The sequence below is a fragment of the Erythrobacter sp. genome, from assembly GCF_030066995.1.
Classification (GTDB): Bacteria; Pseudomonadota; Alphaproteobacteria; order Sphingomonadales; family Sphingomonadaceae; genus Erythrobacter.
In genome coordinates this window covers 1-57,671 of sequence record NZ_JASJAP010000002.1, presented here as the reverse complement: position 1 = coordinate 57,671, position 57,671 = coordinate 1, and the positions used below count along the sequence as shown (strand labels likewise).

Below are 57,671 nucleotides of genomic sequence, written 5' to 3'. Positions count from 1 at the left end.
GCGCGGGCGCGGCTGGATGGAAGCGGCATGAAAGTCCTCACGCCGGAGACCGGCACTTACTCGGCGTGGATTGCTGATGACGGTTCGGGTTTCATGACCCGGCGATCCGACCTGGCCACCCCTCCGGTCATTGAGGCGCGTGACCGCGGCGGCTCGGTCACCGCCACCGTTTCTCGCACGGACGCGAGTGGCCTTTCAGCGCTCGGCTATGCGGGGATGGAAGAACTGGTCATCGACCAGGCCGATGGTCCGCACCAGATCAGGGGCGTGATCCTCAAGCCCTTCGGTTTCGATCCTGCGAAACGCTATCCGGTGGTCGAGGTCATCTATGCCGGAATGCAGGTCAGTTCGGCGCCGACCGAATATTACGCCTCGGGCGGAATGGGGCGCGCGATCAACGGCAACACTGCGCGGGTTCTGGCACAGCAAGGCTTCGTAGTCGTCTTCACAGATGCGCCGGGCACTCCGGGACGGGGCCGCGCCTTTCAGGATGCGACATACGGGACCTGGCCGCAGGGCGTCATCGCCGATCATGCTCAATGGCTGCGCGAGGCGGCTTCGACGCGGCCCTGGATGGACCTCGATCGCGTGGGCATCTACGGCAACAGCTGGGGTGGTTACATGGCGGTGCGGGCGCTGATCGATGAGCCCGAGCTCTACAAGGTCGCCGTAGCGATGGCCGCGCCGCAGGATCTCGACGACCATCCGTTCTACATCGAGCCGTTCATGGGCTTACCGCAAGACAACCCCGACGGATATGCCGCCGCGTCCAATCTTGATCGTGTCAGCGAAATCGAGGGTCGCGTTCTGGCGATGTCATGGCCGCTGGAGGTCAATGCCGGGTTCAGCCCGTGGTGGAAGTTGATCGACCGGATGGTGGCTGAGGGCAAAGACCTGGACGTTTTCACTATGCCCGGGGTCAATCATCGCGTCAGCTGTTGCGGTACCAATCGAGCGGATTACGGTTTTGCCAAGATAACGAGATATTTCCGCCACTGGCTGGGGGATGAGGAATGAAGACGATCAAGGGGCCTGCGCTGTTCCTGGCTCAGTTCGCTGGCGATGAGCCACCCTTCGACAGCTGGCAGGCGATCACCAAGTGGGCCGCCGAATGCGGCTATCTGGGCGTGCAGGTGCCGAGCAACGATGCGCGGATGATCGATCTGGAGGCTGCAGCCACGTCGAAGTCCTATTGCGAGGAATGGCTCGGTCAGGCGAAGGCAAATGGGGTCGCAGTCACCGAGCTTTCGGCCCACATCCAGGGACAGCTCGTTGCGGTGCATCCGGCCTATGACGCAATGTTTGACGGGTTTGCGCCGGAGCATGTGCGCGGCAATCCCGACGCCCGGCAACAATGGGCGGTGGAACAGGTGCAGATCGCGCTCGATGCGTCGGCCAATCTCGGACTCGACCGGATGGCGGCTTTTTCGGGTGCGCTTGCATGGCCCTATTTCTATCCCTGGCCACAGCGACCAGCGGGATTGATCGAGGAGGCGTTCGACGAATTGGCGCGGCGCTGGCGCCCTCTCTTCGATCACGCCGAGGAGCGCGGGGTCGATATCTGTTTCGAGATTCACCCCGGCGAAGACCTGTTCGACGGGACCACGTTCGAGATGCTCCTCGACCGGGTCGATGGACATTCGCGGTGCAAGATGCTGTTCGATCCGTCGCATTACGTGCTGCAGCAGCTCGACTATCTCGACCATCTCGACGTCTATGCCGAGCGGATCGGCATGTTCCATGTGAAAGATGCCGAGTTCCGCCCGACGGGCCGGCAAGGTGTCTATTCGGGCTATGCGCCGTGGGTGGAGCGCGCCGGAAGGTTCCGCTCGCTGGGAGACGGCCAGGTCGATTTCAAGGCGATCTTTGCCAAGCTCACCGCTATGGATTTCGACGGCTGGGCTGTCGTCGAATGGGAATGCGCGTTGAAGCACCCCGAAGACGGGGCGCGTGAAGGGGCGCAATTCGTGCGCGATCATATCATCCGCGTAACGCCGCACGCTTTCGACGACTTTGCAGCAGGCGATACCGACGCCGCTGCCAATCGCCGCATGCTGGGTCTGCGAAACCCGGTATGAGACCGATACGACTGGCAATGATCGGTGGCGGGCCGGACGCTTTCATCGGCGGGGTGCATCGCATGGCGGCGCGCCTGGACGGCCACTTCGCGCTTGTGGCCGGTGCGTTTTCCTCCGATCCGGAAAAGAGCGCATCCATGGCGGGCGAACTCAACCTTGATCCAGAGCGCTGCTATCCGGACTTTGCCACGATGGCGGCCAGCGAAGCCGCGCGCGAGGATGGGGCCGAGGCTGTCGCTATCGTGGCCCCGAACCAGGTGCATTTCGATGCCGCGATGGCTTGTCTGGACAAAGGCCTTCCGGTGATTTGCGACAAGCCGCTGACGACCGACCTTGGGAAAGCGAAGAGACTGGCCGATGCCGTCTCTCGAACTGGCATCCCCTTCTTTGTCACCTACAATTATTCCGGCTACCCGCTTGTACGACAGATGCGTGAGATGGTGTCCGAGGGTGTGCTGGGCACAATCCGAGGCGTGCACGTCGAGTATGTCCAGGATTGGCTCGCCGAACCGATCGAGCAGAGCGGACAGAAACAGGCGGGCTGGCGGACCGATCCAGTGGCGACGGGTGGGGCCGGTGCGACCGGGGACATTGCGACGCACGCCTATCATCTGATGCGCTTTGTCAGCGGGTTGAGGGTTGAAGAACTGGGGGCGGATCTGTCTTCGCTAGTGCCGGGACGCGTGGTTGACGACGATGCCCGCATATTGCTGAGGCTGGAAGGCGGCGCGCGCGGGATGCTTTGGGCGAGCCAGATTGCGCATGGCAATACCAATGGATTGCGACTGCGCATCTTCGGTGAAGAGGGTGGGCTTGAGTGGCATCAACAGAACCCGGAGGAACTGACATTCGCAGCACGTGGGCAGCCTCCGCAGATCGTCCGGCGCGGAGGGCCTGAAGCCGAGGCGGCGGGGTCTCGCCTGCCGCCGGGGCATCCTGAGGGTTTTGTCGAGGCGTTTGGAACGCTCTATTGCGAGGCGGCGGAAGGCATACGAGCGTGGCAAGCGGGAGGGCCCGGCAACAGCGCGAGCGTGCCGGGTATTGATGATGGCGTCGAGGGCGTCGCTTTCGTCGACGCGGTGCTGCGCTCATCCGCGAACAACGCAGCGTGGACGAAGATTGAGGAGCATCCGAATGGCTGAGGATAAGACCAAGCGCGGCGTCACCCGTCGCCGAGCGATGTGGTACGGGACCGGGGGCGTTGCGCTCGCCGGGTCCGCCGCGATGCTGGCCTATCTTGGATTACGAAGCGCGGGCGGCAAGATCGTCGAAGCCGAAGTCTTTCCCGCCGGATATGGGCGCGATCCGCAGCTTGTGAACCCAGTACGTCCAGCATGGCAGCTGTCGTTGAGCGAGGATCAGCGCTCACAGCTAAGTGCCATCGCTGATATCGTCCTGGTGCCTGATGCAGAGCATCCCCGCCCTTCCGAAGTGGGCGTTCCTGCCTTTCTCGAAGAATGGCTGAGCGCGCCCTATCCCGACCAGAAAGCTGACCGAGACTTGATCCTGCCCCTGCTCGAGCGCCTTTCAGCTCGATCCGAGACTGCGCTGGCCAGCGAGTTGCCGCGCCTTGCCGCGTCGGGTGATGAAGCCATGCTGCGGCTGATCGAGCTTGTGGCTGGAGGCTATGTGTCGACGCGCGCCGGGCAGCGCGCGATCGGTTTCATCGGCGATCAGGCGAGCCTCACATTCGAAGGACCGCCGCCTGCAGTCGTTGCGGAGATCGAGCGAAGGGCAGCCGCGCTGTGAAGCATGCCGTGCTTGTCGCGCTGTCAGGCGCAATGGTCGCGTCGCCTAGCATGTCGTCGGGCGATGGCGAGATCAGCGAGCCTTCAGTGTTGATCGAAACGCTGAATTCGGACGCCGAGCGGCAAGCGGCGCGCGAGATTTACTCGGCGCTCAAGGACGATCCTCAGGTCGCCCAGTTGCTGGAGGCCCATCCGGACATGGTGCTTGGCTGGGGTGAGGACTTTTGGCCGGACGCGCTGCTGCGCGCGCCGCTTTCCGGCAATTCCCGATGGCGTGTGCACGATCTGCGTCGTCCGCAACCACCGCTTGCGCAGGGTCGCTGCGAGCCGCAAGTCGCACCGGACGAGGCAGTGCGTCTTACCTTGCGCGATTTCACGGGCGACCGGCACGATATGTGGGCCGAACGCGACGGACTGATCCTTGCCGCCGGCGAGACTTCCAATCGCATCATGAGCAAACGGTCGTTCGACAGTTTTCGTTTGTATCTTGAGTTTCGCTTGCCGGTGCCCACCCACGGATATGGCCAGCGGCGGGGCAATAGCGGTGTCTTCCTGCACGGCGATCACGAAATTCAAATTCTCGATGGGTGGGCGAACCCTACCTATCCTGACGGCATGATCGGTGCGCTTTACGGCCAGTCGCCACCATCAGCCAATGCAGCGCTGCCGCCTGGAGTATGGCAGTGTCTCGACATCGCGTCCACGGCCCCAGAGGTGGATGAAAGTGGTACCGTTACCGGGCCAGCGCGCGCGACGGTGAGGCTCAACGGGGTGCTTGTTCAGAACGACGTCGCCTTTACCGGCCCGACCGCATTTGCGCGTCGCACCGCATATGATCGCCCGCGCGCGCCGAGAGGGCCGATCGGTCTGCAGGATCATGGCGATCCCGGTGGAAGAGTGGCGTTTCGCAATATCTGGGTAATCGAGCGATGAGCGATGCTGCACTTCAGGGTCACGATGTGGTGGTCGTCGGTTCGGGCGCCGCCGGGGGTATGGCGGCCCACACACTCGCCCAACGCGGTGTTCGGGTGCTGCTGCTCGAATCCGGTCGTGATTACAATCCCGAAACCGAGACCCCCATGTGGGACCACTTCGAGGACGCGCCGCTCAATGGAGCGCAGACGCCCGACAAGGAGCAGGGCTTCTTTGACGCCACGGTGAATGGTGGAAACAACGTCCCTGGCGAACCCTACACCGTCGCGGAAGGCAGCAAGTTCCGATGGTGGCGCGCGCGTATGCTCGGCGGCAAGACCAATCACTGGGGAAGACTGTCGCTGCGTTTCGGGCCGTATGATTTCAAAGGCTACAGCCGTGATGGATTGGGTGTCGATTGGCCGATTGACTACGAAGAGATGGCTCCGTGGTACGATAGGACGGAGGCGCTCGTCGGCCTGTTCGGAGCCGCCGAAGGGATCGAAAACTCACCCGACAGCCCCGACGGCGTTTTACAGCCTCCGCCTCCGATGCGCGGATATGAGCGGCTCTTGAAGCTTGTGCTCGGCCGGAAGTTCGGCGTTCCGGTTGTGCCCGCGCATATGGCGATCCTCACGCAGCCGCTCGATGATCGACAAGCCTGCTTCTACGCGACCGATTGCCAGCGCGGCTGCTCGATCAAGGCCAATTTCCAATCGCCCACCGTCCTCATCTCTCCTGCCGTTGCCTCGGGGAAACTCGCCGTGCGCACCGATGCCCATGTGATCGAGGTGATCAAGGGCGACGATGGGCAGGCCAAGGGTGTGCGGTTCATCGACACCAAAACGGATGAGGTGCACGAGGTGCGTACGCGCGCTGTCGTTTTGGCCGCGAGCACCTTGTCGACGACCCAGATTCTGCTCAATTCGGACAAGGGGCAGGGGATCGCCAATGGCAGCGGTCAGGTCGGTCGCAATCTTATGGACACAGTCAATGTCGGGATGGCGGCGCGTATCCCCGCGCTGGAAGGTCTCGAGCCCTGGAACGATGAGGGCGTGTCGCTCTACCATGCCTACGCCCCCTGGTGGGGCTATGACGACATGCGCGCGGGCAAGCTGGACTTCGCGCGCGGCTATCACCTCGAATTCTGGGGTGGGCGCTTAGCGCCCGATGTCGGCACTGGAATGGGGTTGGCAAGCGACACGGGTGCTTTCGGCGCCGATCTGCTTCCCGCTATGCGCGAACGCTATTCGAGCACGGTTTTCATTTCCGGGCGAGGAGAGATGCTGCCCAACGATCGATCCTACATGGATCTCGATCCCGATGTGCGCGACCGCTTCGGTATGCCCGTGCCTCGGTTCCATTTTGCGCATGGCGAGCAGGAAAAGGCCACTGGACGGCACATCTATGCCTCGCTGCGCGACTTCTTCGAGGGGCTCGGCGCTGAAGTGCCGCCTGACGATGGCCGCCCGATCGAAGACCGCATACGTGTTGGTGGTTCGGTGATTCACGAAGTCGGGACGGCCCGGATGGGTGATGACCCCGCGGCCTCTGTTCTCGATCGTTGGGGGGCAGCGTGGGAGATGCCAAATCTCTATGTCACCGACGGGGCGGCGTTTGCGTCGTCCCCGGACAAGAATCCCACGTTAACGATCATGGCTCTGGCCATGCGTTCAGCGGAACATCTCGCCGATCGTCTGGGCAGCGGCGACTTTTAGGACGGTTGCGTGCCACAAGACAGGATCATCATCGTCGGTGCAGGGCTTTTGGGCGTGTGCAGCGCGTGGGAGCTGGCCGAGCGCGGCTACGCGGTGACGGTGTTGGAAGCGCGACCGGGCGCGGGAGAGGATACGTCCTTTGCGAATGGCGGCATGCTCACCCCGTCCATGCCCGATCCGTGGAATTCTCCCGGTGTGTGGAAGCATCTCGCCTCTTCGCTATTCGATCCGACTTCGGCGATGAAGCTGCGACTGCGGGCTGTGCCATCCCTGATGAGTTGGGGGATCAGCTTTCTGCGCCATTCTTCGCCGCGTCATCACCAGTATGCCACCGAAGCGAATCTGCGATTGGCGTTGCTCAGCGTTCCCAGGACTCTGGAATGGGCGGACCGGCTTGGGCTTGAATTCGATAGAAGCGACAAGGGTTCGCTCAAATTCTTCCTCGACCGTGACGAATTCGAACAGGCAGTGAGCAAGATCGCATGGCTGCGCGACGTTGGCCTCGGCTTCGAGGCGTTGGACGCAACTGCGACGATTGCCCGCGAGCCGGCTCTGGCATCGATTGAAGGTCGGCTTGGGGGCGCCATCCACTATCCGGGCGACGCGCGCGGGGATGCGCATCTGTTTACGAAGGGACTGGCCGCCGCTGCGCGCCAGGCGGGCGTGGAGTTTCGCTACGATACGCAGGTCGAGAGCTTGCTGGTCGAGCGAGGTCGCGTGGCCGGGGTGCAGCTGCGCGGCGGAAGGGCGCCCGCAGATCAGGTCATAGTCGCCGCGGCCAATGCATCGCGCGGGCTGATCGGGCCCTTGGGCCTGCGTCTGCCAGTGCGTCCGGCGAAAGGTTATTCGGTGACGTTCGATGTGGAGGGCATCGATGGCGTTCCCGGCCACGCCTTGATCGACGATGCGCGCCATGCCGCGCTGGTGCCTTTGGGAACTTGTCTGCGCGCGGTTGGGACGGCGGAGTTCACAGGAGAGGATCGCCGCATGCGTCCGGAACGGATCGACAATCTCAAGGCTATGATGCGCGCCAACCTCCCTAGTGTGGCCGCAGCCTTAGAGGGCCAAGACGGTAACGAATGGTGCGGCCTAAGGCCGATGAGCGCCGACGGGAGGCCGTTCATCGGTGCCACGCGTATCCCAGGCTTGTGGCTGAACACCGGCCATGGCTCGCTCGGATGGACGCTGGCTGCTGGTTCGGCAAAGCTCTTGGGTGAGTTGATCTCCAAAGATACGCCATCGGTGGATCCGGAGCCGTACGCCGCCTCGCGCATATGAGCTTAGCCGTCGACCTTGTTGACACTCTTGTCCTTGTCCCGGAGCGATGAAACTTTTGTACGCACGGCATCGTTATGGGCGCTCACGAACTTGTCGAGCAATTGCAGGAAGCGTTCGGCTTCTCGCTGCGTGAATATCTCGAGCGAGCGTTGCTGGGCCTGGGCCGCAGGCTCATACATGGAGTCCAGCAGGTCTTCGCCCTTCTTGGTCAATCGCAGCGTCTTGCGCCGTCGATCTTCGGGGTCCGCTGTTCTTATGAGTGCGCCATCTTCTTCAAGTTTGCGCACAACCATTGCGGTAGTAGAGCGGTCGAATCCGCCAAGCGATGCCAGGCCAATCTGGTCGATCCCGGGATGATGATGAATGATGTAGAGGGCGCCAAACTGGGTCGTGGTGCCGCCCAGTTCGGCGGCTTCCTGCTGGAACAGCGCGACGGAAATCTGATGAGCGCGGCGGATCAAGAATCCCGGACGCTGGTATAGCTGTTCTAGCGGGTCGCTCATGCACTCCTAGTCCCGGTCGCCCCCAGTCGGGCCGCTGCACTCGCTCCTTCGCCGACCTTGCGCGAAGTTGCAAGCTCATGCGCTGGCGTGTTCGCAGAACCGGGAGGACCGCGCTCAGCAGGAAGGGCGCGCAAAGCCCGCGATCTGCTGATAGCGCCTGGAGATCGCGCGCAGCTCCGCCTCGTCGACAATCGCGTGGATATCGTCGAACGGTCGGTCCCCGTGAAGTTCCTCGACGCGCATTATGATCGCATCGGGAGGCGCGGTGCGGTTTGTCTCAACAATCCTGGAGGTGACCGGCACGCGTTCTGCAGCATAGGCGTTCAACGCCTCCCGCGGATCGCCGGCGTCTGCCAATCCATCGGCAAGAACCCTCGCATCGATCATCGCTTGCGCCGAGCCGTTCGATCCACGCGGATACATCGGATGCGCGGCATCGCCCACAAGCGTGACCCGGCCAAAGGTCCACTCGTCCACGGGATCGCGATCCACCATCGGATATTCGAAGATCATATCCGCCCGGCGCAGCATCTCGGGCACGTCGAGCCAATCGAACCGCCAATCGCCAAAGATCGGCATGAGGTCCTCCAGCCTGCCCGGCTTGTTCCATTCGTTCGGGCCCGCCGTGTCCGAATGGATCTCCGCGACCCAGTTGATCAATTGATTGCCAGCATCGTCGATCGCATCGCGGATCGGGTAGATGACGAGCTTGCCCGAGTGGATCGTGCCAATTCGCATATAGGTATGGCCATCGAGGATCGGCGGCATGCGTGTGACGCCGCGCCACGTGTTGATCCCACCAAAGGCGACACCTTCACCCGGATAAAACATCTGGCGCACCCGGGAATTCACGCCGTCGCAGGCAAGGACCATGTCTGTCGATGCTGCTACGCTCGAGCCATCGCTGCGTTCGAACCGAAGGGAGACGCCGGTCTCATCCTGCTCGAGTGAGACGAATTGATGATCCAGGGTCAGCGTGTCCTCCCCACACTGCTCCTGCACCGCGGCGAGCAAAGACCCATGCAGATCGGCGCGGTGAATGCCGCATTCGGGCAGATCGTATCCGGCATTGCGCCCTCGCTCCTCGGCGTAAATGCGCTGTCCGAAGCGATTGAAGAAGGCGCTCGAATAGTTTTCAACGCCAAGCTGTTCGATCTTTTGCGCGATCCCCAGTCGCTCTAGCTCGCGCATCGCATGCGGCAGCAGCGTGATGCCAACGCCGATCTCCCGGATTTCCGGTGCCGCTTCGTACACCGTCGCGCCGATCCCATGGCGGTGCAGATTAAGCGCCAGCGCCAACCCTGCGATCCCGCCCCCGATGATTGCGATCTCCATAACGTTGCGCCTCAACCGATCGTCACATCGAGATCGGGTAGACCGGCGATCTCGCCGTGAAGCGTGTCGCCGCGTCCGATGGGGCCAACGCCTTCGGGCGTCCCGGTGAAGATCAGATCGCCCGGTTCCAGTCGGACATAGCGCGACAGGTCCGAGACGACTTCCGCAACGCTCCAGATCAAGAGCGAGATGTCGCTCGACTGGCGCGCCTCGCCATTGACGGTGAGCGATATTGCGCCGTCGGTGAGCGGCTCGCTGCCCGGCACGATCGGGCCGCATGCCGCGCACTGATCGAACGCTTTGCCCGTCTCCCACGGTCGCCCGGCTTTGCGCGCGGCAAGTTGCAGATCGCGGCGGGTGAAATCGAGCCCGACCGCATGCCCAAAAACATGCTTCGCCGCGTCTTCCACCGGAATGTCCGCACCGCCAACGCCGATCGCAATCACCAGCTCGATTTCATGCTGAAAATCCTCGGTTTCTGGGGGGTAGGCGATTGTGCTGCCTGCTGGCAGGACCGAGTCGGATGGTTTGGCGAAGTAGAACGGCAGCTCGCGATCCGGGTCGGTTCCCATCTCGATTGCGTGGGCGCGATAATTGCGCCCCACACACCAGACGCGGCGAACGGGAAAACCCGTGCCATCGGTGATCGGCAGGATATTGGGTTCCAGATCGAAAATCGGCTTCATACGTTCTCCTTGTCCGGGTTCGCGAGTTCCTGTCGCCACAGCCCGCAATGACGCTGCACGCCAGCGTCCGAAAAACTGAACAGCACGGCTTCGGATTTCGCCGAATGGGAGCGCCATGCCCAGCTCGGCGCGACGAACACGTCGTGGGGTTGCCAGGCGAATGTTTCATCGCCGATCCGGCTTTCGCCTTCACCTTCGACCACGACGAAGATCGTCGCATCGGTCGAGCGGGTTGGCCGCGTCTCGAACCCTTGCGGCAGCAATTGGATCGCCGCCGCCATGGTCGGCATGGCGTCACCGCCCGTGGTCGGATCGATATAGCGCATCCGGTGCCCGAAATGCGGATCGGGCGTATCGTTTCGTGCGAGTGTGGCCAGCGCTGGCCGCGTGTCGGCGTAGCGGTAATTGAAGATCGGCGAGCCGGCACGCGAGCGCTCCCACCCATGGGGCAACAAATTGCTGGCAAACCGCGCCCGACTGTCGCCCACGGGCCGGGATATCGGCTGCTGCGCGGTATTTCCGCCTTGCGCAAAGCTGGAGCCGAAGAAGCGAACCATGGGGATATCGAGACCGTCGAGCCAGACCATCGGCCGATCGGTTTCATTGCCGTGATCGTGCCAAGTCCATTGCGGCGTGATCACCATGTCGCCCGGAGACATGGGCGTGCGCTCTCCATCCACCGAGGTGTAAGCCCCTTCGCCCTCGATCACGAACCGCAGCGCCGTCTGCGTGTGGCGATGGCACGGCGCGACTTCGCCGGGCAGGAGCAGCTGCATCCCTGCATAAAGGCTGTTCGTGGCCGCGCCCTGCCCCTTGAGGCCGGGATTTTCGAGGATGAGGACGCGCCGCTCCGCCTCCTCGGCGGTGATCAGGTTTCCCGACTCCATCAGCGCGGGACGGATCGCCTCGCTATACGACCAGTGGACCGGAGCGACCGGGGTGGCTGGTTCCTGCGATACAAGCACATGCAGGCTTTCCCACAGCGGGGCCATATCCTGCTTTGCAATGCGATCGTAGAACGCGCCGAGCGCTGCCTTGTCCATCTCTACCGATCCGTCAAATTAATCAGACGTCGTTCTTGTTTGCACTGCCTGTTTCAACCCGTCAATGTCCGCTGCGTGTTTGCGTAGCAACTCGCGATAGGTTGGCCGCACGGGCCAGAGCATGGCAGCCGCGATTGCACCGGCTGCGCCGAACATCATGAAGCCCAAAGCATAGCTTCCGGTTTCATCGTGAATCGCGGCCAGCGCAAGCGGGCCGGTCGCGAAACCGGCCGTGGTCATGCCGGTCAGGATGGGCAGCACACGGTTCATCGCGCGGTGGCCATAGACATGCTTGGCCAAGACCGGGCTGTCGGCGATGATCCCGCCATGGGCGATACCGCGCACCATGATGAAGGCGGTGACGGTCGCGGCACCCGTAACGCCCAATGCCATCACAGCGGCGATCCCGACCAGCAGGTAGTTGAGCGAAATCCCTTTCAGCGATGTCTTGTCGTAAAACCATCCGGCGGCGATTTTGGAGAAAATTGACAGCGCAAACGTCCCGGCGACGCCCAGAGCCGCCGCTTCCGCCCCCAATCCCTTGTCGCGTTCGAGAAACAGGGCGGTGTGCTGGAGCACGCCCATATCGACCGCGGCGGCCAGATAGAGGCTGATGGCAACGAACCAGAATGTTCGCGTGCGCACGGCCTCGCGCGCAGAGAACGGCTTGTTGAGAAAGGCCAGCACATCGGGCGCTGCCTTCGCATTGCCGATCTGTTCGGCCAGTTCCCCCTCGCTCGGCTCCTCGCGCGCGACGAACAGCAGAAGGGGCAGGACGATGAGCCAGATCCCCAGTGTGAGCGAGGCATAGGCCGCCCGCCAGCCCAGTTCCGCGATCAGCGGTTGCACCGTGAGCGGCAGGATGACGCCGCCTACGCCTGTGCCTGCGATCATGATCCCGAGCGCAAATCCTTGATTGCCCGTGAACCAGCGCGACACCAGCACCTTCAGCCCGATCAGCACCACCGTGGCCGTGCCATGGTTCAAGGTCGCCAGCAGCGCATAGCTCCACCAGCCGCTGATCGCGAGGAAGCTGACCATTGCTACACCCGTGAGCGCAACCGCTCCGATCACCACGGTGCGCGCGCCGATCCGGTCGATAAGCGGCCCGATCACCAGCAGCGAAAGCGCCATGCTGACGAAGTTGCCATAGGTGAACGCGACTGTGGCTTCGGTGCGGGTCCAGCCGAACTCGTCGATCATCGGACTGTAGAGCAGCGGCAGGACCGAGGCGGATGCCGAGAAGGTGAAAAGCAGGGAGAGAAAGCCGACGCCGACCATTACCCATTCGGTTTTCAGCGCGCGCGCGCCCTTGGCCCGCCCCGCGTCCGCGCTGTTCGATGTGTCTGCCAAGGGTCTCTCCCGTTCCCCCCGGCGCGACCGGTGAGGCCGCGCGTCTTTTGGCTGCAATATCGCAGACCCTTGCCAAACACAATTCGTCAGACGTATTCCTAATTTTGGGCGATGGTAGGGTGAGGGCGCGTGCGCAAGTTCAGATCTCAGGAATGGTTCGGCGGCAAGGACCGCGATGGCTTCATGCATCGCAGCTGGATGAAGAACAGGGGGCTGCCGCATGACAGCTTCGATGGGCGGCCCGTTATCGGGATATGCAACACCTTCAGTGAGTTAACTCCCTGCAACAGCCATTTCCGTGAACTGGCTGAGAAGGTGAAGATCGGTGTGTGGCAGGCGGGCGGATTGCCGCTCGAATTCCCGGTCATGTCGCTGGGGGAGACCAATCTCAGGCCCACCGCCATGCTGTTCCGCAATCTCGCCAGCATGGATGTTGAGGAATCGATTCGCGCCAATCCGATCGATGCGGTGGTGTTGATGACCGGATGCGACAAGACCACGCCCGCGCTGTTGATGGGCGCGGCGAGCTGCGATTTGCCCACCATCGTGCTGTCGGGCGGGCCGATGCTGTCGGGCCGGTTTCGCGGGCGGACTTTGGGCTCTGGCACCGATGTCTGGAAGATGTCCGAGGATGTGCGCGGCGGCGCGATGAGCGAAGAGGAATTCTTCGCCGCAGAGGCGGGCATGCACCGTTCGGCGGGGCATTGCATGACGATGGGCACCGCCTCGACAATGGCGACGATGATGGAGGCGCTGGGTATGGCGCTGCCCTCGAACGCGGCCATTCCGGCGGCGGATTCGCATCGCAACACCCTTGCGCAGATGACCGGGCGGCGCATCGTGAAGATGGCGCATGAGGATTTGCGTCCCAGCGCAATTCTGACGCGCGAAGCGTTCGAGAACGCGATCCGGGTGAATGGCGCGGTGGGCGGCTCGACCAACGCGGTGCTGCATCTCCTCGCTATCGCTGGACGCGTGGGCGTCGACATCGCTCTGGACGATTGGGATCGTTGTGGCCGCGACATTCCCTGTCTGGTCGACCTGATGCCATCGGGCCGCTTTTTGATGGAGGACTTCCACTATGCAGGCGGGGTCCCGGCGGTGATCGCCGAGCTGGGCGATCGGCTGGACCGCGACGCGCTGACGGTCACCGGGCGGTCGCTGGGCGAGAATTACAGGGACGCGCCGTGCTGGAACAGGGACGTTATCCGGAGGTTCGACAATCCGGTGCGCGACCATGGCGGCATCGCGGTTCTACGGGGGAACCTTGCGCCCCAAGGGGCCGTGCTCAAACCCTCGGCGGCGTCCCCGGAACTGATGCGGCATCGCGGCCCTGCGGTCGTGTTCGAGGATATCGAGGACTACAAAGCCCGGATCGACCACCCCGATCTCAACGTGACGCCGCAATCGGTGCTCGTGCTCAAGAATTGCGGGCCGCGCGGCTATCCCGGCATGGCCGAGGTCGGCAACATGGCGCTGCCGCGCAAGCTGCTCGAAGCGGGCGTGCGCGACATGGTGCGCATTTCCGACGCGCGGATGAGCGGGACCGCGTATGGCACGGTCGTGCTGCACGTCGCACCGGAAGCGGCTGCCGGAGGACCGCTTGCCCTGGTCCGCAGCGGCGACATGATCGCGCTCGATGTCGAGGCGCGCACCCTCGAGTTGGAAGTCGACGCAAACGAGTTGAAACGTCGCCGCGCCTCGTGGTCGCCGCCTTCACCCCCATTTGAGGGTGGATACCAGCAGCTCTACATCGACCATGTCCAGCAGGCCGATCGCGGTGTCGATCTCGATTTCCTCGTCGGCTGTCGCGGAGCAGCCGTGCCCCGGGAAAACCACTGATGGTCGAGGCGCGTCTGATCGAGACGATCGATGCCGGTGACGAACTGGGCGAGGGCGTCGCCTGGCGGCCCGAGGATCGGTCGCTGTGGTGGACCGATATTCAGGGATCACGGTTGCACCGCATCGATTGGCAGACGCGCGAGCACCGCACCATTGCGCTGCCCGAGAAGCTCGGCAGCTTCGGGTTTTCAGCGCCGGGCGACGGGCGCTTGATCGGCGCCTTCCAGACAGGCTTTGCGTGGCTCGATCCGGAAGCAGGCCGGGTCGAGTGGATCGAGCGTCCGCTTCTGGGACGCGCCGATATGCGCTTCAACGACGGGCGCGTCGGCCCCGATGGGCGTTTCTGGGCAGGGACGATGGCCGATCCGCAAGGAAAGCAGGGCTTGGGTGTGTTGTACAGCATCGATGCGGACGAGGGCCTTCGCGAGCACCGCACCGGCATCGGCGTTCCCAACGCGCTGTGTTGGAGCCGGGATGGTGCGACCGTCTATTTCGCGGATTCGGTTCAAGCGGCCATCCATCGTTATCCCTTCGACATCGCAGCCGGGACGTTTGGCGAGGCGGCACTGTTCTGTTCGCTGCCCGAGGGAGCACCCGACGGCGCCGTAACAGACGCCGAAGGGCGCGTTTGGAACGCCGTTTGGGGTGCGGGCGAGATCCATGTTCGCGACCCCAATGGCGCGCTTCTGGCGCGGATCGCCGTACCGACGAAGCAATGCACCTGCCCGGTGTTTGGCGGCCCTCGGATGAACCTGCTTATCGTTACGTCCGCCAGGGAAGGCATGACCGAAGACGCGCTTGCACGCGAGCCGCAGGCGGGATCGCTGTTCGTGTTCGAAACCGATTGTACGGGTCTGCCTCCCGCGCGGTTCGGGGAAGGGATGATCGCGTGACCTTGCTGATCCAGTTCGATCGCGGCGAAGGGCTGGCGCTAGGCCTGCTCGATGGTGACGAGGTGCGACCGCTCGACGTCGAAGGCGGCCTCTATGCGCTGGCGCAAAGGGCGGTTGCCGATGGCAAACCGCTCGCCGATCTTGTGCGCGGTGGTGCGGGCAAGACGAGCCTTTCCTATTCGCAGCTTGAAGCGGATCGCGGTTTGCTGCCGCCCATCCTGCATCCGGACCCCGCCCGATTGATCGCTTCGGGCACCGGTCTCACCCATATGGGCAGCGCCTCGGGACGCGACGCCATGCACAAGCAGGCCGCGCAAGGCGAAACCGATTCGGCGCGCATGTTCCGGCTTGGGCTGGAAGACGGGTGGCCAGCGGCAGGCGAAGTCGGCGCGGCGCCCGAATGGTTCTATAAGGGTGACGGGCAGTCCTTGGTCGCACCGGGCGGCGCGCTCAATCTGCCCGATTACGCCGCGGACGGCGGTGAAGAGCCTGAAATTGCGGTGATTTATCTGATCGATGATCAAGGGACACCGCGCCGGATCGGATCGGCGCTGGCGAACGAATATTCCGACCATGTGATCGAGAAGGGTAACTACCTCTGGCTGGCGCACTCCAAACTCCGCCAGTTCTCGATCGGCCCCGCGATTCGCCTTGGCGATCTGCCGCAAGAGGTCGATGGCCGCTGCGCGATCCATCGCGACGGGGCTGTGGCGTGGGAAAAGCCGTTCGAAAGCGGCGAGGCGCGTATGTGCCACAGCCTTGAAAACATTGAGTATCACCATTTCAAATACCCCGCATTCCGACGTCCGGGGGACGTCCACGTCCATTTCCTGGGCACGGCGACGCTAAGCTTTGCGGATGGATTCAGGACGCAGCCCGGTGATCGTTTCGAGATCAGCGCCGATGAATACGGCCCCGCGCTGCGCAACACGCTGACCGCGAGCGCCAGCGGATATCGGCCCGGCGCGGTGCGATCCCTATAAGGGCCCAAAGCGACTGAAAGACACGGGAGAGGTACTTAACCATGCATGCAATCGACAATGAGCTGCTCACCCGCACCGGACCCGGCACACCGATGGGCACATATATGCGGCAGTTCTGGTTCCCGGCGATGCTGTCGTCCGAGCTCGAAGCGGGCGGCGCGCCGGTCCGCCTGCAGGTGCTCGGAGAGCGCTGGGTGGCGTTCCGAACCGAGTCGGGCGCGGTCGGCGTCGTCGATCATCTGTGCGCGCATCGCTGCGCCTCGCTCTTTTTTGGGCGCAATGAAGAGGAGGGCATCCGCTGCGTCTATCACGGCTGGAAATATGACGTGACCGGGCAATGCGTCGACATTCCATCCGAGCCCGATGGCCGCGCCTTTGCCAAGCGGCTGAAGCTCGCCGCAGCGCGCGTCCACGAAGTCGGTGGGCTCGTCTGGCTCTATCTGGGTGACGAGGAAACACCGCCGCCCTTTCCGCAATTCGACGTCAATCAGCGCCCGGCGGAGGAATGCGTCGCCAGCATCACCTTGCGCGAGTGCAATTGGCTACAGGCGCTCGAAGGCGATATCGACACCTGCCATGTCGGCTTTCTGCATCTGGGCGGTATCCCGGCCGACACCTTTCCGAAGGGCTCGATCAACTATTACCGCCAGCTCGATCTCGCGCCGCGCTATGAGGTCGTCGAGACCGACTACGGCGCGCTCTACGACGCCTATCGTCAGGGCAGCCCGACCGAGACCTACCACCGGATCGGGCAGTTCATCCTGCCATTCTATGCCATGACGCCGCCGTTCCAGCTTGACAGTGGCGCGGCGCATTTGCGCGCCTGGGTTCCGGCGGACGATCATCATGTCTGGCTGATCGAGCTTAGGCATGGCGACGTACCGCTGACCCGCGACGCCGATGGCAAGCCGATGCCGGGCGGGACGATCGGCTGGGATTACCTCCCCAACACCAGCGATTGGCTGGGCCGGTGGCGGGTCAAGCAGAACGCCGCCAACGATTACGGCATGGACCGATCGCGAGCCAATTACACCGGCATCGATGGCATTCCGCTTCAGGATCAGGCGATCACCGAGAGCATGGGGCCGATCCAGGATCGCACGCGCGAGCATCTGGGATCGAGCGACCGGATGATCGCGATCTGCCGCCGCCGTCTTTTGCGCGAAGCGCGCGCTTTGGCGGATGATGGTGCGAAAGGGGCCTCGGCCCTGTCGCCCGAGCGCTTCAGCGCCATACGCTCCGGCAACATGCTGCGCCCCGAAGGCGCCGACTGGCTCGAAGCCTACAACGCCTATCGCGAAGAATGGTCGCCCGGCATTGGCCCGATCGAGCGGGCGGGCAAGCCGGTTATCGCAGGCGTGGAATGAACGGCAAAGCAGCGGGTCAGGAGGGCAGTTCGCCGAGCCCGAACAGGTCGAGCGTGCGCTCCCCTGCGCGCAGCCGTGCGATCTGATCGACTTCCGCCGCGTCGCGCGCTTCGCTCGAGCTGAGCGCGGCATCGATCCCCTCGGAAGGCAGCGCCACGATCCCGTCGCTATCGCCCAGCACAAGATCGCCGCGTTTCACCAGCACGTCTCCGAAGAACAGCGGATCGCCCAGACTGCCGCGCCCCTGTTGGTCCTTGCCCGTCCCCGCCAGACAGACATTGGCGCTGAACACCGGCCAGCCAATCTCGGCGAGCCGCGCGGCATCGCGGATCCCGCCATTGATGACGAGGCCGGCAAGCCCGCGCGCCTTGGCCGCTTCGGTCATGACTTCGCCCCAATAGCCCGCTTCATGTGCGCCTTGCGGATCGAACAGGATCACATCGCCGGGCTGCGCAGCGTAGATCGCGCGGTGGAGCCAGAGATTGTCCTTCGCCGGCCCATGCGCGGGAAAGGCGCGCCCGCACAGCTTCATCTCCGGGGCTACCGGCTTGAGCGTGGAGGGCAAAGCGCCTTTGCGCCCCGCAGCCTCGTGCAGCGTCGCCGCCGATATCGCAGCCGCGCGTGCAATCTGTTGATCGGTCAAACTCACGCGTCGCGCCTTTGCAGCAGGTGATACGCTTCGTCCTTGCGCGCCTGATCGAGCCGCTTGCCGCCCGCGACCGCCTCGCGGATGCGTTCTTCGGCGGCAAAGATGGTTTCAGCAAGCGTCACAACCTCTTCCTCGCGCGCTTGCGGGATCGCGATCACGCCATCGGTGTCGCCAATCAGGATGTCGCCCGGAGCAATCTCGGCGCCCCCGATCATCACCGGCACTTGCGCCGCGTCGAGCTGCACCCGGTCCTTGCCGGTGCGCATCGAATAGCTGCGCGAATAGAGCGGGTAGCCGATCTCGCGGGCAAGCGCGGTGTCGCGGCAGGCGCCATCGATCACCGTTCCGGCAATCCCGCGCTTATTGGCGACGAAAGTCAGGATATCGCCCCAGACGGTCGCATCCTCGCGCCCCGCATTGTCGAGCACGCAGACCGAACCGGGCGCGACGTCATCGATATAGTCACCGACCGTGCCCGGCTCTCCACCAACCGGGACATAGCGCAGCGTGAACGCGCGCCCGGCCAAGCGGAATTTCGGATCGAGCGGCTTGATGCCAAGGCATTGCCCGGCAATGCCCAGCTTGTCGAGCGCATCGGAGAGGGTCGCGGTATCAATCGCGGCGGCCCGTTCGACCAGCGTGTCGCTCATGATGGCGTGTCCTCCAGCATATGTTCGTAATTGCCGCCCATGACCTGATCGATCGGAACGCCGCTGCGCACGGCACGCGTGAGTTCGGCCTCGCGGGCGGCGATCTCGCTGGCGGCCACCAGCACGTCTGCGATCCGGTCCGCCGGGATAAACGCCGCGCCCGATCCGTCGACGACCACGAAATCGCCTGCGTTGACGGTGGCCTCGCCGATCGTCACCGGCCCACCGGTTTCGGCTTCGTGGACGCGGCCTCGGGCGGTGCGGGCGGTGGTGGCGCGCGCAAAGATCGGAAAGTCGAGCGCGGCCGCCTCATCGACATCGCGCACCGCTCCATCGGCGATGACACCGGCGATGCCGCGCGTTTTCGCCCCGTTCGAAAGGATCCCGCCCCAGCAGCCCGCATCGACTCCGCTGCGTTGTTCGACGACGATGATATCGCCCGGCTGCGCGCGGTTGATCGCGTTGGAACCGAGATGCACCGGCGGCGCATCGGCGGGCGGCGGTCCTTCGGCCAGTCGCAAGGTCATCACCCGGCCCGACAGGCGCGCGGTCCCGGTGCGTGGCGCTAACCCGCTCTGCGCGGGCGACAGGCCAAGCTTGTCGCACGCGTCGGACACGGCGCAGGCATCGAGCCCGCTCAGCCGCCGGAGGATGTCGCTCAGCTCCACAGGATCGCCCCGTTGGCCGTGCCCGTCCCCGCATTCGAGCGATAACAGCCCTGATATTCGACGATATCGCCCGAAAGATCGGTCTCGAACAGCACCCCTGCGGCGGCGATCCAGTTCTTGAGCTCCGATGTGCCCGACTGGAACATGCTCTCATCGATGCCGGTGAGGAATTCCGCGTCGCGCCGCTGGAACGCGTCCATGAATTGCCGATCGAAATCCTCGTCGATGACAAAATGGCTCATCCCGCCCGAGCCGACGATGGCGATCCGTTTGCCTTCGCCCCAGCTCTTGAGCACGCGGCCGACCGCTTGCCCCATCGCAAAGGCGCGCGCGGCGCTGGGCTGATTGGGCGGGAAGAAGGTGTTGGAGATGATCGGCAGGATCGGCGGGACATGATCGCGCATCACCCGTTCGATGATAAAACCGAAGGCGTGCGGAATGCCGCTTGACCAGTGGCCCGGATTGTCGGGCAGGCGCGAGGAGACCGCCGGGTCGAAGCCCGATTGCATCAGTTCGGCGATCACCGCGTTGGCAAGCTCGGGCATGGCCGCGTATTCGGTGCGGGTGCGCGGCTTGCAGCCCCATTCCGCCTCCGCAATGCCCGGCGGCATCCTGGCTTCCTGCTCGGGCGTGGGCGGCTCGCCATAAAAGCTCTCGCCGTTGTAGATGGTGAGCGCCGGGATCACGCTGTCGAGGAACAGTTCTTTCTGATCGTTGCCGAAGATCACCACGGCGTCGGGCGCGGCATCGGCCCAGGCCTCAGCCAGCTTGTCGATCATCACCTGACACGCGGCGTGGCGGCGCGTGCGCTCTTCGATGGTGACGACGGCGTCGAGGCCATCTCCGGCGCGCTCGGCGGTCAGGCCTTCGAAGTCGTAAGGCGTGCCGCGCCAGAACAGGCGCTTGTTCTTGTGATCGGCGGGCAGGCGGGCGAGCCATTGCTCCGGCGTCGTCGAAAGCGTGGGGCCGTGCGAGGTCCACAGGCCCAGAACGATATCAGCCATCGGCTTTCTCCAGTCCGAGATTGAAGACCTTATTGGCATTGCCCCAGAAGATCGCCTCGCGCTCGGCGTCGCTGAGCCAGTCGATGGCTTCGATGTCGGGTTTCAGGTCGTCGAAATACCGGCCCGTATCGGGGTTCTTGGTCGAGCCCACGCCTGGACACTCGGCGCCGAACAGGCAGCGTTCCGGGCCGACCGTCCGAAGCAGCAATTCAAGCGCGTCCTGCGTGTAGAGCACGGTGTCGAACCACAGCAGCTTTAGCTTGTCCTTCAGGCGCGGGCCGCCGCGCTTGACGCTCGGTGCATCCCACCGCCCGAGCTGGTAAGGGATCGCGCCGCCGCCATGCGACATCACGATCTTGAGCTGCGGGAAATCGTCGAACACCTGGCTGCGCAGCAGGCCGAGCACTGCGACCGTTTCCTCATTGATAAGGTGGGTCGAATAGTCGACCCGCGGAGAGCGTGACGAGGTGGCATGGATATGCGCGGGCACGTCGAGCTCGCACAGCTTCTCATAAAGCGGATACCAGTAACGATCGCCCAACGGCGGCGCTTCGCCCGGACCGTTCTCGAACGGATCGGGATTGAGCAGACAGCCGCGAAAGCCCAGCTCATTCACGCAGCGCTCAAGCTCGGGCAGGACGCCCTCGATCGGCTCGCCCGCTTCCTGCGGCAGACCGGCAATGCCGAAAAACCGGCCTGGGAACAGACCCATTTGCCGGTGGATCACATTGTTGCATTCCTCGACGAACCAGTGGACCAGCTTGCCCGGCTTTTCGGAATGCATCAGCTGGAACGGGCGCGGGCTCAAGAGCTGGATGGTCGTGTCGACGATATCGAGATAGTCGAGATGGCCGTGCTCCCAGGTCTCAGGCGTGTTGGCCGCGGCGCGGATTTCATCGTCGCTGATCTTGAGATGGCCGCGCCCGTGCGCGCCGCGGTGGGAAAGCAGCGTTGCCTTGTAAGCCCATAACTTGGCCGGGGCGCTGACATGGGCGTGGCAATCGACGATCATCGTGGCACTTCCTTTGCTGCGCTATCGATCCTTATGCAAAAGCTGCGATAATGATCAGACGTCGCACTATTTATCGGCGAAGCGCTGGCGGCGTCAATAGCGGCGCTTGGGCGATCGCAAGGTTCCGATAGGGTGTTTTCCGTTCGGAAAAAAGGGGCTGCGATGGCACAGCCTACCATTGAGGGTTAGCTACGCGATCAACGTGATCGCGCCGGACACGCTCCACGCCCGCAGCACGCCGCATGGGGCTTCGGGACGACTTGGCGGGGTCGTTATCGCTGACCGTTTCGAAGAGGCGCTTGCGGCGCGCGCCAAGCTCTACCCCCAATTTCGCGGATTTGCGTTAGCGCCGAAAATGCCAGAGAGCCTCTCTGGCTGATCCAAAGCTTCGAACGATCAAGATTTTCGGATTTCGGCGATTTTTTCGTTTCGGAAAATCCGTAGGTCGCTTAAACTGGAGAAAAGGGAGCGGCTATGGCAGATATTGATCCGGACCTTGACTCAGATCCCGGCTTGAGCGGCTTGCTGAACGAGGAAGTCGATTGGCGCTTCCTTGGGGCGCCGACCTCGGGGAGCGTGCGCGTTGCCGATCTGGGGGCGCAGGGTTGGAGCCTGCTGGATGGCGACCTGATGCTGCCATGCGCTGTGCTCAAGCGTGACATGATCGAGCACAACCGGCGCTGGATGCGCGCCTTCCTCAAGGCGACCGGCACAAAGATTTCGCCTCATGGCAAAACGACCATGGCGCCTCAATTGTTCGAACGCCAGCTTGCCGACGGCGCCTGGGGCATGACCGCCGCGACGCCGGCGCATGTCCGCATCTATTCCCACTTCGGGGTCGAACGCATTCTCCTCGCCAACCAGTTGGTCGGCAAGCGCAATATTGCGGAAGTGTTCGCGCTCCTGCGCGCACTACCGGAGCTGGATTTCTACGCGCTGGTGGATTCGGTCGAAGGGGTCGAGATGCTCGCATCGATGGTGGGGCGGCATCCGATAGGCCGACCGCTACAGCTGCTTGTCGAATGCGGGCTGGCTGGCGGGCGCACGGGCGCGCGTTCAGCAAAGGAGGCGTTCGCCGTCGCGCGAGCGGTCGCGGCGTCCGACGGGCTGGCGCTGCGCGGTGTGGAGGGTTTTGAGGGCGCCATTCGCGGCAGCCGCACCGATGCTCCGGTCGACAAGGTCGAATCGCTGATGGAACTTATGCTCGAGGTTGGCGCGGTGGCGAAGGACGAAGGATGGTTCGCGCCCGGAAAGCCCTTGCTGACCGCCGGGGGATCAGCCTTCTTCGATATCGTCGCCAAGATACTGGCGGGCGACACGGCCCCGAAGGGGTTCGAAGTGGTGCTGCGGGCCGGGTGCTACATCAGCCACGACAGCGGGTTCTACACCGACCTGCTCGCCGAAATGGCTGGCCGGTCTGGGCCCATTCTGCCGCATGGAACGCTGCAGCCCGCACTCGAAGTGTGGGCCGCGGTGCAATCGCTGCCAGAACCGGGCCTGGCGATCCTGACACTGGGCAAGCGGGACGCGCCCTTTGATGTCCGGCTTCCGCAGCCCGTGGCGCAGTTTCGCGCCGGTATGACACGGCCGCAGGCGACACCGAAGGCCTGGGCTGTGGACCGGCTGGACGATCAGCACTGCTACATGAAAATCGACGAGGGGGCCGACCTGCGGCTAGGCGATCTCGTCGGATTTGGCGTTTCCCATCCGTGCGGCGCCTTCGATCGCTGGCCGCTGCTGTTCGAGGTGGACCGGCACTATAACGTCGTCGGCGGTATCCGCACGTATTTCTGAGCCAAGTGGCCCTCATTCCTGAGCCAGGTGGCCCTCACGCCAATTGTCGATCGGCCTCACTGCGCTGCGGTCACTGCGATTTCGACCAGCAAGTCCGGATGCGCCAGACGCGCTTCGACCGTTGCTCTGGCCGGGGCATTCTGGCCACCGATCCAATCGTCCCACACGGCATTCATCTCATCGAAGCACCGCATGTCTGTGAGCCAGATCTGCGCGCCGATCAGGCGGTCTTTCCCCGACCCGGCCTGTTTGAGCAGATCGTCGATGCGGGTGAGGATCGCGCGCGTTTGACCGGTCACGCTCGGCGCCATTGATGGATCGATCTGGCCGGACAGATAGACGAGGCCGCCGTGGATCACAGCCTGGCTCATCCGCGGGTTTTCATCGATACGCTTGATCATCGTGTGTCTCCGAAACTTATTTTCCACTTGGAAAATATCCCGCGGCGCCTAACAAGGGCGACTTGGGAAATGCAATCCGATTTTTGCTGGATTGTTGGCGGTCCGACCGACCGGGGAGTGCGCCAATGCGCCAATGGCTGGCGATGCTGTTTGCGACATGCCTTTTGCTGGGAATGTCGGGCACTGTCATGGCGCAATCACCTTCCGATCCCGATTTTTCCGATCTTGAGCCCTTTGTCGACGGGCTGATGCAGGCGCAGCTTCGCGCGACCGGTGCACCGGGCGGCGTTGTTGCGATTGTCCACCGAGGCGAGCCGTTGCTGATCAAGGGCTATGGCTTTGCCGATCTTGAGAAGCAAAGACCGGTCGATGGCGCGTTGACGATGTTCCGCCTCGCTTCGATTTCGAAGCTGTTTGTCGGCCTGTCTATCGCCCAGCTGGCTCAGGCTGGCGAGATCGATCTGGACGCGGATATCGAATCCTATCTAGGCCCCATTCCCGGGCGTCGTTTTGATGACACGCTCACGATCCGGCACTTGCTGACCCACCGATCGGGGCTTGAGGACGCCCGCTACGGAGTCTTCCATCCCGACGGCACTCCGGCACCGCCTCTCGCCGATGTCATCGAGAACACGCTCCCGCAGCAGATTCGCAGACCCGGCGCCTATCCCGCCTATTCGAACCACGGCTATGTCTTGCTGGGACGGATCATCGAGCAGGTGACGGGCATGCCCTACCACCAATATGTCGAAGATCGCGTGCTGCGGCCGATCGGCATGGAATACGCGAGCGCCCGGCAGCCCGTGCCCGATCCCTTGCAGCCGCTCGTGGTCACCTCCTACGGGGATGCGGGCGGTGTGCCGCAGCCCAAGCCGTTCGAGACGGTGTCCGCAAGCCCAGGCGGTGCGATCAGCGCTTCGGCAGGCGCGATGGCCAAATTCATGGCGTTCATGATGGAGGCGGAGCCGCGCCCGGATGTTCTGTCCTCTGAATGGATCGAGCGGGCTCAGGCAGAGCTTGCTAGCAGCGATCCGCGCGTCAACGGCATGGGCTTCGGCTTTGTGCGGCAAACCCTTCACGGGCGGCCCGGCTGGTATCACACGGGCGGACTGCGCTATGCGTTCAGCAGGCTGACGATCCTTCCAGAAGAGCAGTTTGGCGTGTTTCTCGCTTACAATTCCAACCAGACGGGCGGCGCGATCACCAATCCGCTCTATTTGCTGCTGGATCGCTATTATCCCGCGCCCCCGCGCGATGCTTTGCCGCCACCGCCCGCTGAGGAGAGCCTGCTGAAATATGAAGGCGCGTACCAGACCACAGGCAGTTTCTTCGGGTCCTTCGGGGCGCTTGCCTCCGCGGCCGATCAGGCGATTGTGCGCGTCGTGGGTCCGGGCCTGATCGAGATCGACCGTTGGGGCAGCACGACGCGCTGGCAATGGGCGGGCGAGGACCGCTTCCGCCAGATCACCGGCAGCGATGCGAGCGAGTTCGGCGATGTTTTCTTCCTCTTTGAGGGCGAGGGCGAAGACCCGACTTCCTTCGCTCGCTTGAGCCAGCCCACCCGCGACAATGTCCGCATGTCGGGTATGAAGGATATTCGCACCGCGCGGGCCATGCTCGATTGGGGCTGGTGGCTTGGTGGAGCGCTCGCTGTTGGTTTGGCGGCGTCGGCGATATGGGCGGTGAGCGCCGGGCGCATGGGCCTTGCGGCGGGTATGGTGACGGGGGTTGCGAGCCTGGGGATGCTGGGATGGTTCCTGGTGTCCTACGGGGCGGGAACCGGAAGCTTCAATATCGATGCGCTGGGTTTTGGTCCCGATCCCTCGACGCAATGGCTGATGGCGCAGCCCTATGTGGCGACTGTGCTGGCGCTGGTGGCTCTCGCCCTGCTTGGCGGGGCGTCTTTCCGCCAATCGAACGGGCTCGCAGTCAAAGCCCTGACAGGGCTGTTCGGCGGATACTGGATTGCCGCCGTTTTGTTTCTGACCAGTTGGAATCTGATGCTGTGAGCGCTCGCCTGCCCTTGCCCTTATCCCGCCGCGCCCTCATGGCTGTCGGTCTGGCCGGGAGCGCAGCCAGCGTCGCGTACCGCCCTGCCTACGCCGATCGCGGGTCAACGGCGCTCTTGTCCGACACCACCCTGGAACCTGGTCTGGTGCTGCTCAACGCGGCGAACCTCACGCCTGCTTTCCGGGTTGCGCAGGAGGCCATGGAAAAGCTTGCAAGGTCGGTTCGGGAAGATCCCAGCTTTCAGAATCGGGATCGGTTCCAGGAGATGTCCGAGGCCGTCCGGGCACAGCTCGCCGCCTTTGTCGGCGCTCCTGCCGACGGCATCGCGCTGCTGCGCAATTGCAGCGAAGCCAACAATCTGATCGCGCATGGCCTGGCGCTGTCGGCGGGCGATGAAGTCATCGTCTTCGATCAGAACCATCAGTCCAACCGGCTGTCCTGGCAAGCCCGCGCCACGCGCGAAGGCATCGTGGTCCGGGACTTGCCGACACCGATCGACGCGCAGAGCGAAGCCGATATCATCGCACCCATCGCGGCAGCGATCACGCCGCGAACCAGGGTCATCGCCGTCAGCGAAATCAGCAACCGGTCCGGGCTGGAAGCGCCGGTGCGCAAGCTCGCCGAATTCGCCGAAGCGCACGATATCTGGCTTCATATCGATGGGGCGCAAGGTTTCGGATGGCGCCCGCTCGACCTCCAGGCGCTCGGCTGCACATCCTATTCAGCGAGCGCGCACAAATGGATGCTCGGGCCGATCGAGGCTGGTTTTCTCTATGTCCAGCCGAATGCGCTCGAACGCGTCGCGTCGCCGATCCAGAGCGTGAACTACTGGCTTTCGCACGGCGCCACACCGCAGGGCGCGCGGCGCTTCGAGGCTCTAGGTCAAAGAGACGACGCTCGGCTCGCCGGGATCGCCGCCACCATCGCACGGATCGAGGAAATCGGTTTGCAGGTGATCGAGCAAGAAGTCCGTGCGCTGACCGATTATCTGAGAATGCGGCTCGGCGAATTGCCTGAGGTCCGCGTCGGCGAGCCCGGCTCTCCAGGCCTCTTCGGCCCCATCGTGCGCGCCTATTTCGACACGCCGCGCCCCGTCATGGCCGCGCAAAGGATGTGGGATGCGAAACGAATAGCGCTCACTCCGGGAGCCGGTAGCCTGCGCTTCTCGCCCCACGCCTACAACACGCGCGCCGAGATCGACCTTGCGGTCGGCGAGCTTGCCGAGGCGATCCGGGCGTGACGAAAGTCCACCAATCCAACACGGCCTGCGACCGCAGCGCCGCGACAAGAAATGAGGAAAGATATGCCCAGCGATGACGTCCTTCGCACGCCGGACGAACGGTTCGAGGGCCTGCCCGATTACCCGTTCGCGCCGAACTATCTTGAGATCACCGATCCCGATCTGGGCGCGCTTCGGCAGCATTACGTCGATGAGGGCGAGGGGCTTACCGTTGTATTGCTGCATGGCGAGCCGACCTGGTCGTTCCTTTACCGCAAAATGATCCCGATCCTGGTTGCAGGTGGCTACCGCGTGCTCGCGCCCGACCTCATCGGCTTTGGCAAGTCGGACAAGCCGACCGATCCGGCGATCTATTCCTATTCACGCAATGTGACCTGGCTCAACAGCTGGTTCGAGGCGGCGGGCGTTACCGAGTGCCGCCTGTTCTGTCAGGACTGGGGCGGCTTGCTCGGTCTGCGCATCGTCGCAGCGGAGCCCGATCGCTTCGTCAAGGTGTGCGCGGGCAACACCGCGCTTCCCGATGGCACCGGCATGCCCGAGGGCTTTTTCGCCTGGCTCAATTTTTCGCAGAGCATGACGGATATCCCGGTGGGTCAGGTCGCCAATATGGGCAGCGCACGCACTCTGACGGACGCCGAAATTGCCGCCTATGACGCGCCGTTCCCGAGCGAGGAATACAAGGTCGCCTCGAACCTTTTTCCCAAGCTTGTCCCGCACAATCCGACCATTCCCGGCGCGATCGACAACCGGGCCGCGTGGCGCTCGCTCGAAACCTTTGAGAAACCGTTCCTCACCCTGTTCAGCGATGGCGATCCGGTGACCTATGGCAAGGAGCGAATGATGATCGAGCGGATTCCCGGTGCCGCTGGCCTGCCGCATGAGATACTGAAGGGCGGGGGGCACTTCCTGCAAGAGGATGTGGGCGAGGATCTGGCGCGGCGTCTTGTTGCCTTCTTCGCCGACTGAGTGACCGATTGGGAGAGTACGTGATGCTAAGGTTTCTGCTTGCTGCCTGTGCGACAATGATGGCGCTGATCGCGACGCCTGCGCTCGCAGGCCCTGTCCTTTTGGAGGGTCGCAAAACCACATCGCTCGATGGGCCGTGGGATTACATCGTCGACCCGCAGGATGTTGGCGGCAGCAACATCAACGGCGTCCCCACCCCGCGCGGCTATTGGCTCGACGAGCAGGTCGATCACACGGACCGGTTGCTGGAGTACGATTTCACTGCCGCGCCGAAATTGCAGGTTCCGGGCCCATGGAACACGCAAGTGCCGGAACTGCTCTTCTACGAGGGAATAATCTGGCACAGACGGGTGTTCGAGCAGGACACAATCGACCCTGAAAGCCGCTATTTCGTGCACTTCGGCGGCGTCAACCTGCGCGCGACGGTCTACCTCAATGGAAAGGAAGCGGGCAGCCACGAAGGGGGCTTTACGCCTTTTTCCGTCGAGGTGACCGAGCAACTCGCCGAGGGGCGCAATTCCCTGGTCGTGAAGGTGGATAGCCGGTCCACAACCACTTCGTTGCCCGGCCTTCGCTACGACTGGTGGAATTACGGCGGCATTACGCGCGAAGTGCGTCTGGTCGAAACGCCGGCGACCTATGTGGAGAATTTCCGCCTCCAGCTCGATCCCGCCGATCCGCGCTACGCGACGGGATGGGTCCAGGTGGATGGCCCCGGCGCCGCTGACGCGCAAGTCAGTGTCGCGATCGAAGGGGGGCGCAAGAAGAGCGTCACAACCGATGCTGACGGCTATGCCGAGTTAAGGCTGCGTGCACCGCGCAAGCTCTGGTCTCCCGAACAGCCGACCTTGCACCGCGTGTCGATCACGTCGGAGTACGAGTCGGTGAGCGAGAGCATCGGCTTCCGCACCGTCGCCGTCGAGGGCAACCGGATCCTGCTCAACGGCGAACCCATTTTCCTTAAAGGGATCAGCGCGCATGAGATGCTGATAAGCAGCGAAGGCAGGGCGAGCAGCGAGGCTGACGCGCGCGCGACGCTCGAACGGATCAAGCAGATCAACGGCAATTACATGCGGCTCGCGCATTATCCGCACAATCGCCACATGGCGCGGGTGGCCGATGAACTCGGCATCCTGCTGTGGGAGGAAATTCCGGTCTACTGGGCGGTCGATTTCGCCAGCGAAAAGGCTCTTTCCAATGCCAAGCAGCAGCTGAGCGAGCTGATCGCGCGGGACGGCAATCGCGCCTCCGTCATTGTCTGGTCGGTCGCGAACGAAACGCCGATCGGAGACGCGCGCAACGCCTTCCTGCGCAATCTGGCGGCGCATGTGCGCAGCGAAGACCCGACGCGGCTGGTATCGGCGGCGGCCATCTCCACAAGGGAATCGCTGGAGACCTATGCCCGGATCGTCGGTGCCGTTCTGCAGAACAAGGGGGATCAGTTGCCGCCCGAGATCTTCGCGGCCGAAATTTCCGATCCGGTCGAGGATGCGTTCGATATCCTCTCCTACAATCAGTATCTGGGCTGGTACGACGCCGCCCTGCTTGCGCCGCTGCTCGGCGTCGACGAGCCGACTTTGCGCAAGGTGATCATGGGGATCATCCCCAACATGTCGCTCAAAGCGTCCTCGGGGCAGCCGCTCGTCCTCAGTGAGTTCGGCGCGGGAGCTTTGCGCGGGCGACGCGGCGAGACGTTCGATCTGTGGACCGAAGATTATCAGGCGGCGGTCTATACTGCGCAATTGCAGCTGGTCGCCAATTCTCCGGGCGTTGCGGGGATTTCACCGTGGATGCTCAAGGACATGCGCTCGCCGCGCCGCCCGCTCTCGGGCATCCAGGATTACTACAACCGCAAGGGCATTTTCGATGAGAACGGTGAGCCGAAGCTGGCGGCTGAGGTTCTGAGCGAGTTTTTTGCGGAGCGCTAGCGGTGCGGTGATCAGGCCTCGGGCGCGGCGGCCCGCACAGCCTCTATCTCCTGCATCCGAGCATCGATCGCTACCAGCGTCGGGAAATCGTCGAGCGGCACGTCAAAGCGCCGCGCGTTGAACATTTGCGGCACCAGGCAGATGTCGGCGGCGCTCAGTTCGTCGCCGGCACAGTATCCCTCTGCGTAACGCCCCGCGAGCGCTTCAAGCGTGATGAAACCCGTCCGGACCCAGTGCCGATACCAGTCGTCGACCGCTGCCTGATCGAGCCCGTACTCACCCTTGAGATGTTGGAGCACACGCAGATTGTTCAGCGGATGGATGTCACAGGCGATGGTCAGGCAGGATTCGAGCACTCGCGCCTCGGCCATGGGATCGCTGGGAAACAGGGCGGGCTCGGGCGCGAGGTGGTCGAGGTACCGCAATATGGCCAGCGACTGGCCGAGACTTTCCCCCGTCTCCGTCACGAGAGCGGGAAGCAGCCCGGCGGGATTGACCGCTAGATAGGCCCCGGACCGCTGCGCATTCTCGCGAAAATTAATGAAGATACGTTCGGGTTCGAGGCCCTTCAGATTGCAGGCGATCCTGACGCGGTAGGATGCAGACGAGCGCGGGAAATCGTAGAGCTTCATATGCGTCTCATGCCGAGCGCTGGTACGCCGTCTTCACTGTGGTGTAGAATTCCCGCGCGTAGCTGCCCTGTTCACGCGGGCCGAAGCTCGAAGCCTTTCGTCCGCCAAAGGGCACATGGTAGTCAACGCCCGCGGTCGGCAGGTTGACCATCACCATTCCGGCTTGCGCGTTCGCCTTGAAATGCTCGGCCTTGGCGAGCGATTGCGTACAAATGCCCGCCGACAGGCCGAATTCGGTGTCGTTCGCCGCGGCAAGGGCCGCTTCGTAGTCCGCGACACGCTGAACCGTCGCGACCGGACCGAAAATCTCTTCGCGCGCGACGCGCATAGCGGATGTTGCGTGGTCGAGCAGGGCCGGCGCGTAGAAGAAGCCCTTCCGGCCCTCAATTGCGACCGGCGCACCGCCAGCAATCAGCTTGGCGCCCTCTTCCTGTCCCAAAGCGACATATTCCTCGGTCTTCGCCAGTTGCGAAGCGTCCGCCAGCGGGCCGATCTGCGTCGAGCCGTCGCGAGCGTCACCAACCGTCAGCGCCTGCGTCGCCTTGGCCAGCGCTTCGACAAAGCGATCCGCGATGCCTTCGGTGACGATGATGCGGCTCGACGCCGTGCAACGCTGACCGGTCGAGTAGAACGCGCCCTGCACCGCGCAATCGACGGCAATGTCCAGATCGGCATCGTCGAGCACGATCAGCGGGTTCTTGCCGCCCATTTCGAGCTGCGCCTTCGCCCCGCGCGCAGAGGTTGCTGCGAGCACATGCGCGCCGGTCTCGACCGAGCCGGTGAAGGTCACCGCGTTGACCTTGTCGGATTTGAGAAGCGCTTCGCCCACGACGCCACCCGATCCCATCACCAGATTGAACACGCCATTGGGCAGGCCCGAGCGCGAGATGATCTCACTGAGCGCCCAGGCTGAGCCTGGCACGAGCCCGGCCGGCTTGAAAACGACGCAATTGCCATAGGCGAGCGCGGGTGCGATTTTCCACGCCGGTATCGCGATCGGGAAGTTCCACGGCGTGATTGCGCCGACCACGCCGACAGGCTCGCGCGTGATCTCGACCTTTACGCCGGGTCGCACGGACGGCAGCACATCGCCGCCGCCGCGCAAGGCTTCGCCCGCGAAGAACTTGAATATCTGCCCGGCGCGCCCGGCCTCCCCGATCCCCTCGGGCCGTGTCTTGCCCTCCTCGCGAGCCAGCAGGTCGCCCAATTCTTCCTTCCGCGCGAGGATCTCGCTCGCGATGAAGTCGAGCGCGTCAAAGCGCTGTTGCGGTGTCGCGTGACGCCATGCGTCCGCCGCAGCGCTGGCAGCGCTGATGGCGTCGTTCGCATCGGCGGGGGAGGCAACCGCATACTCGCCGATAACATCGTCGAGGTCGGACGGGTTGATGTTGCGGGAGGTCTGATCCGATGTGCGCCATTCTCCGGCGATGAAATTGGCAAAGGTGTCCATGGGGGTGATCCTGCGTTCTAGAGGTCCGGTTCGTCGGCGAAGACAGCCCGGTCGGAGCTTCCTTGCCATAACGCCGCTCAATTGCAACTCGTCAGACGTCTGTTGAATTTTGCACTCGCCAAAAGAGGCAGAACTCGGTTACAGTTTCTGATCGGAAAATCAATTGGTGTGACGGAGGCGGGGATGATGCTGGGCAGGAATTTGGCGATAGCGGCGGCTTCGGTGTTGGCGATTGTGGCCTGCGCGACAGTGCCTGGCGACAAGACGATCGCGGCCGAGCCGCATGAGGACGCGCCTGTCACCCCGGAGCAAGAGGCAATCGCTGATGCGATACCCGCCCTTTACAAGGCGCCTGGTGAATGGGTGGACATCGGCGATGGTCAGAAACTGAACACCTATTGCATGGGTGAAGGCTATCCGACCGTGGTTCTGGAGGCTGGCGGTGGCTGGGGCGCGGTCGCGTGGGCGGGGATTCAGTCCCGGATCGCCCAGGTTACACGGGTGTGCAGCTACGATCGCGCGGGATCGAATTTCAGCGACCTTGGCCCGGTCGATCGCCCTGCCGGCCAAGACATGCGCGATCTCAACACGTGGCTCGAAGTCGCTGGGGAGGACGCTCCCTACTTGATGGTCGGCTGGTCTGCGGGCGGGATGATCTCGCGTCAGTTCGCGTGGACGCACCCGGAAAAGGTGGCGGGGATCATCGCTGTCGATGGGTCAACCTTCGACCTCGAATATCCCAACTGGAAGCCGGAATGGCGTGAAAACGCCATTTCGATTTTCAAAGGGTGCAAGGCGGCGGCCAAGAAGGATCGGTTTGCTTCCGATCCGGCGCTCTATGAGCGCTGCCGCAAGATCGTGAACCCGCTCGATTTCGTGCCCGAGTATCGCGCAGCCTTCGAAGACACTCTCCGCAGCCCGGAAAAGTACGAGCAGTTGATTTTCGGCTTGAGGAGCATCGACGATTACAACGTGTTGATGTCGGAACTGCGGGGCCCGATGGGCGATATCCCGCTCAAGGTTCTCGTCGCGAGCGAACACTTCGAATTCAACGAAGAGACCGGCGACTTCAGCAACGAGACCTATATTCGCTACACTTACGAGATCACCAAATTCTCGACCAACAGCGAGTATCGCGTGATTCCGAACACCAGCCACTCCATCCACATCGACCGACCCGAGCCGGTGCTCGAGGTCATTTTCGAGACGATAGAGGAGCTGCGCAGTGCAAAGGCGGGCGGCTGATTGGCGGCCCCGACCGGCGACGAAGTCGAGAAAAGCCCGCTACAACGCGATCACGATCTGAGCGGTGCCGGGCAGGCGCTCGGCGGTAAAGCTGACAACACCATCGCGCTGCTGGAAATCGAGGCTCGTCTCGCCCAACCGCACGTCTTTGACCGGGCGATCCTCGCGGAATTGGAACATGACGTCCGCCAACGAGGGCAGCGCGTCGATCGCCTCGATATTGCCGAGCTGGGTCTGACCCCGCAATTCGCGCGGCGCATAGACGTGCTGGAGGACAAGCCTGCCATCGCCTTCTCGCACCGTTGTTGTTGCCGATGACGGCAGATTGGTGGTCAGGCGTCGACCGTCGGGAAGCAGGCTTTCGATCACCCTGGCCGTGAAATCGCGCACCATCGCCTGCCCCAATTGCTTGTACAGGCTGAACACCGGGATCGGCAGATAGGCGAGCTTGCCCTTGCGCACGCCGCAGGAAAAGGAACTGGGCTCGCGCTCGCGCGGGGTGTTGATATGGCCACTGAACTGGCGTGGGCTGCGGTTGAATTGCGGATCGTAAACCTTGCCGAGCGTTTCCCCGTCGGTTGGCACGATCCGCAAGGTCGGGCACATGATCAGGAACGGATCGTCGATGAAATCGGGCCGCAGATCGGGCTCGGGGATGATGTGACAGTTCTCGAACGGGCTCGGCCCGGCAAACTGTGCGCCGATGTCGAGTGCGAACCCACTTGAGTCGGGTTTCAATCCGCTCTCGCCGGTCAGCAGCACAGCCCCTCCCTGATCGAGATAGACTTGCAGCCGGTTTGCCAGCGCATCATCGATGCGGACTTTATCGGGCAGGACAAGGAGCGGGTAATCTTCAAATCGCGTGTCGCAATCGATCACGTCGAACAGGAACCCCGATTGCTGCAATATCCGCAGCGCTCCGTAATCTTCATCGATGTGGCGAGCATCGCGAGAGAGCGAGCCGGGATCGCGCACGGCGATGCTCGATAGCAGGCCGACCTCCGCGACATTGGTCGTTCCCTCGATCAGCGCCTCGCGTGCTTTTGCCTCGGCAAAGACCTGGCCGATCATCGCATAGGCGCTGGGATCGAGAACGCCGCGCGGGTCGAGCTGGTCGCCGATACACGCGCGCGCGCCATGCGCCTGCATGGTCGCTATCTCTCCCGCGAGCGCTTTGGGATGCTTGTACCCGCCAAGTTCGCCCCAAATGATGTCGAACCGGACGGTGACGCCCATATAGGGCTCGCCGAAAGGGTCGACATAGCGCGCCGAGATCGGAAAATGGTCGTAGCCCCATCCGCCGGTCGGGACAGCCTCGATTTCGACATGCGAGAAGTCGTCGAACACGCGCCGGTCGCCGCGCGGCACCATCGAGCTGTTGTGGAAGATCGACATGTCCGGATTGATCCGCCGGATCGTCTCTGCCGATTTCTTCAGATAGTTCTGGAGCACGTCGTGGGCGAAGCTCTGCCGGTCGGTCTCGCTGGTCCAGTCGAGCCCGGCCTCGTCCATCCCCTTGCGGCAATAATTGCAGCAACATTCATGCTGAAACACGATGTCGAGCCATAGCCCGTCCGCATTGGGAAAGCGGGTGGCGATCTCCTCAATCTGCGCGAGCACATAATCCAGATAGGGCGTGTTGAGGCAAAGGTAGGACCACATCGGGTCGAGGTTCTTGCCCATCGCCATGTGAAATGTGCCATCGGGTAGAATTCGTCGCCATCCGGGATTTGCGAAGGCGGCCTGTTCGTCCCAACCTACGGACAAATAGATGGGCGTTCGGATCCCTTCTGCGCTGCATGCTTCGCTCTGTGCTTGCAGGAGATCGAAGTCGAGCTGGGGATGCCGCTGGCCCACTTCGCTGTCGTAGTAGGACCATCCGTGATGACACTTCGCGAACAGAACCACTGAATCGACATGCGCATCCTTGAGTGTCCTGGCGAAGTCGGCCCCGTTGAAGTCGGCGCCAATCTCCGGGATCTTCTCCGAGGTGTGGAAATCGAGATGGATTTGCCGATATGGCAGGCTCATCGCAGCGATCCTCCTAACTGTACAAATGGCAGCGGCCACCATCTAAAAAGAAGCCGACCGCGTCGGCGAATGCCATACGCGGTCGGCTCATAATTGCCGCTCAAAAACGATTAAAACCGCTTGAGAACTTCGATCGTCCAGGTCCGAGGTGCGCTAAGCGATTGCGAAACCACCCCGGAGAACACGTTCACGTCGACACCGGTGCTGAACACCTCGTCGGTGATGTTGAAGACGCGCCCTGTCACGGTAAGGCCGAGTTGCTCGTTTGTGAAAGCGACGTTGGCGTTGAAGATGGTTGTCGCGTCGACAAACGATTCCGGATCGACTTCCGCCTCGACTTCGTTGTTCTGCGAATCGATTACCGTCTGCGTACCGGTAAACGCATCGCGGTTGCGGTAGCTGCTGCGATATTGCGCGTCCCCTCCAAACCGCAACGACCAGTCACTGGACAAGTCGAGTTCATAAGCTCCCACGATATTCAGGGTGTGCTTCGGAACGTTGGGAAGCTGCTCGCCGGTCAGGTCCGCCAGCACGGTACCGAACCCGGCAATGTTGATGGCCGCCCCCGGATAGTCGTCATAGGTCGATTCCTGATACCCATAGGCAGCCGAAAGCGTGAAGCCATCGATAGGCTCGATAAAGCCATCGATCTCAAAGCCTTCGACCGACGCGGAAGTGTTTTCCGTCAGGCTGACCCGGTTTCCGACATTGTCGATGATGGTAAAGCCACGCTGGAAGTTGTTGTAGTCCTGCATGAAGGCAGCCGCGTTGATCGCCGCTCTTCCGCCAGGTGCACGCCATTTGAGGCCGATTTCGTAGGCTTGAATCTCTTCAGGCTCGAACCGTCGCGATTCATCGAATGTGGTTTCCGTGGGACCGACAGGCGCCGTGTTGAAGCCGCCGCTGCGGAAGCCTTCAGCATAGGATGCATAGACCCTGACCGTATCGGTAACGTCGAATTTGGCGCTGAAACTTGGCGTCCAGATATTGTCGACCGCCTCTTCGCTCTCAACCGGCCCGACCGAGAAGTTACCCGTCGGGTCACCGAAGAGCAGGAGCGCAGTAAGCCCATCGGCGGTTGTGGTAAGCGAGGCTTGATTGGTTTCCCGGGTGTATCGCAGCCCGGCGCTGAGCTCGAGACGCTCGATCGGGTTCCAGGTGCCTTGGCCATAGAAGGCAAGACTCTGCAATTCGGTGTCCGAGAAAGTCGTCTGGTTCCCGCCATCCGGAAGGGGAGGGATCGGAAGCATGAGCACCTGCTGCAACACCGGATCGGATGAGTACCGACCGGGCGTCAGAATGCCGAACAAGCCGCCAGGCGCGAACGGCGCCAGCGTCTGCGTTACATTTGCTCCCGGGATACTCGCATCGATCCCTGCCGCCTGCTGTTCGGTCAGGATCGGATTGGGGATTGGCGGCGGGAACGGAAAATCCGCCCCGATATCATTCGAATCCGCGAACGAGTTTTCACTGTCGAAAAAGTACGTGCCCAACTGTGCGCTGAAGTTCGAGCCATTATCGTAAAACAGCGTCAGTTCCTGTGTGAACTGATTATCGTCGCTTGGGCGAAAGCCTGAAATGATATCGAATTGAGAATTGTCGCCGTCGCGGGTCAATTCGGTCTTCGTATCGCGCACGGCGCTTATCGAGCGCAGTTCGAAATCACCCAGTTCCCATTCAAGGCGAGCGTAACCGCTCACCACTTCGCGATTGAGGATGGGCAGAACATCGCGCCCCGGCAAAACCCGGTCGAACGGATCGCCATCGTTGGCGCCGATGCGGAAAATCGCGGCGTTGGGATCGTTGGGAATGTCGCGTGAGACATCGGAGAGACCCGTGACCTGCTCGTTCTCGAGGTAATCGACATTGAACAGCGCGGTGAAGTTATCGGTTACGTCAAACTTGAGTTGGCCGACCACCATGAACTCGTCGATCACATTGAAGTCGTCACCGCGTCCTCGCACTTCATCGAAGCTGTCCTGTGTGCGATAGCCGCCCGCAACCTTGGCCGAGACACCTTCCGTAATGGGGCCGCTCAGCGATCCGCCCAATTGTGTAAGATCGTAAGCGCCATAGCGCGCAAGGAATGAACCTTCGAACTCATCACCCGGTTTGCGCGTGACTGTGTTGATGGCGCCGGAAAGCGCATCGCGTCCGAACAGCGTGGTTTGAGGACCGCGAACGATCTCGACCCGCTCGATGTCCACGAGCAGGGTGTTGATGCCACCCGCATTGCCGACAAAGACATCGTCCACGTAAATCCCGGCCCGGCCGGGTACGCCGCGGATCGTCACCACTGTATCGGCGGGGTTATTGAACCCCTCGAAGATCGTCACGTTGGGAGAACGCAGCGCCAGGTCACCGAAGTCGAAGATGCCTTGCTGTTCGATTTCTTCGGCGCTGAAGACATCGATCGACGCCGGAACCTCCGCGAGCGGTTCGGCTTGGCGACGAGCGGTGACGATAATCACGTTGTCCTCTTCGGACGCCTCTTCCGCTCCCACTTCCTGCGCGGTTGCTGGCGTTGCAAGAACTCCCCCGAAGGCGAGCACAAGAGCCGATGCTCCAAGGAGCTTCGACTTGCGGTTGAATGATTTGACCATTTTTACCCTCCTTTGGTCGGTTTCTGTCCGGTCCAGTCCCTAACTGGCCAGGTGGCGCGGAAAGCGCCCAGAGTCATATAAACTTCAAGGTGAGACCTCTTCGGTCGCCAACGGCTCCAGAGCGGCGCGAAACGGTCGCAGCGCAGAAAAGAGAAACGCTGCGCCAATCACGTTCAGCGCAGGAATGGTGATAGCCAGAGCGACGTTGAGCCTCAGCGGATCCTGGAAAACGTATTCGGTCAGCAGTCCAACGATGAGCGGGCCGGTCACCATGCCAATCAGACTGGTCAGCAGAAGCTGGAACGCGGCTAGCCGTCCCCGCAACTCCCCTGGCGCGACCGATTGTGCGGCAGCCGGTGCCAAGCCGACGTAAGCCGTGCCGATCCCCATCGGCAAGACGAGCGCAAGGATCACCAGAAAGGGGCTGGGCAGCAAGAAACAGACGAAAAGTACTGGAGCGACGATGGCCGATGACAGCGCCATGAACCGCATCGGGGCATCGCTAATGCCCTGGTCTGCCCAGCGTGACGCTATCGCACCGCACACTATTCCCCCGGGCAGAGCTGCGAGAAGCAGCAACAGGCCAATCGTCACGCCGGCTTGGGCCGTGGTCCAGTCGAAGGTGCGTTCGAAGAAGCTCGGCAGCCATGCAAGGTTCGCATATCCGCCCGCGGTCAGCATGGATATGCCAAGGATAAAACGCGTGATGAGGCCGGCGTGCTGGCGGCTGAACGATCCGAGGCTCACGGAACTGCCACTATCAGCCGCGGTTTGGAGATTGGTGCGGCTGGGCTCCTTGACCACAATCGCGATCAGCATCGCGACGACAACACCCGGTAAACCGACGATCACGAACACGGCTTGCCACGAGGCGAATTCCTGCCCGGCGAAATTCATCGGCGGAGCAGCGGCAAGAGCTTCAACCAGCAATCCGCCGGCGATGTACGCAATCCCTGCGCCGATCGCGACGCCAGCACCATAGATGCTCATCGCGAGCGAGAGTTCTCTCTTCTCGAACAGGTCGGCGATCATCGAGTGACCCGATGCCGAGAGCGTCGCTTCGCCGACGCCGACACCCATCCGAGCCAGGAAAATATGGAGGAAGTTCTGGGCGAGGCCGCACGCAGCCGTCATCAAGGACCAGCCAGCTACGCCAACGGTCACAATCCACTTTCGGCTGCGACGATCGGCCAGCCAGCCCAGCGGGACCGCGGCCAGGCTGTAGAAGACGCTGAACGCAAAGCCCTGCAGCAGGCCGATCTGAACATCATTGATGTCAAGATCGCGTTTGATGGGCGTAACCAGCAGGCTCAGGATCTGGCGATCCATGAAGGAAAGCACGGCAGCAACGATAAGCACGCCGACAATACCCCACGCCCGCGCCCTGCTTATGGGGCGGTCCGAAGCGCTCGTGGCTGTCGCCATCACGCCAGTTGGCGCTGTATGGACCGCATCAGCCATCGACTTTTCCCCCTCCCCTTGCTCATCCTACATCACAGCACCAATCTGCCAGGGGACAAACTCTTGCCCCCCGTAGCCGAGCGCCTCGCTCTTGGTGGCCCGCCCTGACGCGCTCGCCAGAATCTCGTCGAAGATGGCCTGCCCCATTTCGTCGACCGTGCGTTCCCCGGTGAGTACCGGACCGCAGTCAACATCCATGTCCTCTTGCATGCGTTCGTAGAGATTGCTGTTCGACGCGAGTTTCAGGCAGGGAGTGGGGCGCGATCCGAAGGCCGATCCTCGGCCCGTCGTGAATGCGACCATGTTCGCACCCGACGCGACCTGCCCGGTCACCGAGCATGGATCGTAGCCCGGGCTATCCATGAACACGAGCCCGCGCTCCCCCACCGGCTCCCCGTATTCGATCACATCGTTAAGCGAACTCGTTCCGCCCTTGGCAACCGCACCGAGCGATTTTTCGAGAATTGTCGAAAGTCCGCCCAGCTTGTTGCCTGGCGATGGGTTGTTGTTCATCTCCGCACCGTTTCGGCGGGTGTAGTCTTCCCACCAGGCCAATCGCGCTTGAAGCTTCTCAGCAACATCGGCGCTGCGCGCGCGCGACATCAGCAGGTGCTCGGCGCCGTAGATCTCGGGTGTCTCAGACAGCAGGACCGTCCCACCATGTGCCGCGATCCGGTCGGCGGCGGCACCAAGCGACGGGTTGGCGGTAAGCCCCGACCAAGCATCCGAGCCACCGCACTGCAGACCCAGAACAAGCTCGGATGCCGGTATGGTCTCGCGCTTCGCCTTGCCGGCTTCCCGGGCGATCTCGAGCAGTTGAGCAATTCCGCGCTCGACCGCCTTGCGCGTGCCCCCCTCCTGCTGGATCGTGTAGGCGTGGAAATGCTCGGGCGTCTGACCGGACAGTTTGGAAAGCCGCGCGATCTGCATAATCTCGCAGCCCAAACCGACAACCATGACGCCAGCAAAGTTGGGATTGAGCGCGGTGCCCCACAGAGTACGGGAAAGCACGTCAAAGCCTTCACCGCTCGCCGCCATGCCGCATCCCCCGCCATGCGTGATCGGGACCACTCCATCAACGCCGTCGATCGCGCGAAACTCGTCGGATTGCGCTATCCTGTCTGCAATCATGTGCGCGACTGTTGCCGCACAATTCACGGTGGTCAGCACACCGATATAGTTTCGCGTTCCGGCCTTCCCCGATGCGCGGCGATAGCCATCGAAGAAACGGGGTTCGATGGCGGCGCTCTCAGCAGACACCGGCTCAAGCGTCGCATAGCCCACGCGTTTGCTGGTCACGGCGATATTGTGATCGTGGACATGAGCGCCGGGCTCAATCGCCTCCAGCGCTTCGCCGATGACTTGACCATATTTGATCACGGCATCGCCTGGCTCGAAGCGGCAAAGCGCAAGCTTGTGACCGAAGGCCACGCGCTCGATCGCGCGCACGCCTGACATCACCTCCTGACCGGCTGAGACCGCCTTCGTCAGCACAACGACGTTGTCATCCGGGTGCAAAAGAAGGCCAACCGGCGCGTTTAACGTGGGATTTTCGACGACGCCCATGGCTCTGATTAACATGTTACAGATCGATTTCAAGCGCCGCGAAGGCTTTCAAAGCGACTCTTGAGGGGGTATTGACATTTTAGTCACGGTTTTGCGAAGGTACCCTTCATGCTAGCGCCAATCCGCGTTAAGGACTTGGCCCACGGGGAGTGTCGTGCCGGGATCGTCGAAGAATCGAGCTGTCTATGAGAGCCTGCGGCGCAGTATCCGCGAGCTCGAACTGCCGCCAGCCACTCCAATCGATCGGGAACGCGTCGCCGAGGAGCTGGGCGTTTCGCGTGCGCCCGTTGGAGAAGCGCTTGCCCGCCTGCGCGAGGAAGGGCTGGTCGAGATCCGTCCGCAGCATGGCACTTTCGTTGCGCCCATCAGGCCTGACGCCATCCGGGAGGCTTGGATGGCGCGCGAAGTTATCGAGCCGCGTATCGCGGCTGAATGCGCCGAGCGGGTGGACGACCGATTGCGGCAAAGGCTCGCTGAAAATCTTGAGCTGCAAGAAGCGGCCTTGGCGAAAGGCAATCTGAGCGGCTTTTACGACCTCGACGAGCGACTGCACGCAATGCTTTTCGAGGCCGCAAGCGCCAAGCGCATGCTGCGCTTCGTGGACGCCATTCGCGCCCCGCTTGACCGGCTGCGTCGGCTGGCCTTGCCCGAGAATGATCGGGCAGTCGAAACATTGTCAGAGCATCGGCGGATTATAGAGGCGATCCATGCCGGCGACGCCGATCTCGCCGCTGCGGCGATGCGTTCGCATATCCGGCAGGTCAAGCGCGCGCTCGATCCTGCGGTTCTTCAGCTTGCCGCCGCCAATGGTGAGGCGAGTTAGCCACGATGGAAAGCCGCTCGGGCCCCGATCGCGGGCTAAATCTGCCACGTTTTGGCTTCGGCGCAGCGCCGATCGGCAATATGCACGCGCCTATGTCCGATGAGGAGGCGGTAGCAACCGTTCTGGCAGCCCTCGAAGCGGGGCAGACCTATTGCGATGTTGCTCCGCTCTACGGTCACGGCCTTGCCGAACGGCGTTTGGGCGAGGCCTTGGCGCGCACGGCAATCACAAATGCGCTGGTGTCGACCAAGGTTGGCCGCCTGCTCGAACCGTGCGCCAGGGGCGAAGAGGAGAGCGGCATCTACAAGGATACGCCGCCGGTTTCGGTCGTGTTCGACTATTCCTATGACGGCGTGATGCGCTCGTTTGAAGCCAGTCGCGAGCGGATCGGCCAGCGGATAGACATCCTTTACGTGCACGATGTCGATGCGGCGACGCATGGGTCACGCGAAGGCAGCGAAGCGCGCATTCGCGAACTTGTTGATGCCGGTGGCTGGCGTGCGCTCGATGAATTACGCAGCGCAGGCGAAGTGCGCGCGATCGGCGCGGGCGTAAACGAGTGGGAACCCTGCGACCGTCTGCTCGATCTGGCTGACCCTGATCTGTTTCTGCTCGCGGGCCGCTATACCCTGCTTGAGCAGGAGCCACTCGATCGCCTGATGCCAAGGTGCCAGGAGCGCGGAGTGGGTCTTGTCATAGGCGGTGTGTTCAACAGCGGCATTCTTGCGACCGGAGCGGTGAAAGGCGCGTATTATAACTATGCGCCCGCGCCCGAGCCCATCTTGCAGCGGGTCGCCGCGATGAGCGCTGTCTGCGAAAGCCACGGCGTTCCCCTGGCGGCCGCTGCGCTGCAATTCCCGCTTCATCACCCCGTCGTTCGCAACGTGCTGATCGGGGCGCGCACCCCGGCTGAGATTGCCCGCAACGCCGAGCTTGCGGAGATCGCGATACCGCCGGTGCTGTGGGCCGAATTGAAGCAGTCAGGCCTCTTGCGGGAAGATGCGCCATGCTGAAAGGCATCGACCCTGTCCTGGGGCCAGACCTGTTGCACGCACTCAGATCGATGGGACACGGCGATGAAATCGTGATCGCCGACGCCAACTTCCCGGTCGCCAGCCATGCGCAGCGGCTTGTGCGGGCCGATGGCATCGGAGCGGAGAGGATTGTTCGCGCCGTAGCCGCAATCATGCCGCTCGACGACTTTGTGCCAGCCGCAGCTTTCTCGATGCAGGTGGTCGATGCCCCCGAAAAGGTTCCGCCCATCGTGGAGCGTTATGGCTGCTTACTCTCGGCCGAAAGGTATCGGGGCGAGATTGTCGCTCTCGAAAGAAGCAACTTCTACAAGCGCGCGCGCGCAGCGTTCGCGATCGTCGCGACGGGTGAGACGGCGCTCTACGCGAACCTGATCCTCAAGAAGGGCATAGTGCGGCCTCAATCATGACGAGGATCGATTCCCACCAGCACTTCTGGTCGCTCGACCACGACGATTACGGTTGGCTTACGCCCGCACTTGAACCGATCTACCGCGATTTTGCACCGCGCGACCTCGCGCCGGCGCTCGCGAAGCATGCCATCGATCGCACGATCCTCGTCCAGGCAGCTCCCGCCATCGGTGAGACCCTGCGCCTGCTCCAGATTGCGCAAGACACCGAATTCGTAAGCGGCGTCGTTGGGTGGGTCGACTTCGAGGCAAGCACGGTATCGGATGACATCGCTTATTTGAAAGAGCGGGGGCGGATGCTGGGCCTGCGCCCCATGGTCCAGGATATCCCGGATGATGATTGGTTGCTGCGCGACAGCGTTCGCGGGGCCTTGCACGCCTTGGTCGGGCATAGGCTGACCTTCGATGCCTTGGTTCTGCCCCGGCACCTGCCTCAGTTGGGGGCGGTCGCCAAAGCCAACCCCGATCTTCCGATCGTAATCGATCACTGCGCCAAGCCGGAGATTGCGAATGGTGCGATGGAAGATTGGGCGCGTGACATCGCCGCGCTTGGCGAGCTGCCGAACGTGTATTGCAAACTTTCGGGGTTGGTGACGGAAGCCTCCGCCAGCTGGAAGGTAAACGATCTCGCCCGGTACGCGCGCCACGTGCTCGCCTGCTTCGGCGCGGACCGCGTGATGTGGGGCAGCGACTGGCCGGTGGTCAATCTGGCCGGCGGTTACGATCGATGGATGGCGGCGACGGGGGAGCTGCTGGCTGATCGGTCAGAGGAAGAGCGCAAACAGATTATGGGAGGCACCGCCGCCCGCTTTTACGGGATCGAACCATGAGCACGCAGATCGCGGCCATCCTTCCGCAAGACGTCGAACAGGCCAATCTCGTCGGGCGGGTATGGGTGCCCGGCCACGGTCCAGTGCCTGTTGCGGTGCGTGACGACGATTTGATTAACCTGAGTGGCGAAGCGATCACCATGAGCGCTTTGCTCGATCTTGCTAATCCGGCTGAAGCCATCGTTGCGTCGCAGGGTACTGTCGTTAGCTCTCTGGAAGAGGCATTGGCCGCAGGAGCAAGCCAGGATCGCGCGAAGCCGCATCTATTGGCCCCCTGTGATCTTCAGGCGATTAAGGCCGCGGGCGTTACCTTCGCCGAGAGTCTGGTAGAACGGGTGATTGAGGAACGCGCGCAAGGTGATCCAGCGGCCGCGCAAGCGATCCGTGCCGAACTGTCCGATAGCATCGGCGCAGACCTGTCGCGCATTCGCCCCGGCTCGGAAGAGGCGGCGGCGCTCAAGGCGGCGCTGATCGAGCGCGGATTATGGAGCCAGTATCTCGAAGTCGGGATCGGCCCGGATGCCGAGGTATTCACCAAGGCGCAGCCGATGTCAGTGGTTGGCCACGGTGCCCAGATCGGCATTCACCCCAAGTCGGTCTGGAACAATCCCGAACCCGAAGTGGTGCTCGCGTGCAATTCGCGCGGACAGGCGGTCGGAGCCACGCTCGGCAACGATGTCAATCTGCGCGATTTCGAGGGGCGCAGCGCGCTGTTGCTCGGCAAGGCGAAGGACAACAACGCCTCCTGCGCGATCGGGCCATTTATTCGGCTTTTCGACGATGCCTTCGGGATCGATGACGTTCGCGCCGCCCAGGTGGCGCTCGAAGTGCGCGGGGCGGAGGATGGCTTCGTCATGCACGGCCGCTCTGACATGAGCCGGATCAGCCGCGATCCGCTTGACCTTGTCGGGCAAGCCTGCGGGGCGAACCATCAATATCCCGATGGATTCATGCTGTTTCTCGGCACGCTGTTTGCGCCAACACAGGACCGCGACGAGCCGGGACAGGGGTTTACTCACAAGATCGGTGACACAGTGGAGATCTCATCACCCCGCCTGGGTACGCTCACCAATGAAGTGACGACCAGCGATGAAGCCTCGCCGTGGACCTATGGTGTCGGGGCGCTGGTGCAGGACCTGCTTCGCAGACCCAAGGAGGACCGAGCATGAGCCTGACCGTGGCAGACATGCTGGCGCAGATGAGCGCCTCGCGGATCAATCATTTCCGCAACGATCAGGTCCAGGATCGCGCGCCCTATCCCGATGCCCACCGCGGTTTTCTGACACCGGAAATAGCCGCACAGGTCCGGCGCGATATTTCCAGCTGGGAGGGATACCGGTCGACCCCGCTCCACAATCTGGAGGAGCTTGCCCAAGCCATCGGGATCGAGGCCATTCTCTACAAGGACGAAGCACCGCGTTTCACGCTTCGCAGCTTCAAGGCGCTTGGCGGTGCGTATGCGGTCGACCAGCTTCTGCTGCGCGAACTGCCCAAACGTGTTGGCGATGCGGTTACGCAAGAACAGCTCAATAGCGGCGATTTCGCAGACGAGTGCTCCGGCATCACCATCGCGACCGCGACCGACGGCAATCACGGGCGCTCTGTCGCCTGGGGCGCAAAGCGCCGCGGATGCCCGTGCCAGATCTACGTCCATGAGGGTGTCAGCGAAGGCCGGCGCGAGGCGCTGCGTTCGTTCGGGGCCAAGGTGATCGTTGTGGAAGGCAATTACGATGACTCGGTCCACCGCGCCAAAGCCGATGCTGCGGCAAGCGGGTGGTTCGTGGTCTCGGATACATCCTACCCGGGCTACACTCAGCCGCCAACCGACGTCATGCGCGGCTACACGGTCATGACCGGCGAAGTGGTCGATCAACTAGGGAGTGGGCCGGTGCCGACGCATGTCTTTGTTCAAGGCGGCGTCGGCGGGCTGGCGGCTGCAGTGCTGGCGCATCTATGGACGGTTTACGAAACGGAGCGACCGCGCTTTGTCATTGTTGAGCCCGAGCTTGCCGACTGCCTTTACCAGAGCGCGATCCAGGGCTCGCCGTTCGATGTGAAGGGCGACCTTGGAACAATGATGGCCGGCCTTGCATGTGGTGAAGTTTCGGAGCTGGCCTGGCCGATCATTCATGACGGCGCGGCCGATTTCGTCACCTTGCCCGATGCGACTGTCCCGCTCGCCATGCGGTATCTGGCGCAGGCTGACATCGAAGCGGGGGAATCGGCGGTTGCGGGCCTTTGCGCTTTGCTTTGTGCCGCTCAAAAGGCGCCGCTGCGTGAAAGGTTGGGGCTGACAGAGGAGTCGCGCGTCCTGCTGTTCGGAACAGAAGGGGCGACCGATCCCGAACTTTACACGCAGATCACCGGTAAGCCGGTCCAGATGAATGCTTGACCGGAAATTGACACCGCCACGCTGCATCGGGCAGCAACGCATGGATTTGATCATATGTCTGATAGTTTCGGAGGGGAGAACACCATGAGCGCCTTGAACAGGCTCTGGCCAGAGACACGCGTGCTTCGTTGGCTGTGTGCGGTCGCCCTTGTGCTCGCTGGAGCGGTGCTGACGCAGAGCGCCTTTGTCGCATCTGCGCAAGAATCCGCAGACGTCCTCGACCAAACGGCTGATGTCGTGGAAGAGACCGCAGGCGGCGGCGTCCGCACCGACCTGACCCCTGAAGAAGCGCAGGCCTTTCTGGAGCGCGTGCTACCCGAAGAGGTCGAAGAGCGCGAGCTTGTGGGCGCGGCAGCAGCGATCCTCAAGGGTGATGAAGTCATTGCCTCATACGGGGCGGGACTGGCCGACAAGGCAAACGGCGTAGCGGTCGATCCGGCCACAACCCGGTTCCGGCTTGGCTCGATCTCGAAGACAATTGTCGCAGCCGCGATCATGCAACTGGTCGAGCAGGGCAAGCTGGACCTTGATGCCGACATCAACACCTATCTCGATTTCGATGCAACGCCGGGCAGCGACGAGACCGTGACGACGCATCATTTGCTGACCCACACGGCAGGCTATTCTGATGTCTACAAGCTGCTCTTCCTCGCTGATGACGCGCACTACCTGCCGCTAGAAGACTATGTTCGCGAGCACGTGCCGGACGTGATTTTCGAGCCGGGTACGATCACCGCCTATTCGAATTACGGTATCGCTCTTGCTGGGTATCTCGTCGAAAAGCAGTCGGGAATGCCATTCGAGGACTATGTCGAGCAGAACATTTTCCTGCCGCTCGGGATGGAGCGCACATCGATGCGCCAGCCGCTGACCGATGCTGCGGAGAATGGCGATGTGATCGGCTATCGTACGAACGGCAGTGTCGGGCCTTTCGAATTTATCGGAGCAGGGCCGGCGGGTTCGATTTCTGCCACGGTCCTGGATTATGCGCGTTTCCTGGCCATGATCAGCAATCGCGGAGAGCTTGATGGCGCGCGCGTTTTGAGCGAGGCGAGCGTCAATGAGATGATCACGCTCTCACCGCTCGATCCGTCCGGCCGAAACGGTGGAAATGGATTTGGCCTGACCTGGTTCGTCTCCGAAGATCTGCCCGGCGTTCGGCATATGACGCATGGCGGCGATACGGTGCTGTTCCATAGCTTCGCCAAGTACTTCGAGGCGGGCGATTATGGGCTGATCGTCTCGCAAAACACGGAACACTCCTCGCTTGGCCCTGAGGTCGCGAGCCAATTTGAAGCTCTGATTGACTTGCCCAAGGCTCAGGTTCTGCCCGAACAGGCCGATGCTGCGGAAGATCAACGCGTCGCCGGGGCCTACTTTGGCGCGCGCTTTTCGGGGCACGGGATTCTCAAATTGTCGAAACTCCTGCGCGCCGGCCAGACGATTGAAGCCGATCCGGAGGGTGGGATCATCGTCAATGGGCGCGCGAAATTCAAACGTGTTGGTCCATTGACCTATCAGGACCCCGAAAACCCTGATCGCATGTTCACCTTCCTCACCGACGAGAACGGCAAAATCCTGCGCACCACTGGCGGACAGCAGCCCTACCCGTTCTTCGAAAGGCCCAGTGTATTCTACCCGATCGCTGGGGCGACAGCGCTGCTTATGCTGATTGGGGTTTTGGGGGGCGTTGTTGCGCTTTTCCGTGTTCGCAAACCTGGCGTCGGCTCGGCCAAGCCCTGGCTGGGGGCCGGCGCTATGGGGCTGTTCGTTTTGGCCGGTGTCGGAACGATTGCGTCGCAACTCATTGGCATGGGTGAGGATATCTTCACGCTCAATCCATCGCGTGATGGCATGCTGCGCCTGGGTCAGGGCTTGCTTGTGTTCGGATTTGTCGCAGGCGCCTTGGCAATCTGGCAATCGGCGAAGCGCTGGAAAACCGAAGGCTTCGGCATGGTCAGCAAGATTCTCTTGCCGGTCGTGCTCCTGGGCGGCGTGTCAGCCTTGCTTCTCGCGCTGCAATGGAACTTCCTCGCGCTGAGCCTGAAGTATTGATGAAGATCGCTCGCTAGAGAAAAAGCTCCGCCACGGCATCGATTATCGCCTCGGGGTCGAGCCGATAGGTTCGATAGATATCGGGCAGGTCCCCGGTCTGGCCGAAGCGATCCGTGCCCAGGGGACTGACCCGGTGGCCGCGCACGCCGCCGAGCCACGAAAGCGCGGCGGGCGAGCCATCGAGCACGGTGACCAGACCGGCGGAACGCGAAAGGGCGCTAAGCAAGCGTTCGATATGGCTTTCGCTTGCACCCTCGCCGGTCCATCGCGCGGCGCGGGCAGCCGACCATTGGCGATGCAGCCGATCGGGTGACGTGACCGCGAGCAGACCCAGACCGGGAATATCTTCAAGCGCGGCTTGCCATGCCGCCAACGCTTCTGGCGCGATCGCGCCGGAATAGACGATCGCGGCCTCTGCCCCCGCCGCGGGTTCGCGCAGCCAATAGGCTCCTTCCAGCGCGTCGGACTGCCATGCGTCGTCGGCGCGCTCGACCTGAGGGATCGAGCGCGTGGTCAGCCGCATGTAAACCGAGCTGCCGTCGTCCGCCTGCATATGCTCGAATGCCCAGCGCATGATCAGCGCCACTTCGTCAGCATAGGCCGGCTCAAAGCTTTCCAGGTTGGGCTGCCCCATACCGATCAGCGGCGTGTTGATCGACTGGTGCGCGCCGCCCTCTCCGCCCAGCGTGACGCCTGAGGGCGTGCCGACCAGCAGGAACCGGGAATCCATGTAGCAGCCGTAATTCAGCGCATCGAGGCCGCGGGCGATGAACGGATCGTAGACGGTTCCGACCGGCATCAGACGGGCGCCAAAATGCGGCCCGGCAAGACCGAGGGCAGCGAGCGCGAGGAAGAAGTTGTTCTCGGCTATCCCGAGTTCGATGTGCTGTCCGGCCTTATGCGCAGCCCATTTCTGGACCGACGGAATGTGCGCTTGTTGAAACACGTCGCCCAGCTCCTGGCGCCGGAACAGCCCGCGCTGATTGACGAACGCCCCTAGATTTGTGGTCTGGGTGACGTCCGGCGCAGTGGTGACGATCCGATCGCCCAGGGCTTCTTCGGACTTCGCCAGATCGAACAGGATCTTGCCAAAGGCGGCCTGGGTTGATTGGTCCTTTCCTTGCGGCACGGGCAGCGCCGCAGGCACAGCTATGTTCGGCGCGCGATGTTCGCCTGCCTTTCGGGCGATCCGGCTGCTTCTGACAAAAGCCTCCAGCTCCGTCGCGGCGTTATCGCCCAGCCCTCCCCATTTGTCCCATTCCTCGCCTTCCGCTAGGCCTAGCTCAGCACGCAGACCCTCGATCTGCTTGGTGTTCATCATCCCCGAATGGTTATCCTTGTGCCCGGCGAGGGGCAGGCCATAGCCTTTGACCGTGTAGGCGATCAGCAGGGTCGGGCGATCGTCATCCATCGTCTCGAACGCGTTCACCAGCGTATCGATGCAATGCCCGCCAAGATTGGTCATCACGCGGGCCAATTCAGCGTCGTCATACCCGTCAAGCAGCGCCTTGACGCCGCGCTTGGTGCCGATGTCCTTGATCAGTCGTTCACGCCAGGCTTCGCCGCCGAGATAGGTGAGCGCGGCGAAATCGGCGTTAGGACAATTCTCGAACCAATCCTGCAAAGCTTTCCCGCCGGGCTTCATGAACGCCTCGCGCTGGAGTTTGCCATGCTTCAGCGTGATCACCCGCCAGCCACACGTCTCGAAGATATCATCGAAGCGGCGGAACATCCGATCCGCCGTGGTCGCATCAAGCGATTGCCGATTGTAGTCCACGATCCACCAGCAATTCCTGAGATCGTGCTTGTAACCTTCGATCAGGCATTCGTAGATATTGCCTTCATCAAGCTCGGCATCCCCCATCAGCGCGATCATGCGGCCTGCATCTTCCTCACGCTGCTGGCCATGCGCGATCAGGTAATCCTGCACCAGCGAGGTGAATGCGGTGATCGCGACACCCAGGCCCACCGATCCGGTGGAGAAATCGACGGGGATCGTGTCCTTGGTGCGGCTGGGATAGCTTTGCACGCCGCCAAGCCCGCGAAAGCGCTCCATCTTTTCGCGGGTCTGTTCGTCGAGCAGGTAGTGGATTGCGTGCAGCACGGGCCCGGCGTGCGGCTTTACCGCCACCTTGTCCTGCGGGCGCAGGGCGTGGAAATACAGCGCCGCCATGATCGCGGTCATCGAAGCGCAACTGGCCTGGTGGCCGCCGACTTTGAGCCCGTCACGCTTCTCGCGGATATTGTTGGCGTTATGAATCATCCACGAGCTGAGCCAGCGCAGCCGGGTGTCGATCTGCTCCAGCGAAGCGACCAGGTCCTGCCGGTCATGGGTAAGCGTGTCTGCCATGCAAAATACCTATTCGAGGGTTGCCTCCAGTCCGATCGGACGGATGGGTTGCGGGCTGGTTCGAACCTCGAGCCGCGTTACTACAGTGTCATCTTAAGTGGACAATCCATGCAGGGAAAGCATCGACCACACGGAAGAAGCTCACACGCTGTCGATCGGGAGTTCGGTGGTCGACTTGATCTCCGACAAGGCGATCGCGGAATTGACCTCCTGCACGCCCGGCAGACGAGACAGGCGCTCGAAAAACAATTGCTCATACGCTTCGATGTCACGGGTCACTATGCGCAGCATGAAGTCCACATTGCCCATGAGCACGTAGCATTCGATCACCTCGGGAATTTCCGCGATCGCCTCTTCGAACTCGCTCAGATGGGCGCGTCCGTGCGCTGAGAGTTTAACCTGGGCGAAGACTTGCGCCTTGAGCCCCACCTTGTGTCTATCGATCAGCGCTACGCGTTTGCGTATGACGCCCGCTTGCTCAAGCCCGGCGACGCGCCGCCAGCAAGGCGACTGGGAAAGCCCGACCTGGTCGGCAAGCTCGGCGGTCGAAATACGGCAGTCTTTCTGCAAGGCGTTGAGAATCTTCCGCTCATACACGTCGAGGGGCATAAAAATTCCTCAAAAATTCCGAAAAGGCGAATTATAATCCTACATTTATCAGCAGTGGAGAAAATCCGAAACACAATTCCTCGCGACATCGCATAAATGTTCACGCCTCACCCGGCTGGCAGAGCCGATATATGAGGAGTGTGTTCCGATGAGTGCTGTTTCGCCGAGTTTTCCGCCCCATGAAGCTGTGCATGTGCTCAGCGATCCGGAATCGGGCTTGCGCGGGTTCATTGCAATCCATTCGACCGCTCTGGGACCCGCTGCGGGAGGATGCCGGATCTGGCGCTATCGAAGTGATCGGGAAATGCTCGATGATGCGCTGCGGCTTTCCGCGGGCATGTCATTCAAGAATGCGCTCGCCGGTCTCCCATTCGGTGGCGGCAAGGCCGTGCTGGCGCTGCCGGAAGGTGAGGACTGGGACAGGGAACGCCTGTTCAAAGCCTTCGGGCGGGCGGTGGAGCGGCTCGACGGGGCCTATGTCACTGCAGAGGATGTTGGCTCTTCTATTGCTGACATGAAAGTCGTTTCCGGCAAGACGCAGTACGTTGCCGGGCTTCCTTCAAAGGGCGGTGCGACCGGTGGCGATCCGTCGCCCTGGACTGCGGCTGGCGTTTTCATGGCCATGCAGGCGGCCTGGAGCCACGCGACCGGCAAATCACTGGCAGGCGTGGTTGTAGGTGTGCAGGGCCTTGGACATGTCGGCGCCGATCTCGCCGAACGCTTGCACCTCGCCGGCGCTAGGCTTGTCGTCAGCGACGTCGATCCGGATCGGCTGTCTGACGCGGTCGACCGCTTCGGTGCCAAAGTGGTCGAGCCTGACCATTTGCTCGGTGAACCGATGGATATCTTCGCGCCCTGCGCGCTGGGTGGCGTTTTAACGACCCTCAGCGTAGCCCGACTTTCCGCGCGCCTTGTATGCGGCGCGGCCAACAATCAGCTTGCCGATCCCGAGGTGGGCGCGCTGCTTGCCGAGCGCGGCGTGCTCTATTGCCCGGACTATGTCGTGAACGCTGGCGGGATCATCAATGTCGTTGCGGAGTATCTCGGCGAGGGGGAGGAGGCTGTGCTTCGGCGTGTTGGGCAGATCCCTCAGCGGCTGCTCCAGCTTGTGGCCATGGCAAAGCAATCGGGCATGGAGATGAACGAAGCGGCGCACGATGCCGCCATGGAAGCGGTTGCCGCAGCCAATCCCAAGATCTGTGTGGCGTGAATCCGCACGAGCTTAGCTCTCGCCGAGCGTCCCCATCCGGATGCGGGCGGTGAACCTTAAGATGCATTGTGCGACTATGCGATTTGAAAGGGGGTCTATTCCCTCTTCCGGGTTTGTATCGCTGTGGGCGGCGAGGGTTGATAGGCCGGATGGTATCGCGGCCTGGGCTGCGCCGCTCGCTCTCTCGGTCGCTCAGTTGTGGCGGCTTAAGACACCTCCCGATTTGGTTCGCAAAACTCAATCTTGCGCAGCGCTATCCAAAGCTCTGACAGCGCGCTTGCGCGCGATCCGAATGATTGTTGACCGGGTGTGGCGAAGCACCACGCGGATAGAGCGCGATCTGGCAACGCCACAGAGACGCATTCCAAGCAACCCGGAGCTTGGGCTGTCGTGATTGGATTGACGGCGATGAGTGTCAAGTCCGTCACACAATTGCACCCAAGATCGACGAATTTCGGGCATTCGTCGGATTTGACATTCCGCGACTTGCGCCTCGCGAACATGGCGTTATGGCAATGATACAACATAACATAATTTGTTTGCCAATCAGGATCGGACGGGAAAAACATGAAACTCCTCACCTCGCGCCTCGCGCTGGCCACTACGCTCGTCATCACGGCGGGTGGAGCCCCTGCACTTGCCAGCACCGCTGAAGCGGGCGATGCAGCCGACAACGCGGCTGAGGGTGCCGCCACTCAGCCCACCAAAGTGAAGTCGAAGCGCGCGGGCGCTGAAGACACGGGCGATCAGATTATCGTCAGCGCCGACGCCCTCAACGAACTCGACTTCATCGTCGGTCAGGACGCGCTGGGCGAAGAGGAAATCCAGCGCAACTTGAACGGGCAGATCGGCGAAGTCCTCGCCAAGTTGCCGGGCGTTTCCGCCACCAGCTTTGCTCCGGGCGCTTCGCGTCCGATCCTGCGCGGCTTGGATGCCGAGCGCGTGCGCGTGCTGATCGATGGCGTCGGCACGGCGGATGTCGGTAACACGTCCGCCGACCATGCGACGACGGTGGATCCTTTGACGGTCGAGCGTATCGAGGTGCTGCGTGGCCCGGCTGCGTTGCTCTACGGGAGTCAGGCGATCGGCGGGGTCGTCAATGTTATTGATCGGCGCATTCCGACCGAGGCCCCTGAAGGCGGGTTTGATCTCAACACACTGAGCGGCATGGATACCGCGACCGGCCTGCGCAGCGGCGGGGCGTCGCTCGACGCAGCGGTCAGCGAGTCCTTCGTGTTGCATGTCGATGGCTCGTATCGCACCACCGACGATGTCGAGATCCCCGGCTTTCAACTCTCGCCCGACTTGCGCGCTGACCTGCTCGCTGATGCCGACGAAGAAGAAGCCGAAGGCGAGCTGGAGGAAGCTGAAGAACTGCGCGAGGCGGCTGCGCAGGAGGATGTCATCCCCAACAGCTCGACTGAGACTTACACGATCAATGGCGGCTTTGGCGTGATCCTGGGAGAGAGCACGTTTGGCGCCTCGGTCGGTTACTACGACACCTCCTACGGCCTCGTCGGCAATCCTGAGGGTGGCCACCACCATGGTGAGGAGGAAGAGGAAGAAGAGGGCGAAGAGGAAGAGGAAATCGTCTCGATCGGTCTGGAGCAGATCCGGGCTGACTTGCGTGCCGACATCGCGCTTGGGGAAGGGTTCTTCTCCCGGCTCAAGTTGCGCGCGGGTTATTCGGATTACACTCACACCGAATTTGAAGGTGATGAAGTCGGCACCGTGTTCGATAGCGAAACGATGGAACTGCGCGCCGAGCTGGCGCAGCAGAGAGGCGGTGTGATCGGTGCGCAGTACACCTATCGCGATTTTTCCGCTGAAGGTGAGGAGGCGTTCGTCCCGCCCAATGAAACATCGCAATTTGCTATCTTCACCGCACAGGAATTCGATCTTGGCGGAGTTCAGCTCGAAGGCGCTGCGCGTTACGAGCGGGTCGATGTGGAATCGCAGCCGCTCGCGCTGGAGCGTGACTTTGACCTGTTCTCCGGAGCCGCCTCGCTGGTTGTGACCCCAGGCGGAGCGGAAGGTGTCCGGCTTGGCATTACCGGTTCGCGGTCTGAGCGTGCCCCGGCAGGCGAGGAACTGTTTGCCAACGGCCCGCACATCGCAACGCAGACCTTCGAGATCGGCGATCCCGACCTTGACGTTGAAAGCGCCTGGGGTCTCGAAGCGTTCGCCCGCGGCCAGCTTGGTTCGGCGCAGTTCAGCTTTTCGATCTATCAGCAATGGTTCGACAACTTCATCTATCTCCAGGCGAACGGCGAAGAGGAAGATGACCTGCCCGTCTTCCTGTTCCTGCAGCAGGATGCCGACTTCTTCGGGCTTGAGGGCCAGGTCGCCGTGCCGATGATCGACACCGATGAATTTGCGCTCGTGGCCGATCTGCGCGGCTCCTATGTCGAGGCCGAATTCGGCGATGGCACCGCCGTGCCTCGGATCCCGCCGCTTGAGCTCTACGGTGCACTCGAAGCGCAGGTTGAGAAGTTCGACCTGCGGGCCGAGGTCCAGTATTTCGGCGAGCAGACCGACGTCGCCGAATTCGAAACGCCAACCGACGACTTTGCGCTGGTCAACGCCTATCTCAGCTTCCGCCCGTTCGATAACGAGCGCAACATCATCTTCCAGGTCGCGGGCGAGAACCTGTTCAACGTCACCGGGCGTCGCCATTCGAGCTTCACCAAGGACTTCGTGCCGCTGCCCGGTCGCAATCTGCGCCTGAGCGTGCGCACAAGCTTCTAAGCGCCGGCTCCTACCTGCAATCGAGGGACGGCCGAGCGACCGGTCGCCCCTCGTTCTTCATCCGACCCAAGGCGGCTAGACCTCAGGCGGTCAGATAGGTCTGTGCGCGCAGCGCCACCCAGATTTCCGCCGCCACGGTGAACCCGAATACGGTCAGCGCGATGCAAACCGATCGCGGGCTGGTGAGCCGCTTTCCCTCGCCCGGGTCGAGCGGTAGGATATGCCGCAGCACCAGCACCACATCGCGCGCGTGCGAGACCAGCCAGGCGACGCTGAACATCGAGAGGCTGACAAGGACGAAGACCAGAAACTGAAGATCGGCGAGGGTGATGGGACGTCTCCAAACTGACAATCCCATACTCATGCAATCCCGCACCATCCTTCGCGTTCCCGGTCATGCCAACCTATGCGCGTTATTCCTCAAGCGCGAAGGTCAGTTCGGCGTGCTCCTGCATCCGATCGACCAGAGCCTCGCCCAGAAACGCCCCCGGCGTGCCCACACCGCCCTCGGCCTCGCTTGAGAGAAGCGCCATGCCCGTCTCGGCCAACATCCGGCTGGTAGAGCCGTAGCCAGGATCGTACTTGCCCTTCACACCATAGCGCAGCGCGTCCCCGCCTTCGGGGTTTTCGGCCACGAACAGGACATCGTAAAAGCCGTTTTCGCGCTCCTCCTTGCTTGGCCCTTCGCCGGGCTTGGGAGGCTTCGCGCCGAACGGGTTCTTCATCATCTCCGCCGCGGCGTTGGCCGCCGCCTTGCCCGCTTCGCCGGGGCTGGTGAGCATCATCTCATCGTACTGGAAGTCCTCACCATACGGATGGCCCAGCAGGAAGTTGGTGCGGTGCACGTTCTTGGTGTTGATCGGCGCCATCACGAAGGGCGCGGCCCATTTGCCCAAATCGCTTTCGTATTGCGGGACCATGCCGGTCGGCTGGCTTGCGCCGGTAAAGCCCGGGGTAAGCGCGAAGGGACTTGCGAGCGTCTTGAAGATCGCCGGGTTCTTCGCCGCGGCTTTCATGGTCGCGGTCAGGCTCGCCGCCGTCCCGCCCGAGAACGTGCCCTGCATGCCGCGCACGCGGCCACGCACGCGCTTAGCCGGCTTGCCAAAGCGTTTCATCGCTTCCTTCTGCGTCATCAGCACGCCGAGATCGAAGGGGATCGAATCGAACCCGCTGGAAAAGCAGATCCGCGCGCCGGTTTCCCTGGCCTTGGCGTCGTGCTGCGCGATCTTGTCGGCCATCCAGGCGGGCTCTCCGCACAGATCGGCGTAATCGGTGCCGGTCTTCACGCACGCTGCGACCAGCTTGTCGCCATAGAGCTGATACGGGCCGACTGTGGTCAGCACCACCTTGGTGCGCGCGCACATCTTCTCAAGATCGACCACATCGTCGGCGTCGGCCACGACCAGCGGCGTGTCAGCGGGCGCGCCGATCAGGTCGCGCACCTCCTCGAGCTTTTCCTGGGAGCGCCCGGCCATCGCCCACTTCGGGGCCCCATCCTGCTTTGGGCTGCCGGCAGAGCCGTAGTGGTTGCTGAGATACTCCGCGACCAGACGCCCGGTGTATCCGGTTGCGCCCAAGACGATGATGTCGAATTCCGTGTCAGCCATGGGTCTCTCCTGTGTGGTGTTCCTTCGATCGCGCCATGCGCGCTGCGCGGGGGCGTGTCAAAGCCCAATCGAGAAGGCCAACGGGCGCTCGGTTCGTCGCACGTGGAGAACACTTGGAACACATGGAACACTGTCCTGGAGGAGAAAACGGCCCCGGCGATGAGCGGCGCGCGGCCAAGGCGAAACCGGCGCAAGTGCGTTGCGGTTCTGCAAGGAGGGGAGAGGGGAAGCTCGTCATCATCGATGCGAGACGTGTACGCGGTGTGAGAGATGTAGGAAATTCGTCCATAGAGGGGTGGGGAGCGGGCACTAACATTGTCGTCATTCCCGCGCATGCGGGAATCCACTCTGTCACAATGGCTCAAATCCAAAGTCCTCAGCCAAATCTCGCCATCTTGCGTTGTCTTCTTCGATCAAATCCACCTTCCAAGCACGCCGCCATTTCTTGATCTGCTTCTCGCGCAAGATGGCTTGCTCCACTGTCGCATGTTGTTCGAACCAAACAAGACGATGCACATCGTACTTCTTGGAGAAACCTTCGAATGTACCGTCGCGAT

Annotated in this window: 48 protein-coding genes and 1 pseudogene (1 of these 49 running past the window's edge); 27 read left to right on the top strand and 22 right to left on the bottom strand. The window is 62.4% G+C overall.

The window, feature by feature from the left end; all coding sequences use genetic code 11:
- The 7 genes in view from QNI87_RS06515 to QNI87_RS06485 are tightly spaced (at most 9 nt apart) and all read left to right on the top strand, a layout consistent with a single transcriptional unit that may run on beyond the window.
- Positions 1 to 1,017: the final stretch of a DPP IV N-terminal domain-containing protein gene (locus tag QNI87_RS06515; protein ID WP_300595381.1), read on the top strand. It extends 1,257 nt beyond the left edge of the window; only the last 1,017 of its 2,274 coding nucleotides appear in the window; its start codon lies beyond the left edge, outside the window; the stop codon is at positions 1,015 to 1,017.
- Positions 1,014 to 2,078, top strand: a complete 1,065-nt coding sequence (locus QNI87_RS06510; RefSeq protein ID WP_300595380.1) for a sugar phosphate isomerase/epimerase family protein — start codon at positions 1,014 to 1,016, stop codon at positions 2,076 to 2,078. The genes QNI87_RS06515 and QNI87_RS06510 overlap by 4 nt, the downstream gene beginning before the upstream one ends.
- The gene (locus QNI87_RS06505; protein WP_300595379.1) at positions 2,075 to 3,220 is read left to right on the top strand and encodes a Gfo/Idh/MocA family oxidoreductase; all 1,146 of its coding nucleotides are present in this window, start codon (positions 2,075 to 2,077) and stop codon (positions 3,218 to 3,220) included. The genes QNI87_RS06510 and QNI87_RS06505 overlap by 4 nt, the downstream gene beginning before the upstream one ends.
- Positions 3,213 to 3,827 (top strand): hypothetical protein, encoded by a 615-nt coding sequence (locus QNI87_RS06500; protein ID WP_300595378.1) that lies wholly within the window; start codon positions 3,213 to 3,215, stop codon positions 3,825 to 3,827. The genes QNI87_RS06505 and QNI87_RS06500 overlap by 8 nt, the downstream gene beginning before the upstream one ends.
- On the top strand, positions 3,824 to 4,759 hold the full coding sequence (locus QNI87_RS06495; RefSeq protein ID WP_300595377.1) for a DUF1080 domain-containing protein: 936 nt from the start codon (positions 3,824 to 3,826) through the stop codon (positions 4,757 to 4,759). The genes QNI87_RS06500 and QNI87_RS06495 overlap by 4 nt, the downstream gene beginning before the upstream one ends.
- Entirely contained in the window at positions 4,756 to 6,456 is a 1,701-nt protein-coding gene (locus tag QNI87_RS06490) for a GMC family oxidoreductase (RefSeq protein ID WP_300595376.1), read from the top strand. Before QNI87_RS06495 ends, QNI87_RS06490 begins: the two co-directional genes overlap by 4 nt.
- A gap of 9 nt (positions 6,457 to 6,465) precedes the next feature.
- Positions 6,466 to 7,734 (top strand): FAD-dependent oxidoreductase, encoded by a 1,269-nt coding sequence (locus QNI87_RS06485; RefSeq protein WP_300595375.1) that lies wholly within the window; start codon positions 6,466 to 6,468, stop codon positions 7,732 to 7,734.
- Between the two features lie 2 nt (positions 7,735 to 7,736).
- Here the strand turns inward: QNI87_RS06485 and QNI87_RS06480 are convergent, their stop codons facing one another.
- From QNI87_RS06480 to QNI87_RS06460, 5 genes are all read right to left on the bottom strand, one after another.
- Positions 7,737 to 8,237: a MarR family transcriptional regulator gene (locus QNI87_RS06480; protein ID WP_300595374.1), complete on the bottom strand. Its 501-nt coding sequence runs from the start codon at positions 8,235 to 8,237 to the stop codon at positions 7,737 to 7,739.
- Positions 8,238 to 8,351: 114 nt separating this feature from the next.
- Positions 8,352 to 9,572 carry a flavin-dependent oxidoreductase gene (locus QNI87_RS06475; protein WP_300595373.1) on the bottom strand — a complete coding sequence of 407 codons (1,221 nt, stop codon included), beginning with the start codon at positions 9,570 to 9,572 and terminating at the stop codon, positions 8,352 to 8,354.
- 11 nt (positions 9,573 to 9,583) lie between these two features.
- Positions 9,584 to 10,258, bottom strand: coding sequence for a fumarylacetoacetate hydrolase family protein (locus QNI87_RS06470; RefSeq protein ID WP_300595372.1), 675 nt, complete (start codon positions 10,256 to 10,258; stop codon positions 9,584 to 9,586).
- Positions 10,255 to 11,301, bottom strand: coding sequence for a gentisate 1,2-dioxygenase (gene gtdA, locus QNI87_RS06465; RefSeq protein ID WP_300595371.1), 1,047 nt, complete (start codon positions 11,299 to 11,301; stop codon positions 10,255 to 10,257). The genes QNI87_RS06470 and gtdA overlap by 4 nt, the downstream gene beginning before the upstream one ends.
- Positions 11,302 to 11,319: 18 nt before the next feature.
- Positions 11,320 to 12,654, bottom strand: a complete 1,335-nt coding sequence (locus tag QNI87_RS06460) for an MFS transporter (protein ID WP_300595370.1) — start codon at positions 12,652 to 12,654, stop codon at positions 11,320 to 11,322.
- Positions 12,655 to 12,783: 129 nt separating this feature from the next.
- Between QNI87_RS06460 and araD the strand changes: the two genes are divergently transcribed.
- From araD to QNI87_RS06440, 4 genes are read left to right on the top strand one after another with little or no spacing between them, the layout of a single operon-like run.
- Positions 12,784 to 14,496, top strand: coding sequence for an L-arabinonate dehydratase (gene araD, locus QNI87_RS06455; RefSeq protein WP_300595369.1), 1,713 nt, complete (start codon positions 12,784 to 12,786; stop codon positions 14,494 to 14,496).
- Entirely contained in the window at positions 14,496 to 15,389 is an 894-nt protein-coding gene (locus QNI87_RS06450; RefSeq protein WP_300595368.1) for an SMP-30/gluconolactonase/LRE family protein, read from the top strand. Before araD ends, QNI87_RS06450 begins: the two co-directional genes overlap by 1 nt.
- Entirely contained in the window at positions 15,386 to 16,372 is a 987-nt protein-coding gene (gene araD1 / locus QNI87_RS06445; RefSeq protein ID WP_300595367.1) for an AraD1 family protein, read from the top strand. The genes QNI87_RS06450 and araD1 overlap by 4 nt, the downstream gene beginning before the upstream one ends.
- A gap of 41 nt (positions 16,373 to 16,413) precedes the next feature.
- Positions 16,414 to 17,739: a Rieske 2Fe-2S domain-containing protein gene (locus tag QNI87_RS06440; RefSeq protein ID WP_300595366.1), complete on the top strand. Its 1,326-nt coding sequence runs from the start codon at positions 16,414 to 16,416 to the stop codon at positions 17,737 to 17,739.
- A 16-nt stretch (positions 17,740 to 17,755) separates the two neighbouring features.
- On the opposite strand, the gene QNI87_RS06435 is transcribed toward QNI87_RS06440, so the two are convergent.
- The 5 genes from QNI87_RS06435 to QNI87_RS06415 are packed head-to-tail and all read right to left on the bottom strand — an operon-like array spanning position 17,756 to position 21,722.
- Entirely contained in the window at positions 17,756 to 18,388 is a 633-nt protein-coding gene (locus QNI87_RS06435) for an RraA family protein (RefSeq protein ID WP_300595365.1), read from the bottom strand.
- Complete coding sequence (locus tag QNI87_RS06430; protein WP_300595364.1) at positions 18,385 to 19,038, bottom strand: RraA family protein; 654 nt, start codon at positions 19,036 to 19,038, stop codon at positions 18,385 to 18,387. The genes QNI87_RS06435 and QNI87_RS06430 overlap by 4 nt, the downstream gene beginning before the upstream one ends.
- Entirely contained in the window at positions 19,035 to 19,706 is a 672-nt protein-coding gene (locus QNI87_RS06425; protein WP_300595363.1) for an RraA family protein, read from the bottom strand. The genes QNI87_RS06430 and QNI87_RS06425 overlap by 4 nt, the downstream gene beginning before the upstream one ends.
- On the bottom strand, positions 19,697 to 20,710 hold the full coding sequence (locus tag QNI87_RS06420) for a protocatechuate 3,4-dioxygenase (protein ID WP_300595362.1): 1,014 nt from the start codon (positions 20,708 to 20,710) through the stop codon (positions 19,697 to 19,699). The genes QNI87_RS06425 and QNI87_RS06420 overlap by 10 nt, the downstream gene beginning before the upstream one ends.
- Positions 20,703 to 21,722, bottom strand: a complete 1,020-nt coding sequence (locus QNI87_RS06415) for an amidohydrolase family protein (RefSeq protein WP_300595361.1) — start codon at positions 21,720 to 21,722, stop codon at positions 20,703 to 20,705. The genes QNI87_RS06420 and QNI87_RS06415 overlap by 8 nt, the downstream gene beginning before the upstream one ends.
- A gap of 178 nt (positions 21,723 to 21,900) precedes the next feature.
- Between QNI87_RS06415 and QNI87_RS06410 the strand changes: the two genes are divergently transcribed.
- Entirely contained in the window at positions 21,901 to 22,101 is a 201-nt protein-coding gene (locus QNI87_RS06410) for a hypothetical protein (protein WP_300595360.1), read from the top strand.
- A gap of 95 nt (positions 22,102 to 22,196) precedes the next feature.
- Positions 22,197 to 23,516 (top strand): alanine racemase, encoded by a 1,320-nt coding sequence (locus QNI87_RS06405; RefSeq protein ID WP_300595359.1) that lies wholly within the window; start codon positions 22,197 to 22,199, stop codon positions 23,514 to 23,516.
- Positions 23,517 to 23,572: 56 nt separating this feature from the next.
- Here the strand turns inward: QNI87_RS06405 and QNI87_RS06400 are convergent, their stop codons facing one another.
- Positions 23,573 to 23,917 carry a RidA family protein gene (locus QNI87_RS06400; protein WP_300595358.1) on the bottom strand — a complete coding sequence of 115 codons (345 nt, stop codon included), beginning with the start codon at positions 23,915 to 23,917 and terminating at the stop codon, positions 23,573 to 23,575.
- A gap of 125 nt (positions 23,918 to 24,042) precedes the next feature.
- On the opposite strand from QNI87_RS06400, the gene QNI87_RS06395 reads away from it, so the two are divergent.
- From QNI87_RS06395 to QNI87_RS06380, 4 genes are all read left to right on the top strand, one after another.
- Positions 24,043 to 25,926 carry a serine hydrolase domain-containing protein gene (locus QNI87_RS06395; RefSeq protein WP_300595357.1) on the top strand — a complete coding sequence of 628 codons (1,884 nt, stop codon included), beginning with the start codon at positions 24,043 to 24,045 and terminating at the stop codon, positions 25,924 to 25,926.
- Positions 25,923 to 27,167, top strand: a complete 1,245-nt coding sequence (locus tag QNI87_RS06390; protein ID WP_300595356.1) for an aminotransferase class V-fold PLP-dependent enzyme — start codon at positions 25,923 to 25,925, stop codon at positions 27,165 to 27,167. The genes QNI87_RS06395 and QNI87_RS06390 overlap by 4 nt, the downstream gene beginning before the upstream one ends.
- Positions 27,168 to 27,230: 63 nt before the next feature.
- Complete coding sequence (locus tag QNI87_RS06385) at positions 27,231 to 28,133, top strand: haloalkane dehalogenase (protein WP_300595355.1); 903 nt, start codon at positions 27,231 to 27,233, stop codon at positions 28,131 to 28,133.
- Positions 28,134 to 28,156: 23 nt separating this feature from the next.
- Positions 28,157 to 30,061 carry a glycoside hydrolase family 2 TIM barrel-domain containing protein gene (locus tag QNI87_RS06380; protein WP_300595354.1) on the top strand — a complete coding sequence of 635 codons (1,905 nt, stop codon included), beginning with the start codon at positions 28,157 to 28,159 and terminating at the stop codon, positions 30,059 to 30,061.
- A gap of 11 nt (positions 30,062 to 30,072) precedes the next feature.
- Here QNI87_RS06380 and maiA read toward each other — a convergent pair whose 3' ends face one another.
- Positions 30,073 to 30,693 (bottom strand): maleylacetoacetate isomerase, encoded by a 621-nt coding sequence (maiA, locus tag QNI87_RS06375; RefSeq protein WP_300595353.1) that lies wholly within the window; start codon positions 30,691 to 30,693, stop codon positions 30,073 to 30,075.
- Between the two features lie 7 nt (positions 30,694 to 30,700).
- Positions 30,701 to 32,143 carry an aldehyde dehydrogenase family protein gene (locus QNI87_RS06370; RefSeq protein WP_300595352.1) on the bottom strand — a complete coding sequence of 481 codons (1,443 nt, stop codon included), beginning with the start codon at positions 32,141 to 32,143 and terminating at the stop codon, positions 30,701 to 30,703.
- Between the two features lie 183 nt (positions 32,144 to 32,326).
- On the opposite strand from QNI87_RS06370, the gene QNI87_RS06365 reads away from it, so the two are divergent.
- Complete coding sequence (locus tag QNI87_RS06365; protein WP_300595351.1) at positions 32,327 to 33,388, top strand: alpha/beta hydrolase; 1,062 nt, start codon at positions 32,327 to 32,329, stop codon at positions 33,386 to 33,388.
- A gap of 39 nt (positions 33,389 to 33,427) precedes the next feature.
- Here QNI87_RS06365 and QNI87_RS06360 read toward each other — a convergent pair whose 3' ends face one another.
- The 4 genes from QNI87_RS06360 to QNI87_RS06345 all read right to left on the bottom strand — a co-directional run bounded on the left by QNI87_RS06360 (position 33,428) and on the right by QNI87_RS06345 (position 41,064).
- Positions 33,428 to 35,419, bottom strand: coding sequence for an alpha-amylase family protein (locus QNI87_RS06360; protein WP_300595350.1), 1,992 nt, complete (start codon positions 35,417 to 35,419; stop codon positions 33,428 to 33,430).
- Positions 35,420 to 35,529: 110 nt separating this feature from the next.
- Complete coding sequence (locus tag QNI87_RS06355; RefSeq protein WP_300595349.1) at positions 35,530 to 38,022, bottom strand: TonB-dependent receptor; 2,493 nt, start codon at positions 38,020 to 38,022, stop codon at positions 35,530 to 35,532.
- 84 nt (positions 38,023 to 38,106) lie between these two features.
- A complete protein-coding gene (locus QNI87_RS06350) occupies positions 38,107 to 39,483 on the bottom strand; it encodes an MFS transporter (RefSeq protein ID WP_300595348.1) in 1,377 nt (458 codons plus the stop codon).
- A gap of 27 nt (positions 39,484 to 39,510) precedes the next feature.
- Positions 39,511 to 41,064 carry an altronate dehydratase family protein gene (locus QNI87_RS06345; RefSeq protein ID WP_300595347.1) on the bottom strand — a complete coding sequence of 518 codons (1,554 nt, stop codon included), beginning with the start codon at positions 41,062 to 41,064 and terminating at the stop codon, positions 39,511 to 39,513.
- 139 nt (positions 41,065 to 41,203) lie between these two features.
- Here QNI87_RS06345 and QNI87_RS06340 point away from each other — a divergent pair, with 139 nt between their 5' ends.
- From QNI87_RS06340 to QNI87_RS06310, 7 genes are all read left to right on the top strand, one after another.
- Positions 41,204 to 41,872, top strand: coding sequence for a GntR family transcriptional regulator (locus QNI87_RS06340; RefSeq protein WP_300595346.1), 669 nt, complete (start codon positions 41,204 to 41,206; stop codon positions 41,870 to 41,872).
- A 5-nt stretch (positions 41,873 to 41,877) separates the two neighbouring features.
- On the top strand, positions 41,878 to 42,885 hold the full coding sequence (locus QNI87_RS06335) for an aldo/keto reductase (RefSeq protein ID WP_300595345.1): 1,008 nt from the start codon (positions 41,878 to 41,880) through the stop codon (positions 42,883 to 42,885).
- Complete coding sequence (locus tag QNI87_RS06330; RefSeq protein WP_300595344.1) at positions 42,879 to 43,313, top strand: RbsD/FucU domain-containing protein; 435 nt, start codon at positions 42,879 to 42,881, stop codon at positions 43,311 to 43,313. The genes QNI87_RS06335 and QNI87_RS06330 overlap by 7 nt, the downstream gene beginning before the upstream one ends.
- Positions 43,310 to 44,143 carry an amidohydrolase family protein gene (locus QNI87_RS06325; protein ID WP_300595343.1) on the top strand — a complete coding sequence of 278 codons (834 nt, stop codon included), beginning with the start codon at positions 43,310 to 43,312 and terminating at the stop codon, positions 44,141 to 44,143. Before QNI87_RS06330 ends, QNI87_RS06325 begins: the two co-directional genes overlap by 4 nt.
- Positions 44,140 to 45,312, top strand: a complete 1,173-nt coding sequence (locus QNI87_RS06320) for a fumarylacetoacetate hydrolase family protein (RefSeq protein WP_300595342.1) — start codon at positions 44,140 to 44,142, stop codon at positions 45,310 to 45,312. Before QNI87_RS06325 ends, QNI87_RS06320 begins: the two co-directional genes overlap by 4 nt.
- Complete coding sequence (locus QNI87_RS06315; protein ID WP_300595341.1) at positions 45,309 to 46,535, top strand: diaminopropionate ammonia-lyase; 1,227 nt, start codon at positions 45,309 to 45,311, stop codon at positions 46,533 to 46,535. The genes QNI87_RS06320 and QNI87_RS06315 overlap by 4 nt, the downstream gene beginning before the upstream one ends.
- A gap of 84 nt (positions 46,536 to 46,619) precedes the next feature.
- Positions 46,620 to 48,590 carry a serine hydrolase domain-containing protein gene (locus QNI87_RS06310; RefSeq protein ID WP_300595340.1) on the top strand — a complete coding sequence of 657 codons (1,971 nt, stop codon included), beginning with the start codon at positions 46,620 to 46,622 and terminating at the stop codon, positions 48,588 to 48,590.
- Between the two features lie 13 nt (positions 48,591 to 48,603).
- On the opposite strand, the gene QNI87_RS06305 is transcribed toward QNI87_RS06310, so the two are convergent.
- Together QNI87_RS06305 and QNI87_RS06300 are read right to left on the bottom strand one after the other, a co-directional pair.
- The gene (locus QNI87_RS06305; RefSeq protein WP_300595339.1) at positions 48,604 to 50,940 is read right to left on the bottom strand and encodes a transketolase; all 2,337 of its coding nucleotides are present in this window, start codon (positions 50,938 to 50,940) and stop codon (positions 48,604 to 48,606) included.
- Positions 50,941 to 51,081: 141 nt separating this feature from the next.
- Positions 51,082 to 51,555, bottom strand: a complete 474-nt coding sequence (locus QNI87_RS06300) for an Lrp/AsnC family transcriptional regulator (protein ID WP_366146173.1) — start codon at positions 51,553 to 51,555, stop codon at positions 51,082 to 51,084.
- Positions 51,556 to 51,697: 142 nt separating this feature from the next.
- Between QNI87_RS06300 and QNI87_RS06295 the strand changes: the two genes are divergently transcribed.
- Both QNI87_RS06295 and QNI87_RS06290 read left to right on the top strand, forming a co-directional pair.
- Positions 51,698 to 52,759, top strand: a complete 1,062-nt coding sequence (locus QNI87_RS06295; RefSeq protein ID WP_300595337.1) for a Glu/Leu/Phe/Val dehydrogenase dimerization domain-containing protein — start codon at positions 51,698 to 51,700, stop codon at positions 52,757 to 52,759.
- Positions 52,760 to 53,326: 567 nt separating this feature from the next.
- Positions 53,327 to 55,507: a TonB-dependent receptor gene (locus tag QNI87_RS06290; RefSeq protein WP_300595336.1), complete on the top strand. Its 2,181-nt coding sequence runs from the start codon at positions 53,327 to 53,329 to the stop codon at positions 55,505 to 55,507.
- A gap of 82 nt (positions 55,508 to 55,589) precedes the next feature.
- Here the strand turns inward: QNI87_RS06290 and QNI87_RS06285 are convergent, their stop codons facing one another.
- From QNI87_RS06285 to QNI87_RS06275, 3 genes and pseudogenes are all read right to left on the bottom strand, one after another.
- Entirely contained in the window at positions 55,590 to 55,871 is a 282-nt protein-coding gene (locus QNI87_RS06285; RefSeq protein ID WP_300595335.1) for a hypothetical protein, read from the bottom strand.
- Positions 55,872 to 55,920: 49 nt separating this feature from the next.
- The gene (locus QNI87_RS06280) at positions 55,921 to 57,114 is read right to left on the bottom strand and encodes a saccharopine dehydrogenase NADP-binding domain-containing protein (RefSeq protein WP_300595334.1); all 1,194 of its coding nucleotides are present in this window, start codon (positions 57,112 to 57,114) and stop codon (positions 55,921 to 55,923) included.
- Between the two features lie 351 nt (positions 57,115 to 57,465).
- A pseudogene (locus tag QNI87_RS06275) lies at positions 57,466 to 57,671 on the bottom strand (GIY-YIG nuclease family protein); the annotation flags it as partial.

Excerpts from the sequence above, each read along its gene's own strand:
- QNI87_RS06295 (WP_300595337.1), top strand. The coding sequence starts at position 51,698 with ATGAGTGCTGTTTCGCCGAGTTTTCCGCCCCATGAAGCTGTGCATGTG.
- QNI87_RS06345 (WP_300595347.1), bottom strand. The coding sequence starts at position 41,064 with ATGTTAATCAGAGCCATGGGCGTCGTCGAAAATCCCACGTTAAACGCG.
- gtdA (WP_300595371.1), bottom strand. The coding sequence starts at position 11,301 with ATGGACAAGGCAGCGCTCGGCGCGTTCTACGATCGCATTGCAAAGCAG.
- QNI87_RS06335 (WP_300595345.1), top strand. The coding sequence starts at position 41,878 with ATGGAAAGCCGCTCGGGCCCCGATCGCGGGCTAAATCTGCCACGTTTT.
- QNI87_RS06315 (WP_300595341.1), top strand. The coding sequence starts at position 45,309 with ATGAGCCTGACCGTGGCAGACATGCTGGCGCAGATGAGCGCCTCGCGG.
- QNI87_RS06380 (WP_300595354.1), top strand. The coding sequence starts at position 28,157 with ATGCTAAGGTTTCTGCTTGCTGCCTGTGCGACAATGATGGCGCTGATC.
- QNI87_RS06470 (WP_300595372.1), bottom strand. The coding sequence starts at position 10,258 with ATGAAGCCGATTTTCGATCTGGAACCCAATATCCTGCCGATCACCGAT.
- QNI87_RS06320 (WP_300595342.1), top strand. The coding sequence starts at position 44,140 with ATGAGCACGCAGATCGCGGCCATCCTTCCGCAAGACGTCGAACAGGCC.
- QNI87_RS06365 (WP_300595351.1), top strand. The coding sequence starts at position 32,327 with ATGATGCTGGGCAGGAATTTGGCGATAGCGGCGGCTTCGGTGTTGGCG.
- QNI87_RS06420 (WP_300595362.1), bottom strand. The coding sequence starts at position 20,710 with ATGGCTGATATCGTTCTGGGCCTGTGGACCTCGCACGGCCCCACGCTT.
- QNI87_RS06385 (WP_300595355.1), top strand. The coding sequence starts at position 27,231 with ATGCCCAGCGATGACGTCCTTCGCACGCCGGACGAACGGTTCGAGGGC.
- QNI87_RS06285 (WP_300595335.1), bottom strand. The coding sequence starts at position 55,871 with ATGAGTATGGGATTGTCAGTTTGGAGACGTCCCATCACCCTCGCCGAT.
- QNI87_RS06490 (WP_300595376.1), top strand. The coding sequence starts at position 4,756 with ATGAGCGATGCTGCACTTCAGGGTCACGATGTGGTGGTCGTCGGTTCG.
- QNI87_RS06415 (WP_300595361.1), bottom strand. The coding sequence starts at position 21,722 with ATGATCGTCGATTGCCACGCCCATGTCAGCGCCCCGGCCAAGTTATGG.
- QNI87_RS06350 (WP_300595348.1), bottom strand. The coding sequence starts at position 39,483 with ATGGCTGATGCGGTCCATACAGCGCCAACTGGCGTGATGGCGACAGCC.
- QNI87_RS06305 (WP_300595339.1), bottom strand. The coding sequence starts at position 50,940 with ATGGCAGACACGCTTACCCATGACCGGCAGGACCTGGTCGCTTCGCTG.
- QNI87_RS06440 (WP_300595366.1), top strand. The coding sequence starts at position 16,414 with ATGCATGCAATCGACAATGAGCTGCTCACCCGCACCGGACCCGGCACA.
- QNI87_RS06400 (WP_300595358.1), bottom strand. The coding sequence starts at position 23,917 with ATGATCAAGCGTATCGATGAAAACCCGCGGATGAGCCAGGCTGTGATC.
- QNI87_RS06325 (WP_300595343.1), top strand. The coding sequence starts at position 43,310 with ATGACGAGGATCGATTCCCACCAGCACTTCTGGTCGCTCGACCACGAC.
- QNI87_RS06475 (WP_300595373.1), bottom strand. The coding sequence starts at position 9,572 with ATGGAGATCGCAATCATCGGGGGCGGGATCGCAGGGTTGGCGCTGGCG.
- QNI87_RS06450 (WP_300595368.1), top strand. The coding sequence starts at position 14,496 with ATGGTCGAGGCGCGTCTGATCGAGACGATCGATGCCGGTGACGAACTG.
- QNI87_RS06355 (WP_300595349.1), bottom strand. The coding sequence starts at position 38,022 with ATGGTCAAATCATTCAACCGCAAGTCGAAGCTCCTTGGAGCATCGGCT.
- QNI87_RS06360 (WP_300595350.1), bottom strand. The coding sequence starts at position 35,419 with ATGAGCCTGCCATATCGGCAAATCCATCTCGATTTCCACACCTCGGAG.
- QNI87_RS06430 (WP_300595364.1), bottom strand. The coding sequence starts at position 19,038 with ATGAGCGACACGCTGGTCGAACGGGCCGCCGCGATTGATACCGCGACC.
- QNI87_RS06280 (WP_300595334.1), bottom strand. The coding sequence starts at position 57,114 with ATGGCTGACACGGAATTCGACATCATCGTCTTGGGCGCAACCGGATAC.
- QNI87_RS06370 (WP_300595352.1), bottom strand. The coding sequence starts at position 32,143 with ATGGACACCTTTGCCAATTTCATCGCCGGAGAATGGCGCACATCGGAT.
- QNI87_RS06330 (WP_300595344.1), top strand. The coding sequence starts at position 42,879 with ATGCTGAAAGGCATCGACCCTGTCCTGGGGCCAGACCTGTTGCACGCA.
- QNI87_RS06510 (WP_300595380.1), top strand. The coding sequence starts at position 1,014 with ATGAAGACGATCAAGGGGCCTGCGCTGTTCCTGGCTCAGTTCGCTGGC.
- QNI87_RS06480 (WP_300595374.1), bottom strand. The coding sequence starts at position 8,237 with ATGAGCGACCCGCTAGAACAGCTATACCAGCGTCCGGGATTCTTGATC.
- QNI87_RS06310 (WP_300595340.1), top strand. The coding sequence starts at position 46,620 with ATGAGCGCCTTGAACAGGCTCTGGCCAGAGACACGCGTGCTTCGTTGG.
- QNI87_RS06290 (WP_300595336.1), top strand. The coding sequence starts at position 53,327 with ATGAAACTCCTCACCTCGCGCCTCGCGCTGGCCACTACGCTCGTCATC.
- QNI87_RS06500 (WP_300595378.1), top strand. The coding sequence starts at position 3,213 with ATGGCTGAGGATAAGACCAAGCGCGGCGTCACCCGTCGCCGAGCGATG.
- maiA (WP_300595353.1), bottom strand. The coding sequence starts at position 30,693 with ATGAAGCTCTACGATTTCCCGCGCTCGTCTGCATCCTACCGCGTCAGG.
- QNI87_RS06405 (WP_300595359.1), top strand. The coding sequence starts at position 22,197 with ATGGCAGATATTGATCCGGACCTTGACTCAGATCCCGGCTTGAGCGGC.
- QNI87_RS06505 (WP_300595379.1), top strand. The coding sequence starts at position 2,075 with ATGAGACCGATACGACTGGCAATGATCGGTGGCGGGCCGGACGCTTTC.
- QNI87_RS06395 (WP_300595357.1), top strand. The coding sequence starts at position 24,043 with ATGCGCCAATGGCTGGCGATGCTGTTTGCGACATGCCTTTTGCTGGGA.